Origin of the sequence: Caldibacillus thermoamylovorans (genome assembly GCF_000751775.1) — a bacterium.
Lineage (GTDB): Bacteria > Bacillota > Bacilli > Bacillales > Caldibacillaceae > Caldifermentibacillus > Caldifermentibacillus hisashii.
This window is the reverse complement of record NZ_CCRF01000052.1, coordinates 1-57,671: the sequence shown is the minus strand read 5'-3', so window position 1 is coordinate 57,671 and position 57,671 is coordinate 1. Positions and strand designations below refer to the sequence as shown.

At 37.1% G+C, this 57,671-nt stretch carries 59 protein-coding genes and 1 pseudogene (1 of these 60 running past the window's edge); 46 read left to right on the top strand and 14 right to left on the bottom strand.

Annotated elements, in window-relative coordinates; genetic code table 11:
- The 12 genes from BT1A1_RS08980 to BT1A1_RS08930 all read left to right on the top strand — a co-directional run.
- Nucleotides 1–297, top strand: the 3' portion of a protein-coding gene (locus tag BT1A1_RS08980) for a glycosyltransferase family 4 protein (RefSeq protein ID WP_034770285.1). The gene continues 930 nt to the left of window position 1, outside the view; 297 of the gene's 1,227 nt are visible here — the last part of the coding sequence; the start codon falls outside the window, past its left edge; it ends in the stop codon at nucleotides 295–297.
- Nucleotides 298–524: 227 nt separating this feature from the next.
- A complete protein-coding gene (locus BT1A1_RS08975) occupies nucleotides 525–1,154 on the top strand; it encodes a DUF1796 family putative cysteine peptidase (RefSeq protein WP_034770283.1) in 630 nt (209 codons plus the stop codon).
- Between the two features lie 193 nt (nucleotides 1,155–1,347).
- Nucleotides 1,348–2,259 carry an NAD-dependent epimerase/dehydratase family protein gene (locus tag BT1A1_RS08970; RefSeq protein ID WP_034770280.1) on the top strand — a complete coding sequence of 304 codons (912 nt, stop codon included), beginning with the start codon at nucleotides 1,348–1,350 and terminating at the stop codon, nucleotides 2,257–2,259.
- A gap of 417 nt (nucleotides 2,260–2,676) precedes the next feature.
- Nucleotides 2,677–3,579, top strand: a complete 903-nt coding sequence (locus BT1A1_RS08965; RefSeq protein WP_034770275.1) for a sulfite exporter TauE/SafE family protein — start codon at nucleotides 2,677–2,679, stop codon at nucleotides 3,577–3,579.
- Nucleotides 3,580–3,685: 106 nt separating this feature from the next.
- Complete coding sequence (locus tag BT1A1_RS17905; RefSeq protein ID WP_197057088.1) at nucleotides 3,686–3,844, top strand: YezD family protein; 159 nt, start codon at nucleotides 3,686–3,688, stop codon at nucleotides 3,842–3,844.
- Between the two features lie 160 nt (nucleotides 3,845–4,004).
- On the top strand, nucleotides 4,005–4,571 hold the full coding sequence (gene ssuE, locus BT1A1_RS08960) for an NADPH-dependent FMN reductase (RefSeq protein WP_034770274.1): 567 nt from the start codon (nucleotides 4,005–4,007) through the stop codon (nucleotides 4,569–4,571).
- A 192-nt stretch (nucleotides 4,572–4,763) separates the two neighbouring features.
- Nucleotides 4,764–5,894 (top strand): FMNH2-dependent alkanesulfonate monooxygenase, encoded by a 1,131-nt coding sequence (ssuD, locus tag BT1A1_RS08955; RefSeq protein ID WP_034770272.1) that lies wholly within the window; start codon nucleotides 4,764–4,766, stop codon nucleotides 5,892–5,894.
- Between the two features lie 65 nt (nucleotides 5,895–5,959).
- The gene (locus tag BT1A1_RS08950; protein WP_034770269.1) at nucleotides 5,960–6,937 is read left to right on the top strand and encodes a sulfonate ABC transporter substrate-binding protein; all 978 of its coding nucleotides are present in this window, start codon (nucleotides 5,960–5,962) and stop codon (nucleotides 6,935–6,937) included.
- Between the two features lie 11 nt (nucleotides 6,938–6,948).
- Nucleotides 6,949–7,704 (top strand): ABC transporter permease subunit, encoded by a 756-nt coding sequence (locus tag BT1A1_RS08945; protein WP_034770263.1) that lies wholly within the window; start codon nucleotides 6,949–6,951, stop codon nucleotides 7,702–7,704.
- A gap of 19 nt (nucleotides 7,705–7,723) precedes the next feature.
- The gene (locus BT1A1_RS08940) at nucleotides 7,724–8,494 is read left to right on the top strand and encodes an ABC transporter ATP-binding protein (protein WP_034770261.1); all 771 of its coding nucleotides are present in this window, start codon (nucleotides 7,724–7,726) and stop codon (nucleotides 8,492–8,494) included.
- 93 nt (nucleotides 8,495–8,587) lie between these two features.
- Nucleotides 8,588–9,475, top strand: a complete 888-nt coding sequence (locus BT1A1_RS08935) for a LysR family transcriptional regulator (protein WP_034770258.1) — start codon at nucleotides 8,588–8,590, stop codon at nucleotides 9,473–9,475.
- Between the two features lie 25 nt (nucleotides 9,476–9,500).
- Complete coding sequence (locus BT1A1_RS08930) at nucleotides 9,501–10,196, top strand: hypothetical protein (protein ID WP_034770257.1); 696 nt, start codon at nucleotides 9,501–9,503, stop codon at nucleotides 10,194–10,196.
- Nucleotides 10,197–10,260: 64 nt separating this feature from the next.
- Here BT1A1_RS08930 and BT1A1_RS08925 read toward each other — a convergent pair whose 3' ends face one another.
- The 4 genes from BT1A1_RS08925 to BT1A1_RS08910 all read right to left on the bottom strand — a co-directional run bounded on the left by BT1A1_RS08925 (nucleotide 10,261) and on the right by BT1A1_RS08910 (nucleotide 15,282).
- Nucleotides 10,261–11,376, bottom strand: a complete 1,116-nt coding sequence (locus BT1A1_RS08925) for a Ger(x)C family spore germination protein (protein WP_034770255.1) — start codon at nucleotides 11,374–11,376, stop codon at nucleotides 10,261–10,263.
- Entirely contained in the window at nucleotides 11,376–12,470 is a 1,095-nt protein-coding gene (locus BT1A1_RS08920) for a GerAB/ArcD/ProY family transporter (RefSeq protein WP_034770253.1), read from the bottom strand. The genes BT1A1_RS08925 and BT1A1_RS08920 overlap by 1 nt, the downstream gene beginning before the upstream one ends.
- Nucleotides 12,467–13,834: a spore germination protein gene (locus tag BT1A1_RS08915; protein ID WP_034770251.1), complete on the bottom strand. Its 1,368-nt coding sequence runs from the start codon at nucleotides 13,832–13,834 to the stop codon at nucleotides 12,467–12,469. The genes BT1A1_RS08920 and BT1A1_RS08915 overlap by 4 nt, the downstream gene beginning before the upstream one ends.
- 479 nt (nucleotides 13,835–14,313) lie before the next feature.
- The gene (locus BT1A1_RS08910; protein WP_034770248.1) at nucleotides 14,314–15,282 is read right to left on the bottom strand and encodes a bile acid:sodium symporter family protein; all 969 of its coding nucleotides are present in this window, start codon (nucleotides 15,280–15,282) and stop codon (nucleotides 14,314–14,316) included.
- Nucleotides 15,283–15,843: 561 nt separating this feature from the next.
- Between BT1A1_RS08910 and BT1A1_RS08905 the strand changes: the two genes are divergently transcribed.
- From BT1A1_RS08905 to BT1A1_RS08885, 5 genes are all read left to right on the top strand, one after another.
- Nucleotides 15,844–16,554, top strand: a complete 711-nt coding sequence (locus tag BT1A1_RS08905; protein WP_034770246.1) for a response regulator transcription factor — start codon at nucleotides 15,844–15,846, stop codon at nucleotides 16,552–16,554.
- A gap of 122 nt (nucleotides 16,555–16,676) precedes the next feature.
- Complete coding sequence (locus BT1A1_RS08900) at nucleotides 16,677–17,624, top strand: sensor histidine kinase (RefSeq protein WP_227091813.1); 948 nt, start codon at nucleotides 16,677–16,679, stop codon at nucleotides 17,622–17,624.
- 223 nt (nucleotides 17,625–17,847) lie between these two features.
- A complete protein-coding gene (locus BT1A1_RS08895; protein ID WP_034770243.1) occupies nucleotides 17,848–18,504 on the top strand; it encodes an ABC transporter ATP-binding protein in 657 nt (218 codons plus the stop codon).
- 20 nt (nucleotides 18,505–18,524) lie between these two features.
- Entirely contained in the window at nucleotides 18,525–18,884 is a 360-nt protein-coding gene (locus BT1A1_RS08890; RefSeq protein ID WP_034770240.1) for a hypothetical protein, read from the top strand.
- Between the two features lie 197 nt (nucleotides 18,885–19,081).
- Nucleotides 19,082–21,070 carry a hypothetical protein gene (locus tag BT1A1_RS08885; protein ID WP_231553321.1) on the top strand — a complete coding sequence of 663 codons (1,989 nt, stop codon included), beginning with the start codon at nucleotides 19,082–19,084 and terminating at the stop codon, nucleotides 21,068–21,070.
- Between the two features lie 619 nt (nucleotides 21,071–21,689).
- On the opposite strand, the gene BT1A1_RS08880 is transcribed toward BT1A1_RS08885, so the two are convergent.
- Nucleotides 21,690–22,604, bottom strand: coding sequence for an SDR family oxidoreductase (locus tag BT1A1_RS08880; RefSeq protein ID WP_034770237.1), 915 nt, complete (start codon nucleotides 22,602–22,604; stop codon nucleotides 21,690–21,692).
- 136 nt (nucleotides 22,605–22,740) lie between these two features.
- On the opposite strand from BT1A1_RS08880, the gene BT1A1_RS19070 reads away from it, so the two are divergent.
- The 4 genes and pseudogenes from BT1A1_RS19070 to BT1A1_RS19665 all read left to right on the top strand — a co-directional run bounded on the left by BT1A1_RS19070 (nucleotide 22,741) and on the right by BT1A1_RS19665 (nucleotide 26,429).
- Entirely contained in the window at nucleotides 22,741–22,911 is a 171-nt protein-coding gene (locus BT1A1_RS19070; RefSeq protein ID WP_162835728.1) for a hypothetical protein, read from the top strand.
- A gap of 375 nt (nucleotides 22,912–23,286) precedes the next feature.
- A complete protein-coding gene (locus tag BT1A1_RS08875; protein ID WP_081912320.1) occupies nucleotides 23,287–23,787 on the top strand; it encodes a tripartite tricarboxylate transporter TctB family protein in 501 nt (166 codons plus the stop codon).
- A gap of 29 nt (nucleotides 23,788–23,816) precedes the next feature.
- Nucleotides 23,817–25,322, top strand: coding sequence for a tripartite tricarboxylate transporter permease (locus BT1A1_RS08870; RefSeq protein ID WP_197057089.1), 1,506 nt, complete (start codon nucleotides 23,817–23,819; stop codon nucleotides 25,320–25,322).
- A gap of 76 nt (nucleotides 25,323–25,398) precedes the next feature.
- Nucleotides 25,399–26,429, top strand: a pseudogene (locus tag BT1A1_RS19665) (tripartite tricarboxylate transporter substrate binding protein).
- Nucleotides 26,430–26,623: 194 nt separating this feature from the next.
- Here BT1A1_RS19665 and clpB read toward each other — a convergent pair.
- Nucleotides 26,624–29,221, bottom strand: coding sequence for an ATP-dependent chaperone ClpB (clpB, locus tag BT1A1_RS08860; RefSeq protein ID WP_034770228.1), 2,598 nt, complete (start codon nucleotides 29,219–29,221; stop codon nucleotides 26,624–26,626).
- A 209-nt stretch (nucleotides 29,222–29,430) separates the two neighbouring features.
- Between clpB and BT1A1_RS08855 the strand changes: the two genes are divergently transcribed.
- Nucleotides 29,431–30,600 carry an MFS transporter gene (locus BT1A1_RS08855; RefSeq protein ID WP_034770225.1) on the top strand — a complete coding sequence of 390 codons (1,170 nt, stop codon included), beginning with the start codon at nucleotides 29,431–29,433 and terminating at the stop codon, nucleotides 30,598–30,600.
- Between the two features lie 211 nt (nucleotides 30,601–30,811).
- Nucleotides 30,812–31,753 carry an alpha/beta hydrolase gene (locus BT1A1_RS08850; protein ID WP_034770222.1) on the top strand — a complete coding sequence of 314 codons (942 nt, stop codon included), beginning with the start codon at nucleotides 30,812–30,814 and terminating at the stop codon, nucleotides 31,751–31,753.
- Between the two features lie 23 nt (nucleotides 31,754–31,776).
- On the opposite strand, the gene BT1A1_RS08845 is transcribed toward BT1A1_RS08850, so the two are convergent.
- From BT1A1_RS08845 to csaA, 3 genes are all read right to left on the bottom strand, one after another.
- Nucleotides 31,777–32,277 carry a YbaK/EbsC family protein gene (locus tag BT1A1_RS08845; RefSeq protein ID WP_034770219.1) on the bottom strand — a complete coding sequence of 167 codons (501 nt, stop codon included), beginning with the start codon at nucleotides 32,275–32,277 and terminating at the stop codon, nucleotides 31,777–31,779.
- Nucleotides 32,278–32,446: 169 nt separating this feature from the next.
- Nucleotides 32,447–32,776 (bottom strand): hypothetical protein, encoded by a 330-nt coding sequence (locus BT1A1_RS08840; RefSeq protein WP_034770216.1) that lies wholly within the window; start codon nucleotides 32,774–32,776, stop codon nucleotides 32,447–32,449.
- A gap of 35 nt (nucleotides 32,777–32,811) precedes the next feature.
- On the bottom strand, nucleotides 32,812–33,141 hold the full coding sequence (gene csaA / locus BT1A1_RS08835; protein WP_034770213.1) for a chaperone CsaA: 330 nt from the start codon (nucleotides 33,139–33,141) through the stop codon (nucleotides 32,812–32,814).
- Nucleotides 33,142–33,525: 384 nt separating this feature from the next.
- Here csaA and BT1A1_RS08830 point away from each other — a divergent pair, with 384 nt between their 5' ends.
- The 13 genes from BT1A1_RS08830 to BT1A1_RS08770 all read left to right on the top strand — a co-directional run bounded on the left by BT1A1_RS08830 (nucleotide 33,526) and on the right by BT1A1_RS08770 (nucleotide 45,549).
- Nucleotides 33,526–34,737, top strand: a complete 1,212-nt coding sequence (locus BT1A1_RS08830; RefSeq protein WP_034770298.1) for an MFS transporter — start codon at nucleotides 33,526–33,528, stop codon at nucleotides 34,735–34,737.
- A gap of 408 nt (nucleotides 34,738–35,145) precedes the next feature.
- The gene (locus tag BT1A1_RS08825) at nucleotides 35,146–35,808 is read left to right on the top strand and encodes a Type 1 glutamine amidotransferase-like domain-containing protein (protein WP_034770210.1); all 663 of its coding nucleotides are present in this window, start codon (nucleotides 35,146–35,148) and stop codon (nucleotides 35,806–35,808) included.
- 53 nt (nucleotides 35,809–35,861) lie between these two features.
- Nucleotides 35,862–36,407 (top strand): Rossmann-fold NAD(P)-binding domain-containing protein, encoded by a 546-nt coding sequence (locus BT1A1_RS08820; protein ID WP_034770208.1) that lies wholly within the window; start codon nucleotides 35,862–35,864, stop codon nucleotides 36,405–36,407.
- A gap of 268 nt (nucleotides 36,408–36,675) precedes the next feature.
- A complete protein-coding gene (locus BT1A1_RS08815) occupies nucleotides 36,676–36,864 on the top strand; it encodes a DUF4083 family protein (RefSeq protein ID WP_034770205.1) in 189 nt (62 codons plus the stop codon).
- 16 nt (nucleotides 36,865–36,880) lie between these two features.
- Nucleotides 36,881–37,285 (top strand): type VII toxin-antitoxin system MntA family adenylyltransferase antitoxin, encoded by a 405-nt coding sequence (gene mntA / locus BT1A1_RS08810; protein WP_034770202.1) that lies wholly within the window; start codon nucleotides 36,881–36,883, stop codon nucleotides 37,283–37,285.
- Nucleotides 37,275–37,679 (top strand): type VII toxin-antitoxin system HepT family RNase toxin, encoded by a 405-nt coding sequence (hepT, locus tag BT1A1_RS08805; protein ID WP_034770199.1) that lies wholly within the window; start codon nucleotides 37,275–37,277, stop codon nucleotides 37,677–37,679. The genes mntA and hepT overlap by 11 nt, the downstream gene beginning before the upstream one ends.
- Before the next feature lie 48 nt (nucleotides 37,680–37,727).
- Complete coding sequence (locus BT1A1_RS08800) at nucleotides 37,728–38,486, top strand: AAA family ATPase (protein WP_034770197.1); 759 nt, start codon at nucleotides 37,728–37,730, stop codon at nucleotides 38,484–38,486.
- 22 nt (nucleotides 38,487–38,508) lie between these two features.
- Nucleotides 38,509–38,937, top strand: coding sequence for a GNAT family N-acetyltransferase (locus tag BT1A1_RS08795; RefSeq protein ID WP_034770195.1), 429 nt, complete (start codon nucleotides 38,509–38,511; stop codon nucleotides 38,935–38,937).
- 11 nt (nucleotides 38,938–38,948) lie between these two features.
- Complete coding sequence (locus BT1A1_RS08790) at nucleotides 38,949–39,515, top strand: GNAT family N-acetyltransferase (protein ID WP_034770191.1); 567 nt, start codon at nucleotides 38,949–38,951, stop codon at nucleotides 39,513–39,515.
- Between the two features lie 833 nt (nucleotides 39,516–40,348).
- Complete coding sequence (locus tag BT1A1_RS08785) at nucleotides 40,349–40,690, top strand: hypothetical protein (protein ID WP_034770189.1); 342 nt, start codon at nucleotides 40,349–40,351, stop codon at nucleotides 40,688–40,690.
- A 1,172-nt stretch (nucleotides 40,691–41,862) separates the two neighbouring features.
- Complete coding sequence (locus BT1A1_RS08780) at nucleotides 41,863–43,809, top strand: lipoteichoic acid synthase (RefSeq protein WP_034770187.1); 1,947 nt, start codon at nucleotides 41,863–41,865, stop codon at nucleotides 43,807–43,809.
- A 178-nt stretch (nucleotides 43,810–43,987) separates the two neighbouring features.
- Nucleotides 43,988–44,746, top strand: a complete 759-nt coding sequence (locus BT1A1_RS08775) for a GNAT family N-acetyltransferase (protein WP_034770185.1) — start codon at nucleotides 43,988–43,990, stop codon at nucleotides 44,744–44,746.
- A gap of 20 nt (nucleotides 44,747–44,766) precedes the next feature.
- Complete coding sequence (locus BT1A1_RS08770; RefSeq protein WP_034770180.1) at nucleotides 44,767–45,549, top strand: SDR family NAD(P)-dependent oxidoreductase; 783 nt, start codon at nucleotides 44,767–44,769, stop codon at nucleotides 45,547–45,549.
- 183 nt (nucleotides 45,550–45,732) lie between these two features.
- Here the strand turns inward: BT1A1_RS08770 and BT1A1_RS08765 are convergent, their stop codons facing one another.
- Complete coding sequence (locus BT1A1_RS08765; protein WP_034770178.1) at nucleotides 45,733–45,960, bottom strand: hypothetical protein; 228 nt, start codon at nucleotides 45,958–45,960, stop codon at nucleotides 45,733–45,735.
- A 274-nt stretch (nucleotides 45,961–46,234) separates the two neighbouring features.
- Between BT1A1_RS08765 and BT1A1_RS08760 the strand changes: the two genes are divergently transcribed.
- The gene (locus tag BT1A1_RS08760) at nucleotides 46,235–46,852 is read left to right on the top strand and encodes a YitT family protein (protein WP_034770175.1); all 618 of its coding nucleotides are present in this window, start codon (nucleotides 46,235–46,237) and stop codon (nucleotides 46,850–46,852) included.
- Between the two features lie 237 nt (nucleotides 46,853–47,089).
- On the opposite strand, the gene BT1A1_RS08755 is transcribed toward BT1A1_RS08760, so the two are convergent.
- From BT1A1_RS08755 to BT1A1_RS08745, 3 genes are read right to left on the bottom strand one after another with little or no spacing between them, the layout of a single operon-like run.
- A complete protein-coding gene (locus BT1A1_RS08755; protein WP_269147492.1) occupies nucleotides 47,090–47,800 on the bottom strand; it encodes a phosphoadenylyl-sulfate reductase in 711 nt (236 codons plus the stop codon).
- A gap of 1 nt (nucleotide 47,801) precedes the next feature.
- Nucleotides 47,802–48,347, bottom strand: coding sequence for a histidine phosphatase family protein (locus BT1A1_RS08750; protein ID WP_034770171.1), 546 nt, complete (start codon nucleotides 48,345–48,347; stop codon nucleotides 47,802–47,804).
- A gap of 1 nt (nucleotide 48,348) precedes the next feature.
- Entirely contained in the window at nucleotides 48,349–49,098 is a 750-nt protein-coding gene (locus BT1A1_RS08745) for a phosphosulfolactate synthase (RefSeq protein ID WP_034770169.1), read from the bottom strand.
- A gap of 173 nt (nucleotides 49,099–49,271) precedes the next feature.
- On the opposite strand from BT1A1_RS08745, the gene BT1A1_RS08740 reads away from it, so the two are divergent.
- The 6 genes from BT1A1_RS08740 to BT1A1_RS08720 are packed head-to-tail and all read left to right on the top strand — an operon-like array spanning nucleotide 49,272 to nucleotide 52,913.
- Nucleotides 49,272–50,531, top strand: coding sequence for an MFS transporter (locus BT1A1_RS08740; protein WP_034770166.1), 1,260 nt, complete (start codon nucleotides 49,272–49,274; stop codon nucleotides 50,529–50,531).
- 15 nt (nucleotides 50,532–50,546) lie between these two features.
- Nucleotides 50,547–50,849 carry a hypothetical protein gene (locus BT1A1_RS08735; RefSeq protein WP_034770164.1) on the top strand — a complete coding sequence of 101 codons (303 nt, stop codon included), beginning with the start codon at nucleotides 50,547–50,549 and terminating at the stop codon, nucleotides 50,847–50,849.
- Between the two features lie 51 nt (nucleotides 50,850–50,900).
- Entirely contained in the window at nucleotides 50,901–51,062 is a 162-nt protein-coding gene (locus BT1A1_RS18655; protein ID WP_156103206.1) for a hypothetical protein, read from the top strand.
- A complete protein-coding gene (locus BT1A1_RS08730) occupies nucleotides 51,022–51,612 on the top strand; it encodes an AMP-binding protein (protein WP_034770162.1) in 591 nt (196 codons plus the stop codon). The genes BT1A1_RS18655 and BT1A1_RS08730 overlap by 41 nt, the downstream gene beginning before the upstream one ends.
- Before the next feature lie 33 nt (nucleotides 51,613–51,645).
- Nucleotides 51,646–52,134: an SDR family oxidoreductase gene (locus tag BT1A1_RS19310; RefSeq protein ID WP_051989076.1), complete on the top strand. Its 489-nt coding sequence runs from the start codon at nucleotides 51,646–51,648 to the stop codon at nucleotides 52,132–52,134.
- Nucleotides 52,131–52,913, top strand: a complete 783-nt coding sequence (locus BT1A1_RS08720) for an aldehyde dehydrogenase family protein (RefSeq protein WP_051989075.1) — start codon at nucleotides 52,131–52,133, stop codon at nucleotides 52,911–52,913. The genes BT1A1_RS19310 and BT1A1_RS08720 overlap by 4 nt, the downstream gene beginning before the upstream one ends.
- A gap of 171 nt (nucleotides 52,914–53,084) precedes the next feature.
- On the opposite strand, the gene BT1A1_RS08715 is transcribed toward BT1A1_RS08720, so the two are convergent.
- On the bottom strand, nucleotides 53,085–53,798 hold the full coding sequence (locus tag BT1A1_RS08715) for an NAD-dependent protein deacylase (protein WP_034770158.1): 714 nt from the start codon (nucleotides 53,796–53,798) through the stop codon (nucleotides 53,085–53,087).
- A gap of 270 nt (nucleotides 53,799–54,068) precedes the next feature.
- On the opposite strand from BT1A1_RS08715, the gene BT1A1_RS08710 reads away from it, so the two are divergent.
- The 3 genes from BT1A1_RS08710 (at nucleotide 54,069) to htpG (ending at nucleotide 57,394) form a co-directional block, all read left to right on the top strand.
- Nucleotides 54,069–54,830 carry an NRDE family protein gene (locus BT1A1_RS08710; RefSeq protein ID WP_034770155.1) on the top strand — a complete coding sequence of 254 codons (762 nt, stop codon included), beginning with the start codon at nucleotides 54,069–54,071 and terminating at the stop codon, nucleotides 54,828–54,830.
- Nucleotides 54,831–54,844: 14 nt separating this feature from the next.
- Nucleotides 54,845–55,402, top strand: a complete 558-nt coding sequence (locus BT1A1_RS08705; RefSeq protein ID WP_034770154.1) for a GNAT family N-acetyltransferase — start codon at nucleotides 54,845–54,847, stop codon at nucleotides 55,400–55,402.
- A 105-nt stretch (nucleotides 55,403–55,507) separates the two neighbouring features.
- Nucleotides 55,508–57,394 (top strand): molecular chaperone HtpG, encoded by a 1,887-nt coding sequence (gene htpG, locus BT1A1_RS08700; protein WP_034770151.1) that lies wholly within the window; start codon nucleotides 55,508–55,510, stop codon nucleotides 57,392–57,394.
- Nucleotides 57,395–57,671 lie beyond the last annotated feature (277 nt).

Below are 57,671 nucleotides of genomic sequence, written 5' to 3'. Positions count from 1 at the left end.
ATCGAAGCACAACTTGCCGGGAAAGCGGTAATTGCCAGCAATGTCGGTGGTGTGCCAGAAATGATTGAACATGGGATGACCGGTGTCTTAACGCCACCCGGTGATGAGGAAATGCTTGCTGTCCATATCGAATATTTACTGGAACATGAGCAGTATCTTGCTAATTTAGGTAAAAGGGCAAAAGATTGGGCACTGACACATTGGTCATTAAATCAAGCGATTGAAAAAATAGTAAATATTTATGAACAGGCAATTTTTTTACGAAAAACCAAGATTGACGAAGTGAACAAAAATTAAAGGCTATTTTGGTCAAATGCTATATACGAAAAATCAGAGCGAACATAATATAAATTTAAAAGATGTGAGGTGGGTAAAAAAACAAGAAATTTATTTGATAAGTAAAATGTTGAACGAATCGGACGCATGGGACAGTTCATACTCCACCTATCTTCTTTGTATATTCGAAAACCTTGAGGTGGAGGTCTTTATTCTGCCCGAGGTTGGATAAAGGAGAATGACAAGTTTTGCATAAATTAAAGGGTACGTATGATTCCATTTTCAGTTTAGGGCATCTTTGTTTAGCTGCCATGCAATTGCGGAAGTTTCAGTTACGTCCGTTTTCGGGTGTGCTGGATTGGGTTGGTTCCCCACAATTATCAAAAGTCAATTTGCTGATTAAAAACCGTTTTTCCGATTTTTTGAATATCAATCATTTAAAACCCGACCGCTATCTCTCGCCTACAGATTTATATGTTCATGACTTTGTTTATGATATTGGCTTTAACCATGATTTTAAAACCGATAAAAACACATTAACTCATTTAGGCGGGTATGCGGAAGTAAAAGCAAAATATGACAGAAGAATTAATCGGTTTCTTGAAAAAATGAATACGAGTAAACGAATTTTATTCATCCGAACTGAAGCAAATGAAGCAAAATTTGAAGATGTAAAAGAATTGGAGACGATTTTGTCCAATATGGTAGCCGGAGATTTTCACATTCTATTAGTCCACCATAAAAACATAAGTCATATGATTGAAAAACCGTATCCGCTTTCCTCAGTAACTCTTGTTGAACTGCCAAATAAAGAAATTTGGGATGAAAATGATCCATATTGGGCAAAAATTTTCCAAGGTGTTTCCTTAATGAAATAACTCATTGGACTTCCCCGTTAAGGTGAGATAAAGTGAGACTTCCAGCAGTGGGGGTTTCTTCACCCCATTGATGGTTAGGAGAACCAATCGGGCATTTATCTTCGCCCTTTACATCTTTGATTTTCTTTTAGTCACAGGAGGAAGATTTAGTGACCGTTCGTGCGGGATAAATACGTTGGAGAGGAGACATAGAATGAAAGTTCTAGTTACGGGTGGAGCAGGTTTTATCGGATCACATCTCGTTGATCAACTCGTTAAGTTAGAATATGACGTACATGTAATCGATAATTTTTCTACGGGAAAACGGGATTTTTTATCGCCACTTGCACATTTGTATAAATTTGATATACGCGGAAACGAAACGAGACAATGGATTCAAGAAGAAAAACCGGATGTGATTTTTCATTTAGCCGCACAAGCCGATGTTTCAAAATCGATGAATGAACCTAGAGTGGATGCCGATACGAATATTAACGGGACAATCAATATTTTAGAAGCTTGTCGTAATCACGATATAAAAAAACTTATATTTTCTTCCACTTCAGCGGTATATGGAAACATTGTGAGAGATCGAATAAGTGAAAAGGACTTGGCTGAACCCGTTTCTTTTTATGGATTATCGAAACGTACAGCAGAAACATATATTCAATTGATTTCGTCTCTGTACGATATTCCTTTTACGATTCTCCGTTATGGTAATGTGTATGGACCACGGCAAACCGTGAAAGGAGAAGGAGGTGTCATTGCTGTATTCCTTGATCAATTAAAGAAGCAAAAACCATTAAATATTCATGGTGATGGAGAACAAACAAGAGATTTCATTTTTGTTAAGGACATTGTTCAAGCGAATCTGGCCGCCATTGAACGGGGAAATCGGGATATTTTTAATATAAGCACAGCTCAAAGTACATCCGTCAACCAAATTGTAAACATACTCAGGCAATTACACAAGCAACCGGTGTCGGTTCGCTATTCCGCAGCGAGAAAAGGAGATATTCAAGATAGTTGTCTGGATAATCAAAAAGCAAAAAAATGGCTTAAATGGAAACCAAAAATAGATATTCATAGCGGATTAGCGGAAACATATCAATACGTTTTTAGCTAATGATTTGGGGACCGTTTTATTGTAATCCCCCTTGAAAAAAACGATTGCAACGTTTTGATTTCAACATTTCAATAAAAAACTTGGGCGTCAAAATGTTTAGGCTACTAGTGACGTGATATTAAATTTTTTTGGCTGCGGTATATCGGATCGCAGCTTTTTCTTGTGCCCTTATACGTAAGTTCAAAATTTCCATCTGCGTCGAATTCGTACCTTTACTGAAAATTTATACTTACCGTATAAAATAAATTTTCAAAATCCACTTAAAAAATAGTTGACAGGTCGGAATAGTATGATTAAAATATAACTCAGTAAAATACCCTATAACATTTTTTTATACGCTGAATATAATACATAGAAAATTTTAAAGCCGTAAGTAGCTAAATAGGTATTGTGGGGCAAATGAAGGAGGAAACAAGGATGAGCAAATTAATTGTGTTTGCAATTGTCGGCTTTTTCGCACAACTGATTGACGGAGCGTTAGGAATGGCTTATGGTGTCACTTCGACAACTTTGTTATTGGCCTTTAGTGTGAATCCTGCGGCGGCATCCGCATCTGTGCATTTAGCTGAATTGGTGACGACTGCCGCATCGGGCGCTTCTCATATTAAATTTGGCAATGTCGATAAAAAGATGGTTTTTCGCCTGATTATCCCGGGAGCAATTGGAGCTTTTTTAGGTGCAACATTTTTAAGTAATTTACCCGGTGATGTCATTAAGCCATATGTTTCATTATTTTTATTACTATTAGGCGTATATATTCTAATTCGTTTTCTATTTATCTATAAAAAAATGGAAGAACAGAAAAATGTTCAGTTGTCCTATAAGCAATCCATCCCTCTAGGTTTTATCGGCGGATTTTTTGATGCAACCGGCGGCGGTGGCTGGGGACCAATCACAACACCAGTCTTACTTTCTAAAAAAGGAATGAGTGCGAGAAAAGCTGTCGGTACGGTGGATACAAGTGAATTTGTCATTGCTTTATCCGCTTCATTAGGTTTTTTCCTATCTCTCGGTTCAGAACTGATTGAATGGGTGTGGGTGATTGCGCTAATGATCGGAGGCGTTTTGGCGGCACCGCTGGCAGCATGGCTTGTGCGTATTGTCCCTACACAAATAATGGGTACTTTAGTGGGCGGATTTATTGTTTTAACAAATGCGAGAACAATCTTTTCCACTTGGATATCCGATGATTCGATTTATCCGGTTTTATACGGTTTGATTATCGTAACTTGGATTGCGGCGGTTGGATATGCCATATATAAATATAACCTGGACAGAAAAGCTTCCGAAGCAGATTTACCTTTAGATGTCGAGGCGTAATTATCGGGTAGAATGGCAGGAAACAATTGGTAATCACGCAATTCATCTATATATAGCACAGGTAACGGTGGAATCAAACATTACCTTAAAGGTGGAGGGGACTTTAATGAAACAATTGGATGAGTTAAAACTGAAATATATCATTTCCCTGTTGGAAAACATGGAATATGGCTCGTTAAATATTACCGTCCATGCCGGTGAAATTACCCAAATCGACAAGACGGAAAAGAAGCGATTTACCTTGGCGAAAGTAAACAAATCGTAATCTCAAACACTACATTGAAAGGAACGAAACACAATTCCTAATACAATTTCATACGTTTATCCGATTGGACCACCAAAGGATACAGAATGATTGATATTTACTACTATATCAATCAAGTCTGTGTCCTTTTTGTTTTAAATAATAAAGGGAGATGATTTTTGTGAGTAGTATTGTCATTATTTCGGGAAGTCCTTCTCGAAATTCCAGTTCTGAGCATGTTCTTCATTTTTTAGGTCAGCTCATAGAAAAAGAAGGATATTTGGTCACACATATATCAGTAAAGGATATATCCGCTGAAGTTTTATTTAGTGGTCTATATGATAATGAAGAAATCCAAAAAATTTCAAAAGATATACAACAGGCATCGGGTATCATTGTTGGCTCACCTGTTTATAAAGGAGCCTATACCGGTGTATTAAAGGCGTTAATTGATTTAATGCCCCAAGATGTTTTAAAAAATAAACCCGTTCTGCCCATTATGACAGGTGGTAGTCCGGCGCATTTGCTTGCGATCGAATATACATTAAAACCGGTTCTTACCACGTTGAAAGGGATATGTTTAAAAGGTATTTATCTATTGGATAAACAAATTGATAAAAAGATTTACGAGAATCCAATCACCGATGACGAGCTATATAAACGAATCAAAAAACAACTTTATTATTTTGTTGACTCAGTTAATAAAACAGAAAAAGACATTCCGGTATTAACTCAAATTGATTCGTAAAGCAGGCAATTGTCTTCAAAATTTTTTTCCCACCTTAACGGGCAGTAAGATCTCCACTTCAAGATTTTCGAGTTTACAAAGAGATAGGAGCACGGTCTGCCCGCAAAGATCCGATTGGTTTAACTAATCATCAGTGGGATAAAGAAAAAACCCTTGATGGAAGTATCATTATATATGAAAGGATGAGGAACTTTGAAAATTTTTTGGTTTATTCCTACACATGGAGATGGTCGATATTTAGGAACAAGAAAAGGAGGCAGAGCTGCCAACTACGCTTATTTCCGTCAAATTGCACAGGCCGTAGATAGTTTAGGATATGAAGGCGTATTAATTCCTACTGGAAAATCATGCGAAGATCCTTGGGTGGTTGCCTCCAGTCTAATTCCCGTTACAGAAAAGCTGAAATTTCTAGTAGCAGTCAGACCGGGTTTGATGTCACCAACAGTTGCGGCAAGGATGGCAGCAACATTTGATCGCTTATCCGGTGCCAGATTATTAATAAATGTTGTGACAGGTGGTGACCCTATTGAATTAGCTGGGGAGGGATTATTTCTAAAACATGATGCTCGTTATAATTTAACTGATGAATTTTTAACAATATGGAGAAAGACGTTAGAAGGAGAAAAGTTTGATTTCCAAGGAGAATACTTGCATGTAGAAGGGGCAGAAGTTCTATATTCACCACTCCAGAAACCTTATCCACCATTATATTTTGGAGGTTCATCAGAAGCGGGAATGAAGGTGGCAGCAGATCATGTTGATGTCTATTTAACTTGGGGAGAACCACCTGTGCAAGTAGAGAAGAAAATTCTGAAAATGAAGAAACTGGCTGAAGAAAGAGGTAGAGAAGTAAAATTTGGCATCCGTTTGCATGTTATTGTTAGGGAAACCGAAACAGAAGCTTGGCAAGCAGCAGAAAAGTTAATCAACTATGTTGACGACGAAACGATTAATGCCGCACAAAAGGTATATGCAAGAATGGATTCGGTAGGACAAAAAAGAATGACGGCACTTAATAAAGGTGACCGGTCAAATTTGGAGGTCAGTCCTAATCTTTGGGCAGGTGTCGGTCTTGTCCGAGGTGGTGCAGGGACAGCGCTTGTCGGTGATCCGGATACAGTTGCAAAGCGAATCCAAGAGTATGCTGATTTAGGAATTGAAACATTTATTTTATCAGGTTATCCGCATTTAGAAGAAGCTTACCGGACAGCGGAATTATTATTTCCTAAGCTGTCAATTCAAAACGTAAGCAAACAAAATGAAAAAGTATTTATTAGTCCATTTGGTGAAATAATAGCCAATCAACAAATACCGATAAAGTAAAGAACACTATTGTTTAGGAATGATTATTTGAAACAAAGATATTTTAATATTTCGGGGGAAACAAAATGATAAAAAAAACTAGGACACTACTTCTTTCTTTTTTACTAATAACAATTTCTTTCATTACTTTAACAGGGTGTGACCAAACGGCTTCATCTAAGGAGAAAGATGCAACAGATAAAATTATTCGAATCGGCTTTCAAAAATTTGGCACATTAAACATTCTTAAGGCAGAAGGAACGCTGGAAAAAGTGTTAGAACCTAAAGGCTATAAAGTAAAATGGACCGAGTTTCCCGGAGGACCGCAATTACTTGAAGCATTAAATGTTGGTAGTTTAGATTTAGGTCATACAGGGGAAGCACCGCCGATTTTTGCTCAAGCGGCTGGTGCTCCAATCGTGTACTTTGCCAATGAACCTACTAATCCAAAAGGTGAAGCAATTTTAGTTCCGAAAGATTCTCCTATTCAAAGTGTGAAAGATTTAAAGGGAAAAAAGATTGCATTGAATAAAGGATCGAATGTTCATTATTTGCTTGTTCAGGCATTAGAAGAATACGGGATTCAATATGAAGAAATTGAACCGGTTTTTTTAGCTCCGGCCGATGCCAGAGCTGCTTTTGAGCAAGGTTCTGTCGATGCATGGGTAATATGGGATCCTTTTTTTGCTGAAGCAGAAGCCAAAACAGGTGCACGTATTTTAGTCGATGGAACCGGGTTGGTCCAGAATCGTGAATTTTTCCTAGCTTCAAAATCCTTTGCAGAAAAGCATTCAGAACTATTGGATATCGTTTATAAAGAAATCGAAAAAGCAGAAAGAAAAACAATAGAAAATAAAGCAGAAGTAGCAGCATTTCTATCACCACAATTAGGAATTGAAGCAGAAACATTGGAAAAAGTTCTAGAAAGAAGGACATTTGGTATTGAAAAGATAACGAAGAAAACTATTGAAGAACAACAAAAAATTGCTGATAAATTTTATGAACTACAATTAATTCCGAAAAAAATTGATACATCTGAAGCATTATTAAAAGTTGATTCATAGGAGGTCTTAATATGAATGGAAAAAAGTTACTGCCTTGGATAATACCAACTACGTTAATAATTATTTGGCAGGCTTTATCGACTTTAGGTATCATCTCATCAAGAGTTTTACCCAGTCCAATAGAAATCGTTATATCTGCACATGAATTGACTTTAAACGGACAATTAATTTCTGATGTATGGATTAGTTTGAAAAGAGTTTTTTGGGGATTTATCATCGGCGGTGGCATTGGATTTTTTTTCGGTTTGATAAATGGATTGTCAAAGCTGTCAGAATCGCTAATTGACTCAAGTATTCAAATGGTCAGAAATATTCCTCATTTGGCTTTACTGCCGCTAGTTATTTTATGGTTTGGGATTGAAGAAGAATCGAAAATATTTCTAGTTGCCTTAGGGACCTTTTTTCCAATCTATATTAATACCTTTCATGGGATCCGTAATGTAGATTCTTCTCTGGTAGAGATGGCAAAGGTATATGAGTTAAAGGGATTAAGTCTGTTTTGGAATGTCATTTTTCCTGCCTCTTTGCCGTCAATTTTAGTGGGTGTGCGTTTTGCGTTAGGGACTGCCTGGGTTACATTAATCGTTGCAGAAACGATTGCAGCAAATTCCGGGATCGGATATCTGGCGATGAATGCAAGGGAATTTATGCAATTGGACATTGTTTTGTTAAGTATTATTCTTTATGCTTTATTAGGTAAGTTTTCAGATGTTATCGCAAAAATAATTGAAAAAAAGAGTTTAAAATGGAATCCAAGTTATCAATAAGGATTTGGAGGTCAATAAGATGGGAATGGGGAATGAACCTGTATTGGAATTAGTAAAAGTTCAAAAGACATACGGAGAAAAAGTCGTATTAAACGATATTAACTTACGAGTGAATAAAGGGGAATTCATTGCGATTGTCGGTAGGAGCGGATGTGGAAAAAGTACGCTATTAAGAATTATTGCCGGGCTCGAGCAAATCCAATCAGGAAATATATTCGTAAAAGAGGAAAAGCTTAATGGCAGAAATGGTATGGTAAAAATGATGTTTCAGGATGGCAGGTTGTTACCATGGAAAAAGGTTTATGAAAATATCGGATTAGGTTTGAAAACTACTGAAAAAAGAAATGAAATTATTTCCTTATTAGAAAAGGTTGGATTAAAAGAACATGCAAACAAATGGCCGTCTGCATTATCAGGCGGGCAACAACAAAGGGTTGCATTAGCAAGAGCTCTTATTCATGAACCGGAACTTCTTTTACTTGATGAACCACTTGGAGCACTAGATGCATTGACAAGAATTGAAATGCAGGACTTAATTAGAGATCTATGGATGGAAAAGCAATTGACTGCTATTTTAGTCACCCATGATGTTGAGGAAGCAGTCACTTTGGCCAATCGTGTCATATTAATTGAAGAAGGGCGAATCGTAATGGATCAACCTGTTCAATTACCTTATCCGCGACAAAGGGATCACCCGCAATTCTCTAAATTAGTTAATCAAATTCTAAATAGAATTTTGGGAAAAAGAGAAAATGCTGTATATAATGCAGAACGTACAGTTAACTTATGAAAAATATAAAAGAAAATTAACGTTATCCTAATAATGATTGCCCGGTTCTGCTATAATTTAAGTAGAAGATAGGCGAGAGGTAGGGCGAATTTCGTGAATATCGACAGTTTACGGTTGTTTTGTTTGGTAGTTGAGGAGGGAAGTATTAGTCAAGCGGCACGGTTGAGTGGCTTATCTCAGCCGGCCGTAACAAAACAAATGCATCAATTGGAAAATACGTATGGAACGCTTTTGTTTGATCGGACTGACGGGAAACTAAAATTAACTAGTGCCGGGAAAACCCTGTATCCGTACGCAAAAGAAATTGTAAAAGACTACAACCGTTCAAAAGAAACCATCCAGCAACTCATCGGGAATGACGATAGGAAACTTCATGTTGGTGCATCATTAACGATTGGGGAATATTTTTTACCTAAAATTCTCGGAGTTTTCAAACGAAATCATCCATCCGTAAGATTATTGCTGGAAATCGGAAATACACCGAATATTCTCGAGAAACTTTCTAATGATGTTATTGATATTGCTTTTGTTGAAGGGGTAGTTGAAAACAAACATTTTACAGTGGAAAAATTTGCGGACGATGAACTGATCTTAGTTTGTCCAACCGGCCACCCATGGACGAAAAGACAATATATTGATATTGAAGAATTAGCGAAGGAACATATGATCTGGCGTGAATCAACTTCCGGAACAAGATTAATCGTGGAACAAGCATTGAAAGAATTTGGAGTACTGAATAAAATTCAAAGTTATATGGAGCTCGGCAGTACCCAAGCGATTAAAAGTGCGGTTGAAGCAGGATTAGGAATTAGCATCTTACCGAGAATTACAGTGGAAAAAGAACTGCAACATGATGAACTTGCAGAAGTTAAAATAAAAGACATTCATATTCACAGAAATTTATGGATGGTACAAAAACCGCAGCGCTTTTTAAGGAAAAACGTAGATACATTAATACACTTTTTTTCCAACATACTATAAAACTTAGTGAAAGGAGAGGAAATGCATGGCAGAAATTACCACAGGAATTCTTCAAAATGGTGAGCCGTTTATTGTCAGAACATTGACGGTGGATGATTTAGATACGATGAGTCAATTACAATCAAAAGTAATTGACCATTTACCTTCTCCGGAGTTTTTAGAACATACAAGTAAAGAACAATTCATCGACATTTTCCAAAAAGAGGGAATCATGCTTGGTGTATTTGTCCAAGACCGTCTTGTCGCCTTTCGAATCTTTTCTTCACCGGATTCGCTTGAAGAAAAGATTGCCCTAGAGGTGGGAATCTTGAAAGAAGAATTGCCAATCACGCTCTTTTCGGTAGTTACTAATGTTGATCCGGATTATCGCGGGTCGGGATTACAAAAGTTATTAGGGGAAAAAATAATGGAAACAATTGATCGAAAACGTTTCCGTTATGTTTTATCTACGGTTGCTCCATTCAATATTCCAAGTTTAAAAGATAAATTTTTTCTCGGTTTTTCCATCGTAGATTTAAAAGAGCAATATAACGGAAAACTGCGCTATACATTTTTTAAAGATTTTCAAAAGGAATCGGTTGAATTTGAACTTGTGGATTTTTCCGTCAATATGTCCGATTACGGAAGACAGAAGGAGTTATTCCAGCTCGGATATTTCGGTACGGGAATTTTTTACCAAAATGACGAATGGATGGTACAGTTTGGAGTGAAAAAGAAATAATTTTTTGATGCAAAAAAATAGTCTGTAGGGGCGGTATTCTTACAGACTTTATGTTGAACAATGATTATTCCATCTTTCCGGTACTTATAATATTTACATTAATATCTAAAGTGAATTTCGCCTGTGGATATAAGCTTTCCCATTCTTTATACGTATCACCTGTATGAAGATTTGTTGCTTTATAACGTAAGCCAAATCCAAGTGGGTCAACATTTTGTTTTTGAAAATAAGTTAATAATTCTAAAATCATTTTTTTGGCTATTTTACTTGTTTCTTTCCCATATTCCTTAAGGAGGTTCGATTCCGTATACTTGGATGATTCTTCAAGAATGCCTTGATGGCGAATTTTATAATTTATAATCGGTTGTTTACTATTTTCACGATTAATTTTATAGTAAATACTCGTTGAATCAATAAATACCCCATATTTAAATTTCCCATTTTTTTCTTTTATTTCTGCATTAAATCTTTCTATATTCCCTCGTAAAATATTATATATCATCGTTTGTTGAGGAGTTAACTCGACATACTTTCCGTCTCCGATAACAAGAGCACGATGGATAACACATCTTTTTTCTTTTTTATCAATTTTTATAATCGGTAAAACGGGGTCAATGCCGGTTTCAATTTGCTGTCTCCTGAAATCAAACAAATACATCGGAGTGATATAAGGTGATTGAACCGCTGTTCTGCTAAAGAAATTGAATAACGGTGTTGTGACTGATGATTGTGATTTTGGTTCCATTTTAAGTATATCCTTGGCTCTTTTTTCGGCAATACCAATCCAAGACACTAATTGAATATCTCTTCTCCGATGGAAAAAATCTGTTACATTTCCCAAGTTTCGGTCTAATAAACTTTTACTTACGATAATAATTTTTGTATGAGAAAAATCAATATCCTTATCAATGGTAGCTCTTATTAATGCTAATGCTTCTGATATACTCACGCCCTTTTCTGAAAAAAACGCATATTTTACCCCTTCTTGTTTAATATTCCCGGATGGTATAACTACCTTTATTGTTACTTTATATGGTTTCTTCGTGTCACCGGAATCATCCACTGCAATCGCTAAGACAAACGCTCTATTATCAATGTCACGAAAGGAACATCCTGATAGAAACGAAATACTCAAGAAAAGGATGAAAAGAAAGTGAACAAATCTAAATCGCTTATTCATTATCTTGCTCTCCTTTTTAAATATTGGAAAAGCAGTATCATTGTAAAAAAGAAAAACGGCAACATGTTATTAAATAACTTAGAAAAGGTTATCAACTGATATTCATTAATCACGTTAATCAAATAAATACTAATTATCCAAAACGTTCCAATAATTAACCCGAGTAACCAATTTATCGGTTGGTGAATATTTTTCTTTGTCATTATCAACTTTTTTGCTATTTGAACGACAACATGCCAATGAACAAGAATGCTTAAAAATGTAGTGAAGATGGAAACGGTTAATGCAATATAAAGTACACGCTCGATAATTCCAAGTGGCATTCTAAGCGTATCACTGGCAGTCATCATCGGATAAGGAATCGTATCGATATTTTCATAACCGAGAAGTCCAATAGGAATGAAAAAGCTAACAAACAATGTACCAAGGCAGAGTAATACAGCAATCAGATAATCTTTCCATTTAAACGTAAAGTCATGTTGCTGAAACTGATTGTTAAAAATAATTAAATTTGATACTCCTAAATATACATAGAATGAATTAGCGATCGCTGAGAAACTTGGAAAATGATTGATATGCATGACTGCTTCCTTAACAAAATCAAGTTCAAATTCGCTGCTAGTTAATGCTTTAAGAATAAGAAGAATTAAAAATGGAAAGGTAATCAGTAGCACAATTTCGATCGTGTAAAGTATACTTTTTGTCCGCAAAAGGATGCCGAATGTGATGAACGTCAAAAAGATAATTGTTATGAAAATTGCAGGTGTTTCAGGTGTCAGAAATCTCTTTAGTGTAAAAACAAACGAAATTAACGAGATCAAGCCGGCAAAAAACCACATAATGGAAATAATTCCTAGTATGGTTCTTGTTAACCATTTAGGGAAATATTTTAGGAGCTGGTCAGGCAAGTCCTTTCCCGGTATAGTTTGAAAAAAGTGAATCCATCCAATTAAAAACATAAAACCAAAAAGCGGCGATAGAACAATTGAAAGAAGCGAGCCCTGTTCTCTTAAATCAAGTAAAACTTTATGACCTGCAGAAATACTGTACCATAACATATTGACTATTATGAGATAAAAAACATATCGTTTCATGATTTGACACCTTTTGTTTCAACTTTTTTTCGTTGAACAAATAATTTTAAATATGGCTCACCAAAACTTTCCAAATTGGTTAAATAGAGAACAAATGCTAAAAAAGATAAAATTAAACCGGTAATGCCTGCAGTTGTCCCAAAAAACAATAAAACATAACGAACTATTCGAATCGCAAAACTCATTTCGTTAATTGGGATAGCAAAGGTTGCAATCGCAACGGCAGAGACAATGATAACCATAATATTTGAGGTAAGGGCAGCTTCTGTGGCAGCCGTACCTAAAATTAAACCGCCAACCGTTGTTGCTGTTCCACTGACTGCTCTGGGCAAACGAATACTGGCCTCAGTCAATAATTCCATAAAGACGAGAAGGAATAATACCTCAATAAAAGAAGGAAATGGAACACCGACCCGACTGCCTGCAACAGAAAAGGCCAATTCTGAGCGCAAAACTTCCGGGTTATAGGAGGTAACTGCTACATAAACGCCCGGTAACAGTAAACAAATAAATAAACCAAAATAACGAAGTACCTTTAAAAATTTTGAAACCCCAAACGGTAAATACTTATCATCCATCGATGTCATAAAGTCAAAGAATACGGAAGGTGCAATAATTGCATTAGGGGTTCCGTCTAAAATTAAGACCACTTTTCCGCCAGCGATATTTTGGATGACCCGATCTGATCTTTCTGTTATCATCATAATCGGCATAAATGTCCATTTTTTGTCATTCAAAAGTCGCTGTAATTCTGAACTGGATAAAATAACAGAGTGCTTCAAATTTTTCACTTTCTCTTGTAAATTTTTTAGAACCGAATCGTTGACATTTTCTTGATCATATAATATAGCCAATGTTTGATTATTACTTGTTCCAATTTGATGCGTTTCAATCTTTAATGAAATATTATGATAACGATGTCGAATGATATTTAAATTCGTTTGGATATCTTCACTTAAGCCTAATTCCGGTCCCTGAATTGATGGCTCGATATTTGTTTCCAATACCAAATTAGTTGTTATTTTTTTTAAATCAAGTAAATAATTTTGTTCTTGTATTTGAACAAGTACACTTCCTCTGCTTAATTGCGACAGTACTTTCTCGTTCGTTTCGATTTTGTTATTTTGTGGAAGAGAAGCTATGTAAGAATCAAATAGTTGTATTGAACCCATTTCAAAAAAAGGTTTGATGATATAATTTTGGATTTGGTCATTATCAACGACGGTTTTTAAATAAAGAAGGTGGACTGTTATATTGTCGGTTTGTAATTTTTGATTGATAATATCAAAACTTGGTTCCAGCTTTTCGGCCAATAAGTCAATCAAATTTGTTTGACTCGTAGTTTTTTTCTTTTTGGTTTGCAATCTATCCCTCCTCATTTATAAAGTGACTATCGGTGGGGCAAGCCCTTCTGATAAGTAGTTGAACCAATTGGGCACATACGGGCACTTATCTTCCACCATTGCAACGTAAAATATTTATTAAAGGTAAAAGAGGAAGATTTAATGCCCGTTCGTGCGGGATAAAGTGAAAATTCCATCAGTGGGGGATTCTGCATCTCCCACTGGTAATTAGTTGGACCAATCGGACCTTCACGGGCAGTTGATTCTCTCCCCCATCTTCTTTGTAAACTTGAAAAATTTGAAGTCGAGGTGGAATCTACTGCCCGTAAAGGTGGGACAAAGGGGATGATGGGGATAGTTTATACAAAAATGCACAATTTATACTGAAAATGGGAAACGTGATGGGGAGAATGATTGTCTGGCAAATATAAACTTTGTTAAACATTAAAAGAGAAGGTGTTCCGGCGCACCTTCTTCATTTGCAATTAACATCCGGATTTCTAAACTTGAACACTTTTTACTTTTCTATGATGATGACTAAATACTTTATCTAAGAATGTTGCATAAAGTGATGCCAATATTTGTTGGAAAAGCATGCCGACAACAACTGGCAGGACGACAGCTGACGGAAAATAAGAAAGGGCAATAACAGCACCGGCACTAATATTGCGCATACCACCTAAAAACGTAAAAGCGGTAATTGTTTCATGATCATATTTTAACAATCGACTGATAAGGTAAGCGAAAAAATAACTCGACATTGCGATAAAAAACGCCGTACAGATAATAATAATTAACTTTAAATCAATATTTTTAAAATATGGTGCTACTTCTGAACTGTTTAGCATAACAACTAATCCAAGAAATAGTTTGGAAATGGGGGCGAGTCTCGGCTTCCAAACTGTGCTCATTTTACCATTTGTCATCTGATTAAGTACCATCCCAAAAATGGACGGCAAAACAATCATAAAAAACAATCCCGAAATCATGCTTGAGATATCCATTTCAATATTTTTCCCAACAAAATTAGATAAACTAAGAGGGACGATAAAAGGTGAAAGCAATGAATCAATTAAGATTAGCGCTAACGATAATGCAGTATTCCCTTGTTTCATGGCCGTCCAAATAAAACTCGTGATGGCAGTCGGAATCACCATGCCGAGGATAAGACCGGTAATGGTAAAAATATCGTCGGAAAATACGATATGTCCGACCGACCACGCCCAAAACGGCATAACTATATGAAGAAATAAAAGCAAAATAATAACGGGGAGCGGGTGAAGAACAGCTCCTTTGATGGCTCGAAAATTCATACTGAGACTACCTTCAAAGGTCATAAAAGCAAATAACCAAGGGACAAGAAAAGTATAATCTTGCAGAATACTAGAAAATAAGACGCCTAACACAACACTTGTCGGTGTAATAAACGGCATCATCCGTTCAAGTATACGATTGATTTGTTGTAACATTTGAACCGTCTCCTCATAAAATTTCAGCCTGTCAATGAAGACAATCCGACTAGATACAAAACTAATTATTCCGATTAGATTCAATGAAATTTATTATAACAGTTCAAGTCAAAATTTCAATGGGAAAAGGGACAGTTCTTAATAAATGATAGTATTATTTTCCAACAAGGCTAGCATGGTTGTTGTTTTTAAATAAAGTCGCGATGTTTTATTAAAAATTTGCACCGTTATATCCCTTTGGATATGATTATCTAAAGGGGTGTTTTTATGTCGAAAAGAAAAAGAACATCTGAAATTGAACAGTGGATTAAACAAGGTCGAGGAACGGTATTGGAGTAGATTATAAACTTTGTTTAAAGATCTCATTTTTAACAGGGGAAAAGATATCTAAAACAATGGCAAAAAACATTGGATTCATAAAATCAACAAAAGAAAGATCAAAAAGCAAAAAATGGAGAGATTCTACCATTGCTAAGGCTAAGAAAGCAAGCGTGGACCAATTTCCAAATAGAAAAAGTCAAATTGATATAAGGTATTTTTATAAAAACGAGGTGGGAAAATGTGGATGAAAGTATACTCATTATAGAAGACGAAGTAGGATTAATTAAAATGCTAAAACGATTGTTAGATAAGGAAGGATTTAAAGAGATATACCAAGCAGAGTCGGGTACTGAGGCATTGAAAAGTGTTAAGGAACACAGAATTGATTTGATATTGCTCGATGTCATGCTACCTGATACAAACGGTTTCGATTTATGTCAACAAATTAGAGAAATATCAGATGTTCCCATTATCTTTTTGACTGCACGTACTACCGATATTGACAAATTAACCGGGTTTTCTATGGGTGGTGATGATTATATAACGAAACCTTTTAATCCCCTTGAAGTGGCTGCACGAATCAAGGCCATTCTACACCGTCAAAGGAAAGCAATGACTGGGATGGCAAAGGTGTTTCAAACAGAACGGTTTGCATTGTATTATGACCAAGCAAAGTTAATTGTAGATGGAAAAGAAGTGAATTGTCCAGCCAAGGAGTTTCAATTACTAAAATTCATGTGCCAGCATCCTAATCAGGTTTTTAGAGTAGATTATCTATATGAAAAAGTTTGGGGAGATTATAGTATTGTGGGGAAAGAAAATACGGTTATGGTCCATATTAGTCGCCTGCGTCAAAAAATTGAAAAAGACCCTAAACATCCGGAGTATTTAATCAATGTCAGGGGATTGGGTTACATGCTAAATCATGAAAACCAAAGGAGTCCCCAATGAAATTAGAAACCAAAATTTCATTGATATTAATAATAGTTTTTTTAGCCTTAGGTGCTCTTTTTTTTATAACCGGATTTTCACTCCTTAACCTATTAAACACCCCCTTAGGAATTAATGGCTTGGTGACATATGTTTTATTCCCGCTATTATTCATTGGAATACTTATTCTGACTGGCCTTGTTATCGACCGCCAAATCAGGAAACCTCTTTTCTTTTTTATACGCTGGATTGACCAATTATCACTTGGGGTCTTTAATAAACCTGATACAATAAAGAATTTTTCTTTAAATAAGATAAGGTTTAGTCCGTTTTTGGAACTTAAATCAAAGCTCGATGGTTTAACAGATCAACTAAATGCGGCGGAAAAGGAACGAAAAGAACTTGAAGAAACTAGGAAGAACTGGACTGCGGGTGTGACACATGACTTAAAAACACCGTTATCTTACATAAAAGGTTACGCAGCCATGCTTCGTTCCGAACATAAATGGGATGAAGAGGAAATTAAGGAATTTGCTAAAATTATTGAAGAAAAATCATTATATATGGAGCAATTAATTGATGATTTAAGTGTTGTTTATGAGTTTGAGAAAATGCAAATTCCTTTGAATTTACGTACCATGAATCTTGTCACTTTTGTAAAAAATGTTTTGGAAGATCTTCGTCAGTATCCGACAGCTAATGACTATCCTATTCATTTAAACGTCGAGGATGAAGGCGATATTTTATTATCTTTTGATCAGACTTTATTAAAAAGATCATTAGAAAATTTCATTATGAATGCTATTTATCATAATCCTCCTGAAACAACGATTACTGTTTCCATAAAAACTATAGAAGGTTCCCCTTTAATAGAAATTAAAGATGATGGTATCGGAATGGATGATAAAACAATTCAACAGTTATTTAATCAATATTACAGGGGTACGACGACGGACAAATCCCATCTTGGGTCAGGGTTGGGAATGTCCATTGCCAAACAGTTTATTGAAAAACAAGGGGGGCAGGTTAAAGTCGAAAGTGAGCCGAATAAAGGGACGAAGATAAAAATTTTATTTCCTTGCAAAAATTAAGGTTCTGTTAAGACACCATTTCAATGGTGTTTATTTTTTTACCCTATACTACGTATAGAACTGATTGTTCGCGGTGATACATTCATTACTGAATTGAGAGGAATGAAATAAATGAAAAAAACTTTGTATAAGCAAAAAAAGAAAGCTTTGAACCAAACAATCAAAATGATATTCACTTTGCTGGCAATGTTCGCAATAGATGTCGAATTTGGGAGTGGTGCAAATGTTAATTGAAGCTCAAGACATTTCAGTAGCAATAGGTGGACGGCTTGTACTTGATGGTGAGTCCGTTCGCTGTAAGCCCGGTATTATGACCGCCCTCGTTGGTGCGAGTGGTTCGGGAAAGACCACACTCCTGCATTGCCTCGGATTGTTGCTGCCGGTTGATAAGGGTAGCATCATGATTGACGGGAACGATGTCACGAGGTATAGCATTGCGGCACGACGTCGGTTCTGGCGAGATCACGCAGCATTCGTACTTCAGGATTACGGAATTATCGATGAAGAGTCGGTTGCATTCAATGTCACAATGGAGGCGAGTATCCTTGGACGACGTGTCTCGGGAAACAAAGAACAGATGAAACAATCACTCGAACAGACGGGTCTAAAAGGTAGGGAACATGAGTTGGCCGGACACCTGAGTGGAGGCGAAAAGCAAAGACTTGCTTTGGCTCGTGCCATCTACAAGAATGCTGATGTCCTATTTGTTGATGAGCCAACTGCTTCACTTGATGCAGCTAACCGGCGTAAGGTCATCGAACTGCTTACGGACTTTGCTGTGCGTGGCAGGACGGTCATTGTGTCAACGCATGATTCCGAAATGATTGGTGCATGCAGCGCCATGCATCAGGTCGGTTCCAAAGCTCGTAACATTAACTAAAGAACACAAGGAGGATACTGATGAAATCAACTTCTAAGATAATTATTAGTGTAATTGTTGGTTTGCTAATGGTAGTGGGAGCCTTTGCGTTTCTGAACGGTTGGATAACGGGATCACCAAAAGACACGCACCCTCCTTGCGATCAGCTGCCATCCGTTGCAGAGGCCACTGCTGCTTTGGACAATCACGAAAATTTAGCCAAAGAAATAGAAAAGCTGGGAGATGGGATTAAAGTGGAAGTGGGTAAGCCGTGTCAAGATGATCAGGAACGGGGGCTCATTTTGGTGAGCTATGATTTGAAATCCGAACGTGATGCCATAAGTAACTTACTCTCTCGCAGTGAAGGATTTGGAGTTCCGGTTCATTTGAAGAAGCGCTGACCAGCCTTTCAACTAATAACCTAAAACGTTGTCTCCAGTGCTATTGCATGACTAGTTGCCCAAAATCATTAAACATGGCGCCTGTTATCTACACCACCCATAGCGTTGATATAGCTGCTTGGTTCCTTAATTTATGAAAAGAAGGCGATGACGAGTAGTAGCCAACGGATAAAAGCTTCAAAAAGAAAGAAGGGTGAATGAGTGAGATGAATATGTATAAACGTATCATAGTGGTTGTTTCGGTAGCGTTGTTTACTTTACTTGCACTTTTGGCTGCAATCATTACCGACCTGAATGATCGAGACTTCCCACAAGCTATTGGGAGCGAAAGCAGGCTTAATCTTAGCTTCAACGAATCGGGTTACTCTATCACTGAAGCGTTTTCGAAGTTAGAAGAACTCGATACACGCTTGGACCTTGGACTGGTCAAGATCGCCCCAGATCTTGCAAGTGATGGAGATGGAGAGATTTTTGTTACGCTTAACGATGAAGGTCTGCCTGAAGAATTTACTTGGTTTAACGGCGACAAAGCAGGCAAAATTGTTGGTAAAGATCGGCTTGCCAATTCCTATCCTGATGGATTATACCTTGTGACTGGCAATACTTCCCGTTTAAATGAGTTTGTAGACATTTTGAAAGATGCGGGGGTAGAGGTTAGCCGCAGGGATGCCTCAATCTTGGATAGTCTTGTATTCGTGGTGAAAGAAAGAGGATTTACAACCGTAATTCTTGCATCGATTGCACTGATTTCATCGCTTGTGCTGTTCTGGTTGTCAGTGAGGGCGCGGGGACGCGCCCTTAGGGTTTTAGGCGGGTCTCCGATTGGGCGGATTCAGATGCAGGATCTTACAGAGTTTGGTGTGGCGTTACTCGTTTCGGCGGGAACTGTGGCTATTGTTGCAGCAATCTACGTGGGTATTTTTCATGGCTGGATGTACGTCAGTACCTTCCTCGAAGTTCTGATTAGTCTTCAAGTCGTTGTTATTGCCATATCCATACTTGCTGCACTTATTATGTCAGCCACTACATGGCCGAGTGCTGTTATGTTTGCCACTAGACAACCAGCTGTAAAGAACTTACGATCGGTTGCAATTGTGATCCGGGTGCTAACGTTCGTTTTAGTGGTGGCTACTGCTGCTCCCGCTTGGTCTGCATATAAACACTCATCTGCTAAGGCAACTGAAATGGCACAGTGGAAAAGGCTTGCAGACCAAGTGTCAATTGTGTTCGAAACAGACATTGGCGAAATGGATCAAATGGAGCCAATGATTGGGGAGATGGTAAAGGATGCGGAATCGATTGAAGCAGTAGCACTTTCCTATACTTACACTAAGGAAATGCGGCCATCGGTTGATTTCGGTAGATACTCTGCGGTCTCTTTCGTAAACCAGCGTTGGCTTGACTTAGTCACTACGGGTGCAAAAAAGCCGATTGTAACGCCTGTTTCGCACCACAACATTTCAGAGGAGCTTTTTCAAGAAATTCAAGAAGAAATTGATATTCTGGAACGAGAAGGGCAACCCAAGAATCTAATCGAACAATTACAATTCCTCCAACCGGTCGAGGGATCCCGACTTCCAGTGGCTCAAGGGGGAGGAGGCCAAAGTCTCCACTTTGGAGATGATATCCTGTTCGCTGTCGTTCCTTCGCTGTACGACACCTTTAATGATTCTACCTTGACATCCATGATCTCGAGTAACAACATAGTGTTCACTGGTGTAACTGCTACGAAACAATTATTAGAACGACACAGCCTAGATGTCCATGCGCTACGTGATCGAGGGATCAAAAGCGAACTGGAAGTTATTTACATTGCCGAAGAGGGCATACTACAAGCGCAGTTCGCAGTATACCTTGTGTGGTTGCAGAATCTTTCGCTGATTGCACTGGCGGTTGCTTTCGGTGTTGCTACTGCAATCAGTGCGTTGATTACCGCAACATTACGGGCAAAACGTGACTTCCCATTACGGTTGGCAGGCCGATCTTGGATGCGAATCCTTCAGAGCCGTGTGGTCAAAGAACTGCTTGTGGGAATCATACTTGTGATTATCGTTATCATGATACAAAGACCTAATGCCATAGAAATTGTACTTGTGACTGCGGCATACGGATTGCTTATTGTTCCGCTAAGTCATTTTGTAGCTGCCCGTTGGTGTTTTAATGGAGTTAGTAGACGTCGAATTTGATGTTAAAAAAGATGAACTTAAATGAAATTCCGTGTACTGAAGGGCATATATAGTGGGTGTGGGAGGACGAGTTAATGCCCCTCCTTCTGCTCGATTACAACGATATTTTATCGTAATCAAATAGATATAATCATACATATTAATTGTGATAAAATATTAAATAGCTATTCCATTAACAGGCTCTTTTATGGCATAAAGGTCACTAAAATGATCAAACTTTTTAATAAAACTAAAACTTAAATTTAATAGATAAGAAGCCATTTTGATCAATCTTTTTTCGAAATGGCTTCTTTTTATTTAACCTGAAATGAGGTTCTGCGAGATATTTTGGATCAAACTTTATACATTAACCAACAATGGTGGGACCTATTTTAGTATATAAGTTCACAAAAACAAAACAGGAATGAAATCCATTCCCGTTATAAGTGATTTGTATACGACTACTCACGATTTTAACATTGAAATTAAGATTTTTTCTCCTTTGATTTAATCTATAAAAACACGAATGTTCTTAGCCCTCAACCCTTGTCAAAGGTTATGGACGGATTTTTTGAGCTTGCTTAATACATGTTGTTTTTATATAGCGATGAAAACAATTTTTATAAATACATATTGAATGCTAGGATGTGATAAATTCTCCACCATTTACGTGGATGGTCTGGCCGGTAACAAACCGAGAATCATCGGAAGCTAGAAAAACATAAGCAGGGGCCAGTTCGAACGGTTGTCCTTGCCGATCCATCGGGTTATCCACCAGTGAAACTTGATCTGCTGAAAAACTTGCGGGTATTAGCGGTGTCCAAATTCGACCCGGGGCAACCGCATTTACACGGATTCCTTTTTTTACTAAGTTTCTTGCCAATGCCCGTGTAAAACCGACAATTGCTGCTTTTGTCGCGGTATAATCGATTAATTGATCATTCCCGACATATGCGACAACTGATGCTGTATTAATAATTGAACTTCCGGGTTTTAAATAATTTAATGCTTCCCTCGTTGTATAAAAATGAGAATAGATATTAACTTTGAATGTGTCATCAAATTGTTCATCGGTAATATCAAGAAGGCTTAATTGTTGAAATTGGATACCAACATGATTACAAAGAATATCGAGTTTACCAAAAGTTTGTACCGTTTGTTGGACGATGTGAACACATTGTTGCTTGTCTCGTAAATCCCCCGGGAGTAAAAGGGCACGTCGGCCAAGTTCTTCAATTCGCTGTTTCGTACGATTCGCATCTTCATGTTCATCTAAATAACTAATGGCAACATCTGCACCTTCTTTTGCAAAACCGATCGCAACCGCTGCACCGATTCCACTATCTCCACCGGTAATAAGGGCTACTTTTCCTTCCAGTTTTCCACTTCCATGTTCATTCGGATTTTCAATAATCGGGCGAGGAACCATTAAGCTCTCTACCCCCGGTTGGCGGTATTGACGCTGTTCAGGAACTGTTAAGGGAACATCTTGGAAACGGGTAATCTTCCCATAGTTTGGTAGTTGAGGATAATTTGATTGTTGATCTTTAAACATGGCAACCTCCTTAAAATTTTTTCAGGTTACTATATGTATTTGTCCGGGCTGTTGTGCCATTGTATGGTGTTCGGACGAGATACATGATTTGAAACGAGAACATATTTTAGAAAAAATGATAAGGGAGGAGGTGAATATGTTGGTCTATTTCAATCCGAATGTCCATTTACTTTTGCTTACGGAAAGCTTTGGAAAGGTACGAGTGTTATATAATGATAATCCACGCGCCTTTCAATTACCAAGTATTGGAGTCCGTCCCCCTTATTACACAAATCCAAGATATGAAGCATATTATCCGATCTTGTAAAAATTGGAAATCTCGAAAAGGATAAAAAGGGACATTGCCTCTATGGGACATTTCTTCTGATTTTCCAGCATGCTTTGTCCCATAGCACGGGCCTATGAGACATTTTTTCTTGATTTTCAATTCATTTTGTTCCACAGTCCCCCATGTAGCGCTAGGCTACACCACAGGAAGATGGTTTTTTCATGGTAGCCTAATTGTTCCATACGTCCATAACACCTATCTGCTTTAAACAAAATTTTAAGGAGGAGGGCATATAATCTTGTTGCTCCGAAAACATGTAAAACTGCCAACCTGCCCAAAATTTTTTATTTATTTGTGCCCAAATGACTGACGGTTGAATATAGAATAAATAGGCAATTGAAGATACTCGCCCAGATGAAGTACATCCTACATGATTGTTCCGGGAAGGAGGGTTACATCATTTTCGCGTTGCTTATTAGACGAATCGGTGGAGTTGTATCTATAGCTTTCGGAATTTTCGCGACCCTGGAAGCATCCAGGCTTTATACTTATGGCACAGGCATACTGATTGGTGATCATGCCTTTCCTGCAATAATAGGAATCATCCTCATTGTTACAGGATTGTTCTACCTTTGCTTACCTTACAAAGAAGAAAAAGTGGTCATGCCAAATCATAAACAATTAAAAACAATGATTTATACAATTGGGATATTATGTCTGTATTGTTTCAGTATGAACTACCTCGGCTATTTTGTTACCACATTTATAGCCTTTCTTTTATTACTTAAAGTAATCGGTAACTACCGATGGGTATGGACAATGGCCTTTGCCTTAATTTTTACAGCAGTTATGTACTACTTGTTTATCACCTTATTAAAAACACCATTACCTATTACGCCAATATTATCAATTTAAAAAGGGGGATCTCATACTTGGATTCAATCATGTATTTGCTTAACGGATTAGGTGCTGTGTTGACCCCTTTCAATTTATTCATCGTTGTGGTCGGCTCCTTTCCTTGCACTTTCGTCGGTGTGTTACCAGGACTCGGTCCGACTTCTGCAATTGCCATTTTACTACCAATGACAACGATCCTTGAACCGGTGCAAGGGATTATGATGATGGCCGGAATTTATTACGGGGCAATGTACGGGGGTTCGACAACAGCCATTTTAATGAATATCCCCGGTGAATCGTCATCGGTTCCGGCAACACTGGACGGATATCCGCTGGCAAAGCAGGGAAGAGGCGGTGCAGCGCTTGGGATTGCTGCGATTGGCTCTTTTTTTGCCGGAATACTGGGTCTCGTCGGACTTGTATTGTTTGCCCCAATTTTAGCAGATCAAGCTTTGAAATTCGGCCCACCCGAATATTTTGTTTTAATGCTTATGGCTTTGTTCATTTTATTTAACATTTCCGGTTATTCGTTTATAAAATCATTGATTATGGGGGCTTGCGGCTTTCTTGTTTCGTTTGTCGGAATTGGTTTATCTTCGGGTGTGGCACGATTTGACTTTGGTCTTCCGGTTTTGGTTGGGGGTTTTGAAATGATCAGCATTATTATTGGTTTATTTGCGATAACCGAAGTGCTGAAGGGAATTGAAGAGAGTCGGATAAAAATTAAGCAGCAAAAAATTAAAAAAGTTTTCCCGACCAAGGAAGACTTGAAAAATAGCAAAATGCCAATTTTACGTGGAAGCCTGCTTGGATTTTTTCTCGGAATTTTGCCTGGTTTTTCGGCAACCATTACATCTTTTCTTTCTTATGATATTGAGAAAAAAGTTTCCAAACATCCGGAAAAATTTGGTCATGGGGCGATTGAAGGGGTAGCCGGCCCGGAATCGGCAAACAATGCGACAAGTTCCGGGGGCTTTATTCCACTCCTTTCACTGGGGATTCCTTCTTCTCCACCACTGGCAGTTTTACTTGCAGCCTTCATGATTTACGGCTTAACCCCGGGACCAATCCTTTTTGAGCAAAACAGTGAGTTTGTTTGGACGGTTATTGCAAGTATGTTTATCGGAAATGTCATTCTTTTAATCTTAAATCTGCCGCTTGTCGGAGTTTGGGCAAAACTAACCGATGTCCCGTTTGGAATCTTGGCACCGATTATTTTAATGATAAGTCTACTTGGTGCATTTTCAGTACGCAATAGTTTATTTGACTGTTTTGTTGCGATTGTTTTTGGCGTTCTCGGTTACTTGTTCCATAAATTCAATTGGCCGATTATTCCTTTCATCTTATGTTTAGTTTTAGGACCAAAAATGGAAATATCATTTATTCAGTCTTTGGAAATATCGTCAGGGAACCTACTTATTTTTGTGGAAAGACCGATCTCACTCGGTTTATTATTAAGCTCAATCATTATCCTTATGATTTCCATCTTATTTACCAAAAGAACAAAAAGAAGAATGATTCAAGAAACCGGTGAATCACAAGATATGTCATAAGTTATCCAAGTTTGTTGATCTCGATAAAAAATAAATGTGAAATTGTATTGAAAAAAGGAATAGAGGAGAAGTGAATATGAAAAAATTAATCCCTATTTTATTCATGAATATTATTGTGATTTTTACAATTTTAGCAGGATGCTCGGTCCAAAACAACACAACAGAATCAAACGCAGCGAAGACAAAGGGAACCAGTTCGGGTAATTATCCAAACCGGCAAATTGAATTAGTCGTTCCATTTGCGGCAGGTGGCGGCGTGGATTTGGCTACCCGTGCCGTTGCCGATTATTTAAGTAAAGAGTGGGGGCAACCGGTTGTCGTTGTCAATAAAACGGGAGGCGGAGGAATTGTTGGTGCCCAATATGCCCTGTTGGAATCGAAACCGGATGGCTATACTGTACTCATGAACAACAATTCTTCTACAACCATGTATGAAGCTGGGACTACTCAGCCTATATTAACAGCTAAAAGCCATCAGTTTGCTGCACGTGTCGCCGAATCACCGTTAGTTTATGCAGAAAAAAGGACGCACCCTGGAAGGATTTAAAAGAATTTACCGAGTGGGTAAAAGAAAACCCGGAACAACTCACATGGGCGAGCGTCGGTCCGGCCGGTTTTTCCAGCTTTGGTGTTGCAGAATGGCTGGATTCAGTTGGGGTTGACTATACAAAAACGCAAATGGTCTCCAGTGAAGGGGCCAGTGATTCAGCTGCTAAAGTAGCAGGTGGTCATGTTATTTTGGCCGTCCACAACGCAGGGGAAGTGTATTCCCTTGTTGAATCGGGGAAATTGAAAGTGTTAGCTGTTCAAGGTTCAGAACGAAGCACGCTTTATCCGGATGTACCGACAACAGAAGAACTCGGCTTCCCAAACTTATCGGTCAGCTGGTGGACCGGGATTTCTTTACCAAAAGATACACCGAAAGATATTGTAAAAAAATGGGAAGCAGCAATTGAAAAAATGCAACAAGATAAACAGTTCCAAGCTCAGCTCGAAAAAATATATTTACAACCGGGTTACCTAAACAGTTCCGATTTTACAAAAAAAGTACAAGAAGAAGTGGAATGGTATACAGAACTGGCAGAGAAAACCGGGATTAGAAAATAAAGAAAAAGAAAGTTAAATGGATTTGGGAACAATTTCAAAAACTAGGAATTAACCTCAATAAACCTGCCACTATTTGCAGACCGTTTCTTTATTAGCAACAAAATTCCCCGAAAATAGGAAAAAACTTAATAAGGTCATAAACATAAAGAAAAACCGGCCAGAACTATCCAAAACAGGTCGGTTTTTCTAAATACTTATTTTACCCCTAATTTCAACTCACCATTGTCAATTGAAATTACAACCGTCTCGTTTTCTTGTACCTTTCTTGCGATTATTTTCCTTGCCAGTTCCGTCTCAACCGTACGTTGAATAAATCGTTTCAATGGTCTTGCACCGAAAACCGGGTCAAATCCGTTTTCAGCGATATATTCCTTCGCTTCATCTGAAATTTCCAGCTTAATTTGTTGATCTTTCAATCTTTCCTGCAGTTCGCTAAGTAATTTGGTAACAATCCCTTTAATATTATCCAATGTTAAAGGTTTAAATAAAATAATTTCATCCACACGATTTAAAAATTCCGGACGAAAATGACTGCGCAACTGCTCCATAACCAGTTCACGAGCTTCTGAACGAATTTCGTCCGTTGCTTGTTCTCGCTCCAGTAAAAATTGTGATCCCAGATTTGAGGTCATAATAACCACGGTATTTTTAAAATCAACGGTACGACCTTGAGAATCAGTAATCCGACCATCGTCGAGCATTTGCAATAATATATTGAACACTTCCGGATGTGCTTTTTCAATTTCGTCAAATAATACAACCGAATAAGGATTTCTTCTTACTGCTTCGGTTAATTGACCACCTTGTTCATAACCGACATATCCGGGCGGCGCACCAATTAATCTTGAAACGGTATGCTTTTCCATATATTCGGACATATCGATGCGGATGATATGCTCTTCGCTATCGAATAAATGTTGGGCAAGTGCCTTGGCAAGTTCCGTTTTCCCGACACCGGTGGGACCAAGGAACATAAAGGATCCAATCGGCCGATTCGGATCTTTAATGCCGGCTCTTGCCCGAAGTATCGCATCGGACACAAGCCGAACAGCCTCATCTTGTCCGATGACTCGTTCATGTAAAATCGATTCCAGTCGCAATAATTTTTCCCGTTCACTTTCAACGAGTTTTGTCACAGGAATACCTGTCCAGCGGGCAACAATTTCGGCGATCTCTTCATCGGTCACTTCTTCACGCAACAATCGATTTTCTGCATGTTCATGGACTTTTTCCTCCAATTCCCGCAATTCTTTTTCTAATGCAGGAATCCGACCGTGTCTTAGTTCAGCAGCTTTATTCAAATCATACTCATTTTCCGCCTTTTCCAGTTCCCAACGTAGTTTTTCCAGTTGTTCCCGTTTATCCTGAACCATCTGAATGCCTTCTTTTTCCAACTGCCATTTCGCTTTCATTTCATTGGCTTGATCGCGAAGTTCCGCCAGTTCTTTTTTCAAAACATCGAGGCGGCTCATACTCACCGGATCATCTTCTTTGGAAAGGGCCGCTTCTTCAATTTCGAGCTGCATGACTCGCCTCGTCACTTCATCTAATTCTTGCGGCATCGAGTCAATTTCAGTCCGGATCATCGCACAAGCTTCGTCGATTAAGTCGATCGCTTTATCCGGCAGAAACCGATCGGTAATATAACGGTTAGATAAGGTTGCTGCCGCGACCAGTGCGCGGTCATGGATTTTAACGCCGTGATGAATTTCATATCGTTCTTTCAAGCCACGTAAAATTGAGATGGTGTCTTCAACATCCGGTTCTTGGACGATAACCGGTTGAAAACGTCGCTCTAATGCCGGGTCTTTTTCAATATATTGTCGATGTTCATCTAATGTTGTTGCCCCGATACAATGCAATTCCCCTCGGGCAAGCATCGGTTTTAACATATTTCCCGCATCCATGGCACTATCTGTCTTTCCGGCACCGACGATAGTATGCAATTCATCGATAAACAAGATGATTTTTCCTTCACTTTTCTTAATTTCGTTCAAAACAGCTTTTAACCGTTCTTCAAATTCACCACGAAATTTTGCCCCGGCAACAAGCGCACTCATATCAAGGGAAAAAATCGTTTTATCCTTTAAACCCTCAGGGACATCACGACGAACAATTCTTTGAGCCAAACCTTCAACAATGGCTGTTTTCCCGACACCGGGTTCACCGATTAATACCGGGTTATTTTTCGTTTTCCGTGACAAAATACGAATTACTTGCCGTATTTCATTATCGCGACCTATAACCGGATCGACCTTTCCGGATCGGACCTCAGCAACTAAGTCTCGACCATATTTTTCCAAAACATTGTATGTACTTTCCGGATTTGGTGATGTCACTCTTTGATTCCCCCTTATTTCTCTTATAGCTTCTAATACTTTTTGCAAGGTGATCCCCTGATTTTTTAAGAGTTTCCCGACATCAGTCTCCAAAGTTACAGAAGCAATAAGAATATGTTCAACTGATAAATACTCATCTTTAAAGGTGGTCATTGTTTTTTCAGCTTCGGTAAAAACACGCTGTAATTGGTTGGAAATATATATGTTTCCTTGTTCCACACCGCTGCCGGTGACAACAGGTTTTTTCTTTGCTAAAGCTTCTAATCCCTGTTTGAATAGGTTACTATTTGCATGCAATTTTTCGAGAATAGCGGTGACAAGATTGTCTGTGTCTTGCATGAACGCAAGATACAGGTGGACTTCATCGATTTCTTGATGATGCCGATTACTAGCAATGGTTTGTGCATGGAAGATTCCCGACTGCATCCGTTCCGTCATACGATTGACATCCATATAAACCGCTCCTTTGACCTTTTTTGACCTTAGTTCAATTATAAAAGATTATCGTTGAAAAAGCAAAATGAGCTGAAATACACTGGAGTGGGAAAAGGGTATTTATTTATCTTCAAAAATGGACAAAAAATCATCACATCTATATTTCTTGTTTTCTCCCATAAACATGATTAGTATTATATTCAGATAAAATAGAAAGGAATTATAAAATGAATAAACGGATTTACTTTTTGATGATTATTGCTTTTGTGGTTGGGATGGTTGAACTAATCATAAGTGGTATTCTTGATCTTATAGCAGCAGACTTAGATGTAAGCCTCAGTCAGGCCGGTTATTTGATTACCATTTTTGCTCTCATTTTTGCATTACTTTCACCGGTGTTATTAATTTTGACAGCAAATATCGAGAGGAAACGGTTAATGCTGATTTGTCTTTGGATTTTTCTCTTCGGTAATATAATAACAATTTTCAGTCCAACTTATGCAATCGTGTTCGTCGGTCGTATCATCAGTGCCACCAGTGGGGCATTATTAACGATCCTTTGTCTTGTGATGGCGCCGAATATGGTTGAACCGCAATACCGGGGGAGAGCAATTGGTGTCATCTCGATGGGGGTAAGTGGGGCATTGGTGCTTGGTATTCCAATTGGTTTAGTGTTAGGGAATTCTTTCGGATGGCGAGCTCCATTTGTTATGATTGCCGTTTTGACGTTTTTTTCAATTATCGGTGTTTATTTATGGATGAGTCGGATTGAGCCGGAGTCACAAGTCCCGCTCCATATCCAATTAGCCAGTCTAAAAAGCAGAAAAGTTCTCTTTGCCCTATTAACGACCTTTTTATATATGGCCGGACATACAGTTTTATATGGTTATTTCAAACCTTTTTTGCAAGAAACTATGGGGCTTGATGGAACATGGATTAGTATTATCTACTTTATTTTTGGCATTTCAGCGGTCAGCGGCGGGGGAATTGGCGGAGCGTTAGCCGATTTATTCGGTTCCAAAAAGACAATCGTCATTTCATTGATACTTTTTACCGGATTATTTTTAATCATTCCCCACACAACGGGATTAATTCCTTTATTTATTGTCGCCTCAATTGTTTGGGGAATTTTAAGCTGGGGAGTTTCACCGGCTATGCAAAGTTACTTGATTGAGTCATCACCAAAAACGGCATCCATTCAGCAAAGCTTAAATAATTCAGCCCTCCATTTAGGTGTTGCAACTGGATCATTTGTTGGCGGGATGGTGATTGAACATGCATCGATTAACGAAAATCCTTATGCGGGCAGTATTTTAATCTTATTATCTGTTTTAACAATTATTGTATCGTTTCGAGCCCGGCAAACTGTTGTCCCTGATACGGAAATGGAAGGATAAATTTAGAAAGATCTAATAGCAGGTCGGATAGACATGAATCGAAAGGAAAGACAAAGCAGTCGGACAAAATCGAATTTACGTCCTTGCTGGAAATGTATATGAAGGTATAAGATAAAGATACTGATTATAAGCGATATTAAATAAAAAGTGAAAACCATTTGTTCATGACAGGATGAGCGGGAATAAAATATTTATGAAAAGGTGAATAATGATGGGGAAAATGACGGAATGGTTGGAAATGGATGATGGGCATGAGATTTACTTAAGAAGCTGGGTGAATGAAGGGGAATCACCCAAGGCGATTGTCCAAATTTCCCACGGTATGGCTGAACATATTGCACGATATGACGATTTTGCTCAATTTCTTCTTAATAGAGGGATTTTCGTTTATGGAAATGATCATCGCGGTCATGGACATACAGGTGAAAAAGCCGGCGTTTTTGGTTATTTTGCTCAAAAGGATGGATTTGACCGGGTAGTCGATGATCTTCATGCAGTTACGAATCATATTAAGAAACTCTATCCTGATAAACCAATCATCTTGTTCGGACACAGTTTGGGATCGTTTCTGTCACGGAGATATATTCAGAAATATTCGAGTGATATCACCGGGGTCATTTTATCTGGTACCGGTGGAAATCCAGGGGTTGCGGCTGCTATCGGTAAACTTGTGGCGAAAAGGGAGATACGAAAATTCGGGAAAACCGCTCCCAGCCATGTAATGAACCGGATTATATTTGGTTCGTACAATAAAGGATTGGACCATGTTAAAAATAAGTTTTCTTGGTTATCCAGGGATGAATCCGTCGTTCACGCTTATCTTCAAGACCCGTATTGCGGTTTTGTCTGCTCAGGAACTTTTTTCTATGATTTATTAACCGGATTACAGCTTATTCACCAAGATGCTCTTATCCAACAAATCAGAAAAGATTTACCGATTTTCTTTATTAGTGGCGATCGTGACCCGGTTGGTACCTATGCTAAAGGTGTCAAAAAAGCGATAAAACAACTTGAAAAAAATGGGTTACATAAAATCGATTACCGATTTTATCAAGATGCCCGGCATGAAGTATTAAATGAAATCAATAAAGAGGAAGTTTACGAAGATATTATTCAGTGGATTGAACGAACATTGAATACAGTAGAAGGGTAAGAGGCCGAGTTAGTCCCGGTCTCTTATTTAATTTGTTCAAGTAGTTCTTGATCTTGCCAAGCTTTGCACACATCAATCCAACTTTTTGCATTAGAAAACTTTTCCAATTCTTCACAAGTGAGCTCAATGGCGGAATTGGTACTGCCACATGCTGGAAAAACGGTTTCGAACCGTTTTAATGAGATGTCTAAATAAACACCGAGGTCGTTAGCCAATCCAAACGGACAAACACCACCAATCACGTGTCCGGTTTGTTCAACGACTTCCTCGGCACTGAGCATCCGTGCTTTAAACCCAAAAAAATGTCTGAACTTTTGATTATCAATTTTGGCATCACCGGCTGTAACGACAAGGATTGCCTGATTGTTATCCCCACGGAACGATAGAGTCTTTGCAATTCTGGCAGGAATAACACCAATTGTTTCTGCCGCCTGTTCAACGGTTGCACTGGATGTATCAAATTCCATAATATCTTTGTCACGGTTCCACTGTTTAAAATGTTCTTTTACACTTGCAAGAGACATAACGCCACCCCATCATTATTTTTTAATCATTATCATAGCATAAAGTTCCAAAAAATTGTAATTTTTGAAGTTGGGGAAACAATGCCTTGCCAAATGGATCAAGGAAGGGATGTAAATTGTTCGATTAAAAAGAGCCCAACGCTTTTTTTCGTTAAGTGCCGGGCTCCTTCTACATTTTAAGATGTCTTGAATAAGTACAATAAGCGTAAATCCGTAAACCTGTTTCCGTGATCAAGTAGACAAGTGCAATATATTTGATAAAACTCTTGGTAAAGAGGAACAGAGCAACAGTCATCAGGAGTGTCAACAAGTAGCTGAGGTTTCCTGATATACCGTTCAGTGGATGGTTTGTGAAAAAGACAGACCTTGCGCCTCGCACATCTTTTCCATAGCAAAAATAATGATAAGGTTTCACACGGAAAAAGATGCTTGCTGTGACCAAGTCTTCTTTTTCCTCAATAACTTTATGGCATTGTTCACAAATAATCGGCCTGGACATATATATCCCTCGATTCTTGAGTTGTTCAAGTGGTTTTATCCGATTTTTGTCCCGTTCGCAACCGGTTCGTCAATATTTAATAAGACCACATCGTCTTCACCCGGCAAGCCGCCAAGTACTAATACCTCTGACTTGAATCCGGCAATGCGTCGGGGAGGGAAGTTAATGACGGCAATCACTTGTCGACCGACCAGTTTTTCCGGTGTATATCGCTTCGTTATTTGTGCGGAAGATTGTTTGATTCCGACTTCACCAAAATCAATTTGCAATTTAATCGCCGGTTTTCTAGCTTCCGGGAATGGTTCAGAGAAGATTACCGTTCCTACTCGGATATCTAATTTATCAAAGTCCTCAATGGTTGCCATGATTCCTACCTCCTTAGTACTCTAACTTATAAATTACTATAAATTGGCAAATGGTGCAAAGAAAGTCACATATACTTTTATGTTTTTAGCAAAAATTGGTTTATTCCACACAAGATTTTTGCAGATAGATGGGGATAAAAACTTATTTATTGAAAAAACTTTGGAAAATTAGTAAAATGGAAAAAACAATATCGAAACTTTTCATCGGCTACCCGTATTCACTTTAAAAATATTCAGTTTCCAAATATATTGGATTTTACTACTTACATTTGTTTTTGAAATAAGATATATTGAGTCACGTGATTATATTTTTCAGGAGGGATTAATCCAGTGTAACTATTGCCTTTTTCTTTTATCGAAAAAAAAAGAAAAGGGGTAGTTTTGATGAAAAGCAAATCATTTCGTTATTTATGGTTGGGTCAGCTTTTGGCCAATTTTGGTGATGTGTTTTATATTGTCGGATGTATTTCAATTTTATATGGGTTCACAAGTTCAGCGTTTTATTTGGCGTTATTGCCGTTTTTAAATACAATTGGTCGGTTTATTAGCAGTCTTTTGTCACCGATTCTTTTCAATAAATACCGGTTAAAAACATTGTTAGTCGGTTCACAAACAGTAAAAACGATTTTTTTGTTCGGACTGTCCTGTTTTGTCAGTTTTCAAAAGGAACAGGGAATTTGGCTGGTGCTTTTCCTTATCTTTCTAATTGCTTTTTTCGATGGGTGGGCATTGCCGGCAACGAATGCCATGCTTCCACGGTTAGTGAAAAAAGAGGAACTTGTTAAAGCCAACAGTTTTGTTGCCGTTATGAATCAAACAACGCAACTGTCAGGTTGGGCATTAGGTAGTATGTTGGTTGCCTTTTTAACAGGGAAAAATGTCATTTGGCTGACGTTTGTATTATTTGTCTTTTCCACTTTCATGATGAAAGGAATTGTAGACAATACAGCTTTCCAACCTGCTGAAAGTAGAGAAAAGAAAACAGAGGCAATGAAGGAAGGTTGGCTGATCATTTGGAATAAGCCGCTGTATCGAATCATTCATGTACAAATTATGTTTGAAGCAATTGCCGGTGTTGTCTGGGTTGCGGCGATTTTATATGTTTTTGTTAAAGAAATTTTCCATGTATCCGAAGCTTGGTGGGGATACATTAATACGATTTATTTTATTGGTTTAATTGTTGGCGGGCTGTTTTGTACGAAAGCTTCACGGTTCATTGAAGGTCGTTTGCGATTGATCCTTATATGCACATCTATTGGGGCAGCGGTTGTAACCTTTTTATTTGGCTTAAACACGTATGTTTGGTTAGCGCTGCTATTGGTTGCGCTAAGTGGCATTATCGATCAAATGAAAGACCTTTCGATGACGATTTATTTACAGAAGGAAGCAACTGTTGACGAGTTGCCAAAAATTTATGGAGCCCAGCAAACAATCATCTCACTATTTTTCGGATTATCAACACTGGTTTTTGGGGCAATTGCTGAATGGAATGTGCAATTTGCTTTTTACTTGGCCGGTGGTTTGTTGGCACTTTCATCAGTATATTTGATATTTTCTAGAAGCCGACTTAATAAAAGATATTTGGATGTCAGTTAATCGAAAGGCCGGGTACTAAAAAGTCCCCGGCCGTTTTTAATACAGCTAATCATCGAACGCTTTCTTTTAAAAAATAGGTATAACTTCATGAGAGCAATGATTATTAATATAAACATTGAAATATTTAATAAAACTGATTTAATTGAGTAACTTAAAAAGGTTGTATTGGTAACGATTGCACCCCATTACACAAGCTAAAGCTACTAGATAAGTAATTTTATTTCTCATTTTTACAACCCTCCAAACATAGGAAGGTTATTTTATTGAATGATTTTCTGCAATAATTGTATTCCACTGCATACAATCGAACTTTTTTCATTCTTCATTGAAATTCACACCTTTCTCCATCTATAATTATAGTAGAATTCTAAATTTATCATACATATTTTAATAATTGAGGTAAAACACATGGATACACATTTGTTTCTTTTTGGCGGGGGATTACCGTTTACAGACGGGTTCGCTAGTAAGTTTGCAAAAATTTCATTAACGCTTGGTGGTCCGGTTTCAATTTTATTTATTGACCGCCATACAGACTATCAAGATTATTTGTCTCTAATTACAAAGCCATTACAGGAAAATGGCCTGAACCATTTTCTTTATCTCCCGCTTCCGACAACAACTATTGAGATTGCAAAAGAAAAGATTGAAAAAAGTGCCGGTATCATTATTTTGGGTGGGAATACAAATAAGTATGTAGATAATATAGTAGAAACAAGTCTTGCTGATCCCATACGGAATCGATTTCGCAAAGGTGTACCAGTAGCGGGATTTTCTGCCGGAGCTTTGATCAGTTTGGATCCATGCATTATTTCCCCAAAAGACAATATTGAGCGGGTATTTCAAATGAGACCGGGTCTTGGGTTGGTAACGGATGTTCAGATTGCGGTTCATTTTAGTGAATGGGATGATAAAGACCACTTATATGAGGTTGGCAAACGATACCCGGACAAAGAAAACTACGGCATTGATGAAAACACAGGACTTTATCTAAAAAACGGACAGGTGGAACGTATGGAAGGGAAAGGGGTTTTCCGTATTATTGGCGGGGAATTGGTGAAGTGTCTATAAATAAGTTTATAATAATATGATTATGTAAACTAAATAATTTAAAGGATGATACGATGAAACACGCATTAATTATCGGCGGGACAGGTATGCTTGCCGGTGTTACGATATGGTTAAATGAAACTGGATATTTTACAACGGTTTTGGCACGAAATCAGGAAGGATTTAGTCAACTGGTAAAACAATTACCAAGTCGCCATCAATTTATTTCATTGGATTATAAAAATACCGGTGACTTAAAGAATAAACTTTGGGACACCATCAACAATAACGGAAAAATCGATCTCGTTATCGCTTGGATTCATTTAGATGCACCAGAGGCAATACCTACCATTTTATCTGTAATTGCCCAAAATCAAAAAGAAAACTTTCAATTTTTTCATATTAAAGGAAGCAGCTATCGCTTAAAAATTGGGAGTAATCCATTCCATTTACCCGAAAATTGTGTATACCATGATGTACAGTTGGGGTTTAAGTTAGAGGGGAATCGCGCGAGATGGTTAACCCATGAGGAAATTTGTGCCGGTGTCATTACCGCAATTCAAACAGGAAAAGACCATACCATTGTCGGCCAACTTGAACCTTGGGAAATGCGACCGTAAAATTTTTTTGAGGTGATGATGATTTGAAAAGCAGAAATTACTGATGCAAAAGCAATTGCAAAGGTGCAAGTGACACATGGACAACAACCGATCGGAATATTGTACCTGAAGACTATTTAAAGCAAATGTCCGATGATGACAGGGAGGAGATGTGGAAAACGATCCTTTCGAGTGGTTCCGCTTATGATGCAGAAAATGAAAACGGGGAAATTATTGGCTTTTCCAGGATTTTAAAAGCTGAAATAATCTAAACAAGGAGATTTTGGTAATGCACGGATTTTCCTTTTTTGATTCACTTTATCAAATATTAGTTATAGGTATCATGATACTTATCATCATTCTCATCATTAATTTCACTTTATATCAAAAGCGAAAAAGAGAAACGTTCGAAAAACAATTGGAATCAATTGAAAAGAAATTGGATATGATGATTGAACGAATGAAAAAGGATTCGTAAAAGGAGGTGCATCTGATTGAATGAAAAACTGGAACAATTGATCATAGACTTTTTACAAGAAAAACTTTCACCTTACTTAGTTGTTCTGTTTGGCTCTACCGTAAAAGGGACATTGCGAAATGATAGCGATCTTGACATTGCTTTTCTTGCCGAGCAAAATCATAACGCTTATGAAATTTTTCTGATTGCACAAGAGTTTGCGTCACACATAAACCGTGATGTTGATTTGGTTGATTTAAATCAAGCAAGTACCGTATTTCAGGCTCAAATCGTCAGTACAGGAAAAGTAATTTACTGTTCAGATGAAACGAAAAGAGCACATTTTTATATGAAAACGTTGAAAATGTATGCAAAATTGAACGAGGAACGTGCACCAATTTTACTTAAAGTGCAGGAAAGCGGGAGAATTTATGGAAAGTGATGTTGTACTGAATAAGATTCATATTATAGAGCGGTGTTTAAATCGAATACATGAAGAATACGCCAATAATCCGGAAAACTTAGTGAATTTTACGAAGCAAGATTCGATTATTTTAAATTTGCAGCGGGCCTGTGAAGCAAGTATTGATCTAGCGATGCATGTGGTTGCAGAGAAAAAACTCGGTCTTCCACAAACGTCACGTGATGCATTTCTTTTACTGGAAACAGAAGGAATTATCCCTGTATCACTTTCTAAAAGGATGCAACGAATGGTTGGATTCAAAAATATCGCCGTTCATGATTATCAAGAAATCAATCTATCCATCTTACAAAAAATTATTGAAAACCATCTCGATGACTTTTTGCAATTTACCAAAGCAATCATTCGCATATAGTTGATCATAAAAACATTATGTAAACTAGATACAAAAAGGAAGGTCGCTATGAAACTCACGTCGGACTATCAATATGTTAAAAGCATCTATTTAAATAGAGAAAAAGTATACTCCTTTGATACGTTTCCGCTTAACTTGCCGGTCATCCGCAATTTGGGGACACTCCATTTCCATCCGAACGTGACCTATATTGTCGGCGAAAACGGGATGGGGAAGTCGACGTTATTAGAAGGAATCGCCGTTAGTCTCGGATTCAATCCTGAAGGTGGAACGTTAAATTTTCATTTTTCCAGTTACGATTCTCATTCGAATTTACATGAGTTTTTAAGGGTGGCAAAAGGACCATACAAACCCCATGATCATTTTTTCCTCCGTGCCGAAACGTTTTATAACCTAGCTACCAATATCGAGGAAATGGACCGTGAACTGTTGGGGGGAAGGAAGATTGTCGAGTCTTTCGGGGGAAAATCATTGCACGAACAATCTCACGGTGAATCATTTTTTGCAGCGTTCATCCATCGCTTTCAAGGCAACGGTTTATATATTCTGGATGAACCGGAAGCGGCTTTGTCACCACTTAGACAACTTTCTATGCTTACCCGGATTCATGAATTAGTAGAAAGCGGATCTCAATTTATTATTTCGACTCATTCACCAATTATTATGGCGTATCCTGATGCAAAAATCCTCCAATTGACAGAAGAAGGGTTGAATGAAGTTCAGTTGGAGGAAACAGCGCATTATCAGCTCATGAAACAATTTTTTGATGATAAAGGTCGACTCCTCCATCATTTATTAAAATCATAGTTTGAGGAGAAGGATATATGATATGGAAATAAAAGAACTGAAATCAAAGGATGAAATTATAAAAGCATTTCCGGTAATGAAACAACTAAGAACCCATTTAGATGAAGAAACGTATCTTGACTTAGTATTTGAAGCAAGGGAGAAGGATCACTACCGACTGTTTGCCCTTTATGATCAGGGTGACATTGTTGCGGTGACTGGTTTTAAGCCAATGATTACCCTCTATTACGGGCGATTTGTTTGGGTTTGTGATTTAGTAACAGATTCCGTCAAACGTTCGATGGGTTACGGAGAAGAATTATTAAATTTTGTTCATGATTGGGCGAGAACGAATGGATATTCATCAGTTGCTCTTTCATCCGGCCTCATGCGATTAAACGCCCACCGATTTTATACCGACAAAATGAACTATGACAAAGTAAGTTTCGTATTCAAGCATAACCTGGATTAGGAGGAATTTCGATGGCAGAAATTATCCAACAAAAATTTGTTCTGAAGAAGGGGGAAACACTTATCGTCCGAACCGCCCTACCTAGTGATGCCAAAAATATCATTCAATACGTTCGAACGATCTTCCGTGAATCCCCTTTTATGTTAACAACCGAGCCAGAATTCACGATGACCGTTGAAAAAGAAAAACAATTTTTACAAGATTGTTTAAAAAGTGAAGGGAAGTTGGCGCTTGTTGCGGAGGTGGACAATAGAATAATCGGATTTCTCAACTTTCAAAACGGCAATAAAAGGAAAATACGCCATACCGGTGAATTCGGTATGTCAGTTGCACAAGAATATCGAAATTTGGGTGTAGGAAGTGCTTTATTAAAAATACTTCTTAATTGGGCCGAAGATAATCCCATTATCGAAAAAGTATATTTGGAAGTATTTGCCAAAAATACCGCTGCAATTGCTTTGTATAAAAAAATTGGCTTTATAGAAGAAGGCTGTAAAGTAAAGGGAGTAAAAATAGACCAACAAACGTATGATGATATCTTATTGATGGCACAATTTGTCGAAAAAGGAACTACATAAAGCGTTCAAATTTTTAATGAAAACGTTAACAAATTATTCACAGACTTTTTTGAAGAGGTATGCTAATATAAAAATATAAAAGAGAAACAAATTATTTTTCAACCTTGCAGGAGGCTCAACCATCCTAGTTAGTTCCGTTGAATATAAACTAGGCGTATTAAATTTCTTAAAGGGAATGAAAGTGGTAATTCCACCGATAATTTTCCTGTTAAAGAATTGAAAAAGATTTGAGTCAGCCGAGCGAAGAAAGCCGATAAAATTTGAAAGATGATCACTTTATGATTCGCTAACAATGGATAATAGGAATAATTCATGAAAAAAAGATAAGTATATTAGCTGGCATATCGATGCAATATATTTATCTGTCGTGAACCTTTATCAAAATTAGGAATCCGCTAAAGTATGAATCATCAAATTTGGAAGGCTGGACAATCAATTGGTTAAACTCTATTCAATCTTTTCAAGACAATGGTATGAATGTCAAGTAATTAAAACTATTGGAAATATTAAAATTAAATCTGGAGCTGACGAGAAGCATCCTAAAGGGTACACTTCCAAATGGCAGACCTTAATAGGCTGCAAACGAAAAGTTATATAAAAAGTGTAAACAACCCGATCCGAATCATGTGAAAGTTCACAATTAGTGGCTTTTTACAAATAGGATGTATGGTATGGTTGGGTCTCCTGTAAGGTTGAACTAAGTGGGTCGTGATAATAACCGATATCATGATCCACTTTTTATTATGCTTTTCATCCACTTTTCTAATAAAGGATATTTTTAACCAAAATTATGGGAATAATATATGAAGATTAAAAAATATAGGAGGAAAATAATGCCTAGAAAACCGACTCCAATCAATGAATTAAAAAATAAAAACTTAACTTCAGAAAATGAAACTGAGAAAAATAATGAAAATAACACAGGAGAAGAAAGTGAAGTCGAGAATTTATCGCAAATGCTTTCTTCCGTTCTATCTTATTTATCAGATGAAGAAATTGAGGAAATTGATCTTGAATATTTATTGAATCACACAAAAGGACTACGGGAATGGTGGGAGCACTACCTAGAAAACAATCGAAAACAAATCGAGAAGGAAATTAAACAGTTGTTGAGCAGTTTATCGATGAAAGATCTTGAAAATATTAAAAAAATGATTAGCGAGAAAAATCCGTAAATTAGTCATCCATATGATACCTACACAACAAACAAATGTAATGAAACCTTCATTTATTTTATCGACAAAAAATAGTCCAAACGACCAACCAATGCTGACTGCTAAAAACAAGCTTTCCTTTCATACAACGAACTGCAATCGGTGATGGTTTCTGTTCGATTAAATGATCTGTCCGAGGCCCGCTGTAATTACATCTGTCGTTTCTTCTTTTGACGAGGTATCGAATAGCGAAGTCCTTTATCGAGCACGAAATAAGGACTTCGTTATGGTTCGTGATTATTTCCTCAAACAAAGAAACTCACCCCAAAAAAATTCATGACTCCTTATGATTTCGTTTTCATCTTATGAAATAGGAATAATATATCACTTATTTCAGCCTAATTACTCATTTTTTCTATCAATTACACCCTTTTTCGACAATTTTATTCTTTCCGGATAGTTCTTTAGTCGAGTTGACTAAATTTGTATTTTTTGTAATTGTAATACTAACTGCTAATTGGCAATTGAAGGAGACTTTATGGCAAATCAATTTTTTATTGATTTCTTGATAAATACTGTCATAATTTCAGTATTTCGTAATAATCATGATGGAGGAACGTTAAAATTAGTTAAAAAAGCAAAAAGTTTCTTTTTATAGTTATGGAAGGGCATTCTTTAGCCGAATTTGAATTAAGATAGCAAGCATTAAAGGAGTCATGCCAACTTAAATTGCATCTTTTGATGATATTGACCCTGTGCAAATGGTTAAATTAATATTCACAAAAGGAAGAAATGAACATATAAATATGAACGATTTCCAAATTTAAAAAATATTGGTGATTCATTTAACATCTTCAAAATATGGTGTTTACGAAAATAGGTGATGAGATTAGTAAATTATGGTATCATACTAATAGGAGAAGGTTTCTTAATTTTGTAAAATCAGGTAAGTTGCTTTTTTCTCGTGACAGTTTCTACAGGTGGAATGGTCGACTTGACAAATAGAAGTTTCGTAATATACTTGTATAGGGATATTTTACAACATTATTATTTAAGTAATGTTAAAGGTTTGTAGCGTTTTGTAAATTTAAAAACTGGTTACCTCACAAATTTAAAAATTAATAATTGGGTTCTTTTTCATGTACAAGCAATGAAATTTGTGTAATAATAATGGACTAGAGGTAGGTGTAATTATGAAAAACTTACTTGGAAAAAATGTTAATTTGTTCAATAAATTTATCGGTTTCTACTTCTTGGCCGTATTGATGCTTTGGATTAAAACATATATTACCCAAATGACACAATTCGACTTAGGTGTGGATGGGGCTTTACAACATTTTTTGTTATTTATTAACCCACTCGGATCTGCAATGTTATTTCTAGGGTTTGCTATGTTTTTTAAAGGTCGGAAAAGGTATACTTTGTTAGTAGTTATTTATACACTATTGAGCATTCTTTTATATGCAAATGTTGTTTATTATCGTTTCTTTAGTGATTTCATTACTTTGCCGACAATATTCCAAACACAAAATTTCGGGAATTTAGGCGGTAGTGTTATTGCTTTACTGAGACCATATGATGTTTTATTCTTTGTTGATGTTGTTGCGATTATTTATCTACGCGCATCAAAGAGAATTGTAAAGGAAACAACGGAATTCAACAGAAAAAGAGCAATTGCATTAATTTCGTTGGCTCTCGGAATATCTTGTTTGAATTTAGGTCTTTCCGAAGCAGACCGCCCGGAATTATTGACTCGTGGTTTTGACCGTAACTATATTGTGAAATATTTAGGAATGTACAATTACACGATTTATGATGCTGTAGAAAGTACAAAAGCTTCTGCACAAAGAGTACTTGCAGACAGTAACGATATTACCGAAGTGATTAACTATACAAAATCAAACTATGCTGAGCCAAATCCGGAATATTTTGGTAAGGCAAAAGGTATGAATGTTCTTTACATCCATTTAGAGTCATTCCAAAACTTTTTGATCAATTACAAATTGAATGGTGAAGAAGTCACACCGTTCTTAAATTCCTTAGTGAATGATCCAAATACACTATATTTTGATAATTTCTTCCATCAAACAGCACAAGGAAAAACATCTGATGCTGAATTTATGTTGGAAAACTCAATTTTCGGATTGCCACAAGGATCAGCCTTCATTACAAAGGGAAGAAATATGTACCAAGCTGCTCCTGCAATTTTGAAAGAATATGGTTATACATCTGCTGTGTTTCATGGTAATGGCGGCAGTTTCTGGAACCGGAATGAAATTTATAAATCGTTTGGATTCGATAAATTTTATGATGCAGATTATTACAATTTCAGTTCCGATGAAGATATGGCTGAATATGGTTTAATGGATAAACCTTTCTTTGAACAGTCAATGGATAAATTAAAAACTTTGCCAGAACCGTTTTATGCAAAGTTGATTACTGTATCAAATCATTATCCGTTTGATATGGATCAAGATTTAGCGACAATTGAAAAAGCTTCAACCGGGGACTCAACTGTGGACAATTATTTTCAAACTGCCCGTTATGCAGATGAAGCGATCGCACAATTATTTAATGATCTCAAGGAATCCGGTTTGTATGATAATACAATGATTATTTTGTATGGTGACCATTATGGAATTTCTGATAACCATAATAAAGCCATGTCACAAATCATTGGAACCGAAGTGGATAAAGTGGAAAGTGCAAACCTTCAACGAGTACCGTTATTTATCCATGTACCAGGAATGCAAGGTGGTGTCATGCAAACGTATGGTGGCCAAATCGATTTACTTCCAACAGTGTTACACTTGTTAGGAATTGATACGAAAGATTTTGTGCAATTTGGTACAGATTTATTATCTCCAAATCATAATGAAGTAGTTCCATTTAGAAACGGTGATTTTGTAAGTCCAAGCATTTATTCACTTGATGGAAAATATTATGATGCCACAACTGGTCTTCCACTCGATGACAGTCAAAAACAATTGGCTGACGAATGGAAAGAAGAAGTTGAATATAAATTGTATCTGTCAGATAAGGTGGTTAACGGCGACTTGTTGCGGTTCTATACCCCTGAAGGTTTTAAACCAGTCGATCGAACAAAATTTAATTATAGTAAAGAAAAATCGGATAAATAATAAAAACGATAAAAGAGGTCTGTATTAATTTTCGTACAGACCTCTTTTTTTGCTTATGAAAGGATGTTATAATCTTTTTACCAAGCATGATTTTTTAGGCTCATTTCTTGCATACTTTTACAGAAGTTTTCCTGACTTCTTTTGTTTTACGATTAACAGGTGGAAAGGGTGTTGCACATTGACAATTACTTATTACCATATTCACTACTATGGTCAGGTAGTTTATGAAAATGATTTATACAAACATGTTCATTTTCCGGAAATGTTAATATATTACAGCGGAAATTTTATTCAGTTTAAATCAATGCCATCATTACAAGAGTTTGCTCACGCTGCTGATTATTTACTTGAATTTCATAAGAGAAATGGACAAAACCATGTTCAGTTCTACTTCCCTCCTAATCAGAAACCTACAAAAGAGTTTATTGATTATTTTTTAAAAGAGCAATATATTTATAGTTTTACAGAGCTATATGCAATCCGCCCAAAAGAATTTAAATATAGACTATTAAATCCGGAAGTCATTGTTACTGCGGTCGATGAGAATACATTTCCTTATTATCTTGATTTGCAATTTGGTTTTGATGTAAAATTCGGTGTAGAATTTGCGAAACAAAAGGCAAAGATTCATCAAAGACATTTTGAAGACTCTTCATTCCTGCAATTATTGGCTTATTATAAAGGAGAACCGGTGGGGACAGTTGACTGTATCATTGGTGACCAAACAGTGGAGTTGGATAACTTGCAAGTAATGGAAAGATACCGAAACTTAAGTGTGGGCACTGCTTTACAAAAGTATGTTATGGATCACTTCCCGGATCATTGGGTAATTTTAATCGCAGAAGGGGAAGATACACCGAGAGAAATGTATCAAAAGCAAAATTACCAATATTACGGCTTTCGTTATGAGGCATATAAAGTATTTTATGAAAGTTAAAAGAAGGGGGAGAGGATGAGATGGAATTAGGACTAACAGATAAAATTGCTCTAGTCACCGGGGGAAGTAAAGGAATTGGGCTTGCCACAGCACTCCAACTTGTAAAAGAAGGGGCAAAGGTGGCAATATGTGCGAGAAATTTAGATGGATTGGAAAAAGCACAATCGCTAATAAAAGAACAAACGAATGAGGAAGTATTGATCATAGAGGCAGATGTTAGAAAAGAAGCTGAATGTAAACGGGCCGTGACTACAACAGCAGATTTTTATGGCGGATTAGATATATTGGTAAATAACGCCGGTACAAGTTCAGCAAATCCGTTTGAAACTGTTGAGACAGAACTATGGCAACAAGATTTAGATTTAAAATTGTTTGGTGCGATCCATTGTTCACGCTTTGCTATTCCATATATGCGAAAGAGTGGGCATGGTGCCATTGTTAACGTGACTGCTGCTCTTGCCAAGACTCCAGGTGCGTCATCTTTACCAACAAGTGTCAGCCGTGCAGCGGGCATGGCATTGACAAAAGCAATGAGTAAAGATCTAGGCTCTGATCATATCCGAGTCAACACCGTATGTATCGGCTTAGTTCGGAGCGATCAGATCGAAAAAATTTGGCAAAAACAAAGACCTGATTTAACCTGGGATGAATATTCCAAAGAAACCGGAAAACATATCCCACTGGGACGAATTGGCGAACCGGAAGAAGCAGCGAAAGTAATAACTTTTTTAGTCTCCGATGCAGCTTCCTATGTGACGGGAACTTCTGTTAATATTGACGGTGGCAGTGCAGGGGTACTGTAAGTTTTCGACATATGGTGTAAATCGAGGACCGGATACAAATTCGGTCCTCGTTACCTGTCAAGAAAAAAATAGCTTTCGACTTTTTACAAATTGCTGTTCCAATCTTCACATATAAAACAGTATAGGCTCGATACTCCAAAAATGCACTTCTTTTAACTTTTTCCTCCTAATTATTGAGCACAGTTATAATGAATTCGTTTTATCATCCTTAAAATCGATTTTTTGCATTTTTTCTAATTCCAGTCTTAGCTTCTCAGTCTCCAGTAAATAATTTTCCTGTTTTAATTTTTCCAACTCAATTTCCTCTTTAACTAATTTTTGTTTAATTGCAGACTGTTTTCGGAGATGTGATGTTACAATTGCGATAATGGGTATTGAAAACATCATAATAGTTGCAATGATATCTTCCATTTCAAGCTCCTCCTATGTATTTCCTTTCTTTTTATTTTACATGAATGATAAGAATAGAGAAATAGTGATTAGAAAGATTTTGACACATAATGGTTGTGCGTCCGTACGTCCCATTGATGACATTTTAGGACATAGTGAATGATAACGGTTCCTAAATAGAAGTGGGAAATTGAATTGTTCCTAATCATAATCTGACTCGATTTTTCATAAAATGGACAAGAAGGGGAAACGGGGGGATTCATGTGGCATATCAGATAAAAAAGGGAAAGATCATATGGTAAAACAAATCATTATTTACATATTGTTATTCTTCGGAGCAGTAATTCAAGGCTTGGCAATGTCTTTATTTTTATTTCCCCATAATATTCCTTCTGGCGGCGGTGCTGGATTAGCGATTCTGCTTAATCATTTTTTTCATTTTCCTTTAGGATTTGCTTTATGGATTGCAAATGCTGTTTTTTTAATTTTTGCCCTGAATTATTTCGGTTTTACTTGGACTATTAAGACGATTTTATCGGTGGCAACAACTTCATTAACAGTCAGTTATATGACCGAAAATGTGTTTTTGACACATATACATATCGGCCTTGATCTGTTGTTGGGAAGTATTTTTTACGGAATTGGTGTCGGAACTTTGATTCGGGTTGGTTCATCGAGCGGAGGCATGGTCATTCCGTCGTTAATGATTGCGAGAATTAGAAACTGGAATCCAGGGGTGGTCATGTTTTGGATTAATTTGTGTATTTTTCTCCTTACTTCTGTTGTCATTGATTATAAAATCATTCTATTTGCTATTATTTGTCAGTTTCTTTCAACACGGGTGATTGATTATATTTATGTATTGGAAGTCCCTAAAATTCCTTCTTTATCCTTGTCATGGAGAAGAAAATAAAGGAAACTTGGACGTCCTGACCAGTGTGTGTTTCATGACGACAAGTTTCCTTTATTTCATCTTAACGGCAATCAAGAGATTCAACAAAGAAGATAGTTGGAGGACGGGCTGCCCGTATATATCCAATTGGTTTTAACTAACGATAATCGTGTTCTTCGTTCTTGTCCTTGGACATAGATTGGTTTCGTCATCTTATTTTATTAAGCATTATAAAGTAATACCGATTGATACAGGGTGTTAATTCACATGTAGTCCGCATTCGGTTTTTGCCATGCCGGACCATCTTCCTGCACGAAAGTCTTCATTTTCTTTGATCGGTCTCGTACACGGGGCACAACCAATGCTCGGATAGCCTTGGTCATGGAGTGGATTATATGGAAGGTTATTTAATTCAATGTATGTCATGATTTCATCCCAAGTCCAGTGAATGAGCGGGCAAATTTTTATTTTTTTAAATTTGTGGTCTAGATTAATATATTGTGTATTTTTTCTTAATGGGGATTGTTCGCGTCGAAGTCCGGAAATCCAGGCAACTGAATCTTTTAAAGCCTCTTCAAGCGGAGCAATTTTTCGCAAATAACAACAAAGGTTTGGTTCCCGCGTCCATAGTTCGTCACCATACCGATCTTTTTGTTCAAGAGGCGTTAACTTCGGTCGAACCATTTTCACTTGCAATGAAGGATAACGCTTTTTTACTTCTTCAATTAAATCATATGTTTCTTGAAAATGTAAATCTGTGTCCAAAAAAATGATCTTGGCATCTTTTTTAATTTTGCTGATTAAATCAATCAATACAATTCCTTCAGCACCGAAACTGCAGGCATAAATAATTTTGTCATTATACTGGGAATATGCCCACTTTAATATTCCAAAATAATCTCTTTCTTCATCCATGATGGCCGTTGCTTCATCTTCATCCCAATTTTCATATGTCAAAAAATGATTCAATCTAACATTCTCCTTTGCCATTTACTAATATTTGGATTAACATATTATTTTCTACAGTTAACCTGTTCATTTGCTTGAGGTTGCCAAATTGAACATAGGAAAGCATTGCCCTAATCCAGGAACCGTGTCCAAACACTAATACATGATGATACTTTTTATATTTTTCTAAAAAAAGTTTAATTCTTTCTTCCAAGTCTTCAATATTCGTTCTTAAAATTGATTTTTGCGGATCAGCCAACCAGTTTTCACCATCTTGGCGAAATAAGGTAGCTTTTGTTTTTCCCTCGAATGGGCCGAAATCGAGTTCATCTAGTAGTCCGTCGATTTCCGGTTGGATGCCATATAAGGCTGCTGTCTGTTGGGTTCGTTGTAATGTACTTGCTAAGGCAATATCGAAGGACGGCTGTTTTTTTAACTTTTCCAAATTCCTTTGAATGGAAGTTATCGTTTCTTCAGTGACCGGTAAAAGAGGGATATCTCTTTTCCCTTGTAGTAATTGTTTTTTATTCCATTCGGTTGGCAAGTGACGGACTAAAGATAAAAGCATCCTATCCCTCCATAAAAAATGATTCACTGCGAAGACCGCATCGTTCAGCTTCGAGAGCAAGTACATCGGTAAGTTTTATATTCCCTAAATTGACATTCGCACCGAATTCGTTAATAAAAAACATATGGTGTCTCGGTGTCGGTGCTTCGAAAATAATTTTATTGACATCAATGTCTTTTATTAGTTCATGAATTAAATTGGATTTGATCTCACCATTTTTTTCATAAATACCGGATGTCCCGGAATCTCTACCTTCTGTAATACAGTAGGTACTTCCGGCTTCAAGTAATAACTTTATTTCCTGTTTCCAATCATCAACAGGCATATCGAATGAATTATCTTTTGAGCCAACCTCAGCCAAGCAATGAAAATCATTTTTTAACATCGAAATTAATTGCAATCGTTCTTCAAGAGGTATATCTAAAGTCCCTGTCGATATTTCGATCCATTCTATTTCAAATTCGTTTAAAGTCTGAACGTATTCTTTCAGTTTATTCTGATGATAGCATTTTTCAAAAAATGTCCCTCCGAAGAACGGTTTGACATGATAAGCTTTGTACAAATTTATTTTCTCTTGTAAGCGGGGCGTTACATAGGCCGTACCGATCCCGATTTTAGCAAAATCAATATATGGACTATAATCCTCAAGAATCGATTGTAATACGCCAAGTGGAATCCCCAAATCAATGACGGAAGTAATTCCGCATACACGATTACCCGTCTTTCTCTTCGGAATAGATAGGAAATTCATATTTTGACACCTCACTTTTCTAAAGATAATTTATTCAAATTTTAGGCGAATGTTTACACATTGGGTGATTTTCTCAAAAATTGGGCAGAGTTATAATGAATCTCTGCTGTATAAATTGGGTGGAAACTTCGAACAATATGTTTGCATTAACTTTAGTGTCAGGAGGAGTATCCTTGTCAAAGCAAAAACATAAGGGATTAACGATAACAGCCATTGGATCGATTCCTTTAATTCTTGTCTTAGGAAATTCAATGTTAATTCCGATCTTGCCGAAAATGAAATCTGAACTCGATATTAGCCAATTTCAAACAAGTTTAGTTATTACTGCCTTTTCTATTTCAGCAGCGATCATGATTCCGATTTTAGGTTATTTATCGGACCGTTTTTCCAGAAAAGCTGTTGTTATCCCGTCGTTAACATTATACGGGTTAGGAGGCTTACTGGCGGGTGCAGCATCTGCATGGTTTGATAGCGCCTATACATGGGTGCTCGCAGGAAGAATCATGCAAGGGATTGGTGCAGCCGGGACAACTTCCATGGCAATGGCTTTGGCGGGAGATTTATTTAAAGGCGGGGAACAAAGTAAAGTTTTAGGACTTGTTGAAGCTTCAAACGGGTTTGGAAAAGTAATTAGTCCGATTATCGGTTCTTTACTCGCCTTAATCGTTTGGTATGCGGCCTTTTTTGCATTTCCCCTTTTTTGTCTGATCTCGATCTTATTAACCATCTTTTTTATTAAGGAAAAGAAAAAAAAGGCTGAACCTCCACCAGTTGGTCAGTATGTAAAAGGATTGGTTTCAGTTTTTAAATCAGAAGGAAGGTGGTTGTCTGTTGCCTATTTAACCGGGGCGACATGTCTATTTACTTTATTCGGTATCCTTTTTTACATATCTGATGTGTTGGAGAAGGATTACAAAATTGATGGTGTTTTAAAGGGCGGGATTTTGGCAGTTCCTCTTTTGTTCATGACAACAACTTCCTATATTACCGGAACCAAAATAGGAAAGAACATGAAACTCATGAAAAAACTTATTGTAATTGGACTTTTGCTCATGACAATTTCATTTGCATCGCTTGTATTTTTTAAACAATTGATTCCGTTTTTTGCGGTTTTAGTTGTGAGTAGTGTCGGGACAGGCTTGGCTCTTCCTTGTATTAACAGTTTTATCACCGGCAGTGTCTCTACCGAAAAACGCGGGTTTGTCACGTCCATTTATGGCTCCGTTCGATTTTTAGGTGTTGCCATAGGTCCGCCGATCTATAGTACATTAATGGATTGGTCAAGGACCGGTATGTTTTTGACCACTGCAGGATTAACACTGTTTGTTTGTCTGCTAAGTCTATTCTTTATTAAGGTTGGCAAGAAAGAGGAAGGACAGAATAAAAATAAAGCAAATGAAGATAGTTTATTTGAAAAATTGCAATATACGTAAAAGGAGAAGATCATATTGGAAATTTATTTTTCACCTGAAGTTATTACACCTCAATTTCAAATTTTAAATGTGGTAAATGGACAAGAGAAGGCACTTGGCAATGTGGCATTACTGTTTGATGAAAAAAAACTTTATGTATACGGGATATTGGAAGAAGAAGGAGTAAGCGAGAACTTTAAGGATATTGTTTATCCATACGTAAAAGGGCTGGCTAAGGCAAAACCGGATTTAGAAGTGTATTCTTGTCTTTATGTCGGTTGTGAAAAAATCAGCTTAAATGATGCAGAAAATGAAAAGGAAGAAGAGAAAAAATCATGAATGTAATCCCCGGCAGAAAAGTTTTCTCTGACTTGAGGAAAAGTAAAACCATTGCCTCTTTATCTATATGATGTCCGTAAAGACCAAGACCTGTTTGATCAGTTTGAAATGATTGATGCGGCATTAAAACATGATCCGAGTATAACAAAAGGAAAAGAAGGTGTGTATCAATTTGCCTTACAAGGAGAAGACGGCGGTACTTATCAAAAATGAAGAAGCAACAAGAGAAACCTTTGATGGTGATTGGTTTAAAACCGGAGATCTCGGAGAATGGGATGAAGATGGTTATTTGAAAATTGTTGATCGGAAAAAGAGAATTCTTGTTTTATCAACCGGTAAAAACGTCGCTCCACAGCCAATTGAAAATGCCATTTGTGAAAGTGCTTTTATCGAATATGCTTTAGTTGTAGGTGACAAGCGAAAATTTGTGGTGGCTTTAATAAAACCTGATTATGAACAGTTAATCCCATGGATGGAGCGACATGGCATTCAGGGAAAGTTTTATAATGAAATTGTCCGTGATGAAAAGGTACAACATTTATTAATAAGTGAAGTAGAACAAGCGATTCAACAATTTGCCGAATATGAAAAACCAAAGCGGATCATTATCGTGGAAGATGAATGGACTGTTGAGAGCGGTGAAATTACACCGAAGCTATCCGTCCGATATAAAGTGGTTGAAAACAAGTATCGGGATGCAATCGAAAAGGCTTACGATGAAGAAGATAAAGATAAGAAAAATGTAAAAGTATTTACCGCTTAAGGGGATGAAAAATATGGCTATGGAGGTGAAAGGGTGAGTCAGGTTTATTTTTTTACCGGTTTTCCGGGTTTTATTGCTAATCAATTAATTCACGGGATTTTAACGAAATATGATAATGTTGAAAAAATATATGTGCTCGTTCTTCCGACCATGAAACATCAAGCAAAAGTGAGAATCAATCAATTCAATGAACAATATTCGCTCCCGGATGGTAAAATATCGATTATAGAAGGCGATATTACGAAAGTTCATTTAGGAATTAACGAAAAAATAAATAGAGAGCTTGAGACATCTGTAACCCATGTATTTCATCTCGCTGCTATTTACGATTTGGCGGTACCAAGGGATATTGCTTATCGGGTCAACGTAGACGGGACGAGAAATGTCAATGAATGGGTACAGAAACTTCAAAAATTAAAACGATATACCTATTTCAGTACGGCCTATATTGCAGGGACAAGAACAGGTATACTAAAGGAAGACGAATTGATCCGTCCACCCGGTTTAAAGATGCAAATTTGAAACGGGCGGCAAAAGGTGCGGTATGGGGTGCTTTTACGAATTCAGGGCAAGTATGTATGAGTGCGGAACGAATTTATGTAGAGGAATCGATATACGATGATTTTTTAAATATAGTAAAGGAAGAAACAGAAAAACTTATTCAAGGTACCAATGAAGACAGTGATATCGGGTCGATGACTTTTCCAAAGCAAAAAGAAATCGTGAAACACCATGTAAAAGATGCATTGGAGAAAGGAGCTGTGTTAGTTTCGGGCTCTCCACCTGATAAATGGGATGATTCCATGTTTATTCAGCCGATCATCTTAGCCAATCTTAAGCAAGATATGGAAGTCGTTTGGGATGAAACGTTTGGCCCGGTGATGCCGATCATCCCATTTAAAACGGAAGAAGAGGTAATTAAGTTGGCTAACGAGTCCAATTACGGATTAAATGCCAGCGTTTGGACATCTGATTTAAAAAAAGCAAGGCGGGTAGCCAGTCGACTCGTGTCAGGAGCTGTAACGGTAAACGAGGTATTAGTCTCCGTAGCCAATCATTATTTACCGTTTGGCGGAACAAAAGATAGCGGTATAGGTCGTTACCACAGTGAAGAAGGATTAAAGATTTTTTGCCATGAAAAAGCCATTATTTTAGACAGAGGCAAGCGTAATAAAGAAATTCAATGGTATCCATATAAAGGAAAGTACGCAGCGTTTCTCAAATTATTCCAAAGTTATTTTCATGAGCGAAAGAAATGGATTCAATTTCTACGTAGTTATTTGAAGCTTTTAAAAAAATAATTCAGTTCTTATCATGTTAATGTTTATATAGATTCATATATTCAGTTTTCCAGATGAGATTGGTAAACAGAATTTTAGTCATTCAAAAAGAGACAAGTCGAGCGTTCAATCAGTGGGATGGAAAAATCCTTACTGATTGAACCAAAATGTAGTTTTGAAACAAGAGAATGATTATTGTATCTTTTGATCAAGTTCTGTAAGTATTTCCCCGATCTTTTTATCATGAATCACTTGATCGGCAAACTTATCATATGGGGTAGGTTCCATGTTCACAATCACTAATTTCGCACCGCTCCCTTTGGCAATTAAAGGAAATTGGTTGGCTGGCGTAACAGTTAAAGAAGAACCTAAAACGATAAACAAGTCTGCTTTCTCTGTTTCCTCCATGGCAAGTTGAAAAGCATCTTGCGGCAATACTTCACCAAATAATACGATATTTGGACGTAACACGCCGCCGCATTCACAATAATAATCTTTGTTCACATAGTTTTCACTGCTATATTCTCTTCCACATTTTTGACAGTGCAGTTTTTGAAGTGTTCCATGTAATTCGGCTACACGAGTGCTGCCCGCTTCTTGGTGGAAACCGTCAACATTTTGTGTAATAATGGATCGAATAATCCCCTGTTGTTCCCATTTTGCTAAAATATAATGACCTTTATGGGGTCCAAACTCTTTTACACCGAGTACCCGTTCACGATAAAAGGCTGTAAATTCTTTAACATTTTCATTAAGCGCTTTTGTACTGGCGATTTGGCTCGAATTATTTTTTCGCCAAAGTCCATTATTACTTGAACGAAAATCGGGTAACCCACTTTCGGTAGACATACCTGCGCCGGTAAAGACAACCGTATACTGTGAAGACATTAACCAATCTTGTAGCATGCAAAACCGCACTCCTTTTTGTTACTAACAAACTCCTCCTTTTTATTATACAATAATAATAAGGAGTTAGAAAATATACATATCGATTGATCGGTCAACTAATTTGTGGTTAAACCAACTATATATTGCAGATGTGGAATTATTTCGAATAATTTTTCAGTACCCCTTGGTCAACTATGAATTTGTCTTTAAGTTTGCCAGGGAAAATGGAAAGATTTTGTATAAAGAAAACGGTGGGGTTTTTCAAATTATTGTAGAGAAGGGGAAAATATGTGTTTAATTTTATTTGCTTATAAAGTACATTCGCAATATCCGCTCATTGTTGCAGCCAACCGGGATGAATTTTTTAACCGCAAAACAGCTTCGGTTCATTACTGGGAAGATGAACCAGAAATTTTAGCTGGCCGGGATCTTGAAAAAATGGGAACATGGATGGGGGTTACAAAAAACGGACGGTTTGCAGCATTGACAAATTACCGCGATCCGAGTGAAGATGTGAGTGGTAAACGATCCAGGGGTGAACTTGTCGCAAAAGCACTGATTGATAAAGAGTCCATAGTGGATTACGTCAAAACCGTTCAGTCTGAAGCCGATAAATATCCCGGTTTTAACTTGATTGTAGGGGATAAAGATAGTCTGTATTACTTTTCTAATAAAGAAGGGAAGATTCGCAAGCTGGTACCGGGAATTTACGGATTAAGTAATCACTTGCTCAATACACCTTGGCCAAAGGTAGAAGTTGGGATGGAAAGGTTAAGACAGTTAATTGAAAAAGATGCGATAAAACCGATTGAAAATTTATTTACGCTACTATTAAACACAGAGACGTACTCGGATGATCGATTACCTAAAACCGGTGTACCGATTGAGATGGAAAGAATGCTATCTCCACTTTTTATTAAAAGTGCGAATTATGGAACGAGAAGTTCAACGGTTATGCTTATGTCGGAAAATCAAGTTCAATACGTTGAAAAAATTTATCAACCGGAGCGAAAAAAAGCAAAGCAGTTTCAATTTTATTACGGAAAGTGAGTAGGAGACAAACAATGATTAGACAAGCATTGAAACAAGATAAAAAAGATGCAGCTTCACTAATATATCAAGCAATTCATGATATTGCGCATGTATTAACAGCAGAGACTGAATATCAAAAAGTTTTGGCTGAACTGGAAATATTATTTTCTTCGGAAGGAAATCGAATTAGCTATAAAAATTGTCTTATTGCAGAAGACGAGGGGCAAATAGCGGGGATTGTCGTAAGCTATCCAGGCAAATACGCAGAGAAATTCGATGAAGCGATCAAATCTTATTTACTTGCAAAAAAAGGTTATGCACCTGTAATTGATAAGGAAACCGATGAAACAGATTACTATATAGATACCGTTAGTGTCCATTCCAGCTTTCGCAATCATGGAATCGGAACAAGCTTATTAAAAGCAGCCATTACAAAAGGAAAAAAAGCAGGATATCGCACCATTTCACTTGTAGTTGATGTCAATAACAAGCAAGCCCGGAAATTATATGAACGAATCGGATTTATTTATAAAAAGTCGATTTCCATTCACCATCATGATTACGATTACCTAGTAAAGGAAGTTCATTGACATATAAAAAATTCTATGATATTAAAATAATGTTGATTAGCACTTTCAACAGAAGAGTGCTAAAATAATAGAGGAAATACGTAAGATAGAAAGGAGATTGTAAGGATGGAGAAAAAACAATTTCAAGCCGAATCAAAACGACTGTTAGAAATGATGATCAACTCTATTTATACAAAAAAAGAAGTTTTCTTGCGTGAATTGATTTCCAATGCCAGTGATGCGATTGATAAAATCTACTATAAAGCACTGACGGATGACGCACTTACTTTTGATAAAGACAATTACTACATAAGAATCATACCGAATAAAGATAATCGGACTTTAACGGTGATTGATACTGGGATTGGAATGACAAAGGAAGAACTCGAATCCAACTTAGGCACCATTGCGAAGAGTGGTTCTCTTGCTTTTAAAAAGGAAAATGAAATTAAAGATGGTTATGATATTATTGGGCAATTCGGTGTCGGCTTTTACGCAGCCTTTATGGTAGCAGATGTCGTAACTGTAACAAGCCGCGCACTAGGTTCTGAACAAGCTTTTAAATGGGAATCTCGTGGAGCTGATGGATACACGATTGAACCGGCAGAAAAAGGGGATGTCGGAACAGAAATCGTTTTAACATTAAAAGAAAATACTGAAGACGAATCCTACGATGAATTTTTAGATGAATGGCGTTTGAAAGAAATCATTAAGAAGTATTCTGATTTCATCCGCTATCCAATTAAGATGGAAGTCACCCATTCCAAACCGAAAGACGATGACAATGGCGAATACGTTGATTACAAGGAAGAAGAAACGATTAACAGCATGGTTCCAATTTGGAAGAAGAATAAAAGCGAACTGACCGATGAAGATTATATCAATTTTTACAATGAAAAACGGTACGGTTTCGATAAACCGTTGAAACATATTCACATTCGTGTTGACGGTACTGTGCGCTATAATGCCATTCTTTATATCCCTGAACGGGCACCTTATGATTTTTATACACCCGACTATGAAAAAGGGCTGGAACTGTACTCAAACGGTGTGTTGATTATGAATAAATGTGCCGATCTACTTCCGGACTATTTTAGTTTCGTCAAAGGGATGGTCGATTCAGAAGACTTATCACTAAATATTTCTCGTGAGATGCTGCAACATGATCGGCAATTAAAAGTCATTGCGAAAAATATTAAAAGCAAAATCAAACGGGAACTAGAGAATTTGTTAAAGAATGATCGTGAAAACTATGAAAAATTTTATGAAGCATTCGGCCGACAATTAAAATTTGGTGTCTATAGTGATTTTGGTGCTAATAAAGAAGTATTGCAAGATTTACTACTATTCTACTCTTCCAAAGAGAAAAAGCTAGTTACACTTGCTGAATATGTGGATCGCATGCCAGAAGGCCAAAAATATATTTATTATGCAACTGGTGATTCAATTGAACGAATTGATAAACTTCCTCAAACAGAGCTTGTAGCGGATAAAGGATATGAAATTCTTTACTTCACCGATGATGTGGATGAATTTGCAATTAAAATGCTGTTAAAATACAAAGAGAAAGAATTTAAATCAGTATCTGACAGCGACCTTGGTATTGATGGCGGTGAGAACGAAAAAGAAACAGAAGCGGAAGAAAAAGAATATCAGGAACTGTTTGATTATATGGCCGGCGTCCTGGATGGGAAAATAAAGAAAGTAAAAGCTTCCAAACGGTTAAAAACGCACCCTGTTTGCTTATCAACTGAGGGTGAAATTACTATTGAAATGGAAAAAGTATTGAATGCCATGCCAAACCCGAACGGACAAAAAGTAACTGCCGAAAAGGTACTTGAAATCAATACCCATCACGATGTATTCAAATCATTGCAAGACGCATTCAATATTGATAAAGAAAAACTCAAGCTTTACACAAAACTATTATATAACCAAGCATTATTAATCGAAGGTCTTCCGATTGAAGATCCAGTCGCATTTACAAATGATATATGTAAAGTTATGGTGTAAATACATGAAAAGAAAGTGTTAGCTAGTGGCTAGCACTTCTTTTTTTTTCATAATATCTCGGCTATAGTGAAAATACTTCGACAAATGTTATCAGTTTCATTGCCAATTTCTCTATTCTCTTATAAATTCATTATATATCCTGAATTATTCACAGAAAATCAGAAACTTATTATAACTTCTGGTTTACCAAGCCTTTTCAGCTTTATTGTACTGCACGAAAAAAATGAAAAAAGAGTCCATTTTTGTTAAAGTTAAAGTAACTAAAACAAAAACCACA

Bases quoted from the DNA above. Each gene is read 5' to 3' on its own strand.
- BT1A1_RS08970 (WP_034770280.1), top strand. From the start codon at position 1,348: ATGAAAGTTCTAGTTACGGGTGGAGCAGGTTTTATCGGATCACATCTC.
- BT1A1_RS08965 (WP_034770275.1), top strand. From the start codon at position 2,677: ATGAGCAAATTAATTGTGTTTGCAATTGTCGGCTTTTTCGCACAACTG.
- BT1A1_RS17905 (WP_197057088.1), top strand. From the start codon at position 3,686: ATGAAACAATTGGATGAGTTAAAACTGAAATATATCATTTCCCTGTTG.
- BT1A1_RS08950 (WP_034770269.1), top strand. From the start codon at position 5,960: ATGATAAAAAAAACTAGGACACTACTTCTTTCTTTTTTACTAATAACA.
- BT1A1_RS08945 (WP_034770263.1), top strand. From the start codon at position 6,949: ATGAATGGAAAAAAGTTACTGCCTTGGATAATACCAACTACGTTAATA.
- BT1A1_RS08940 (WP_034770261.1), top strand. From the start codon at position 7,724: ATGGGAATGGGGAATGAACCTGTATTGGAATTAGTAAAAGTTCAAAAG.
- BT1A1_RS08930 (WP_034770257.1), top strand. From the start codon at position 9,501: ATGGCAGAAATTACCACAGGAATTCTTCAAAATGGTGAGCCGTTTATT.
- BT1A1_RS08925 (WP_034770255.1), bottom strand. From the start codon at position 11,376: ATGAATAAGCGATTTAGATTTGTTCACTTTCTTTTCATCCTTTTCTTG.
- BT1A1_RS08920 (WP_034770253.1), bottom strand. From the start codon at position 12,470: ATGAAACGATATGTTTTTTATCTCATAATAGTCAATATGTTATGGTAC.
- BT1A1_RS08910 (WP_034770248.1), bottom strand. From the start codon at position 15,282: ATGTTACAACAAATCAATCGTATACTTGAACGGATGATGCCGTTTATT.
- BT1A1_RS08895 (WP_034770243.1), top strand. From the start codon at position 17,848: ATGTTAATTGAAGCTCAAGACATTTCAGTAGCAATAGGTGGACGGCTT.
- BT1A1_RS08890 (WP_034770240.1), top strand. From the start codon at position 18,525: ATGAAATCAACTTCTAAGATAATTATTAGTGTAATTGTTGGTTTGCTA.
- BT1A1_RS08885 (WP_231553321.1), top strand. From the start codon at position 19,082: ATGAGTGAGATGAATATGTATAAACGTATCATAGTGGTTGTTTCGGTA.
- BT1A1_RS08880 (WP_034770237.1), bottom strand. From the start codon at position 22,604: ATGTTTAAAGATCAACAATCAAATTATCCTCAACTACCAAACTATGGG.
- BT1A1_RS19070 (WP_162835728.1), top strand. From the start codon at position 22,741: ATGTTGGTCTATTTCAATCCGAATGTCCATTTACTTTTGCTTACGGAA.
- BT1A1_RS08875 (WP_081912320.1), top strand. From the start codon at position 23,287: ATGAAGTACATCCTACATGATTGTTCCGGGAAGGAGGGTTACATCATT.
- BT1A1_RS08870 (WP_197057089.1), top strand. From the start codon at position 23,817: ATGTATTTGCTTAACGGATTAGGTGCTGTGTTGACCCCTTTCAATTTA.
- clpB (WP_034770228.1), bottom strand. From the start codon at position 29,221: ATGGATGTCAATCGTATGACGGAACGGATGCAGTCGGGAATCTTCCAT.
- BT1A1_RS08855 (WP_034770225.1), top strand. From the start codon at position 29,431: ATGAATAAACGGATTTACTTTTTGATGATTATTGCTTTTGTGGTTGGG.
- BT1A1_RS08850 (WP_034770222.1), top strand. From the start codon at position 30,812: ATGGGGAAAATGACGGAATGGTTGGAAATGGATGATGGGCATGAGATT.
- BT1A1_RS08845 (WP_034770219.1), bottom strand. From the start codon at position 32,277: ATGTCTCTTGCAAGTGTAAAAGAACATTTTAAACAGTGGAACCGTGAC.
- BT1A1_RS08840 (WP_034770216.1), bottom strand. From the start codon at position 32,776: ATGTCCAGGCCGATTATTTGTGAACAATGCCATAAAGTTATTGAGGAA.
- csaA (WP_034770213.1), bottom strand. From the start codon at position 33,141: ATGGCAACCATTGAGGACTTTGATAAATTAGATATCCGAGTAGGAACG.
- BT1A1_RS08830 (WP_034770298.1), top strand. From the start codon at position 33,526: ATGAAAAGCAAATCATTTCGTTATTTATGGTTGGGTCAGCTTTTGGCC.
- BT1A1_RS08825 (WP_034770210.1), top strand. From the start codon at position 35,146: ATGGATACACATTTGTTTCTTTTTGGCGGGGGATTACCGTTTACAGAC.
- BT1A1_RS08820 (WP_034770208.1), top strand. From the start codon at position 35,862: ATGAAACACGCATTAATTATCGGCGGGACAGGTATGCTTGCCGGTGTT.
- BT1A1_RS08815 (WP_034770205.1), top strand. From the start codon at position 36,676: ATGCACGGATTTTCCTTTTTTGATTCACTTTATCAAATATTAGTTATA.
- hepT (WP_034770199.1), top strand. From the start codon at position 37,275: ATGGAAAGTGATGTTGTACTGAATAAGATTCATATTATAGAGCGGTGT.
- BT1A1_RS08800 (WP_034770197.1), top strand. From the start codon at position 37,728: ATGAAACTCACGTCGGACTATCAATATGTTAAAAGCATCTATTTAAAT.
- BT1A1_RS08795 (WP_034770195.1), top strand. From the start codon at position 38,509: ATGGAAATAAAAGAACTGAAATCAAAGGATGAAATTATAAAAGCATTT.
- BT1A1_RS08790 (WP_034770191.1), top strand. From the start codon at position 38,949: ATGGCAGAAATTATCCAACAAAAATTTGTTCTGAAGAAGGGGGAAACA.
- BT1A1_RS08785 (WP_034770189.1), top strand. From the start codon at position 40,349: ATGCCTAGAAAACCGACTCCAATCAATGAATTAAAAAATAAAAACTTA.
- BT1A1_RS08780 (WP_034770187.1), top strand. From the start codon at position 41,863: ATGAAAAACTTACTTGGAAAAAATGTTAATTTGTTCAATAAATTTATC.
- BT1A1_RS08770 (WP_034770180.1), top strand. From the start codon at position 44,767: ATGGAATTAGGACTAACAGATAAAATTGCTCTAGTCACCGGGGGAAGT.
- BT1A1_RS08765 (WP_034770178.1), bottom strand. From the start codon at position 45,960: ATGGAAGATATCATTGCAACTATTATGATGTTTTCAATACCCATTATC.
- BT1A1_RS08760 (WP_034770175.1), top strand. From the start codon at position 46,235: ATGGTAAAACAAATCATTATTTACATATTGTTATTCTTCGGAGCAGTA.
- BT1A1_RS08750 (WP_034770171.1), bottom strand. From the start codon at position 48,347: ATGCTTTTATCTTTAGTCCGTCACTTGCCAACCGAATGGAATAAAAAA.
- BT1A1_RS08745 (WP_034770169.1), bottom strand. From the start codon at position 49,098: ATGAATTTCCTATCTATTCCGAAGAGAAAGACGGGTAATCGTGTATGC.
- BT1A1_RS08715 (WP_034770158.1), bottom strand. From the start codon at position 53,798: ATGCTACAAGATTGGTTAATGTCTTCACAGTATACGGTTGTCTTTACC.
- BT1A1_RS08710 (WP_034770155.1), top strand. From the start codon at position 54,069: ATGTGTTTAATTTTATTTGCTTATAAAGTACATTCGCAATATCCGCTC.
- BT1A1_RS08705 (WP_034770154.1), top strand. From the start codon at position 54,845: ATGATTAGACAAGCATTGAAACAAGATAAAAAAGATGCAGCTTCACTA.
- htpG (WP_034770151.1), top strand. From the start codon at position 55,508: ATGGAGAAAAAACAATTTCAAGCCGAATCAAAACGACTGTTAGAAATG.